The organism is Nocardia sp. NPDC004168 (assembly GCF_040610355.1).
In the GTDB taxonomy this organism is placed as follows: domain Bacteria; phylum Actinomycetota; class Actinomycetes; order Mycobacteriales; family Mycobacteriaceae; genus Nocardia; species Nocardia sichangensis.
This window is the reverse complement of sequence record NZ_JBEXME010000002.1, coordinates 114,527-169,712: the sequence shown is the minus strand read 5'-3', so window position 1 is coordinate 169,712 and position 55,186 is coordinate 114,527. Positions and strand designations below refer to the sequence as shown.

Annotated in this window: 58 protein-coding genes and 1 pseudogene (2 of these 59 cut by a window edge); 23 read left to right on the top strand and 36 right to left on the bottom strand. The window is 67.7% G+C overall.

What is annotated here, in order from left to right; translation table 11 throughout:
* Positions 1-980, top strand: partial view of an alkene reductase gene (locus tag ABZW96_RS04550; RefSeq protein WP_355071324.1) — the 3' portion only. Its footprint begins 133 nt before the window's first position; the window shows 980 of its 1,113 coding nt (coding positions 134-1,113); the start codon falls outside the window, past its left edge; its stop codon occupies positions 978-980.
* A gap of 8 nt (positions 981-988) precedes the next feature.
* Here the strand turns inward: ABZW96_RS04550 and ABZW96_RS04545 are convergent, their stop codons facing one another.
* From ABZW96_RS04545 to ABZW96_RS04530, 4 genes are all read right to left on the bottom strand, one after another.
* On the bottom strand, positions 989-1,624 hold the full coding sequence (locus ABZW96_RS04545; protein WP_355072087.1) for a DUF1707 domain-containing protein: 636 nt from the start codon (positions 1,622-1,624) through the stop codon (positions 989-991).
* A gap of 119 nt (positions 1,625-1,743) precedes the next feature.
* The gene (locus ABZW96_RS04540) at positions 1,744-2,409 is read right to left on the bottom strand and encodes a response regulator transcription factor (protein ID WP_355071323.1); all 666 of its coding nucleotides are present in this window, start codon (positions 2,407-2,409) and stop codon (positions 1,744-1,746) included.
* A gap of 45 nt (positions 2,410-2,454) precedes the next feature.
* Entirely contained in the window at positions 2,455-3,648 is a 1,194-nt protein-coding gene (locus ABZW96_RS04535) for a DUF5931 domain-containing protein (protein ID WP_355071321.1), read from the bottom strand.
* Positions 3,608-4,834 (bottom strand): AI-2E family transporter, encoded by a 1,227-nt coding sequence (locus ABZW96_RS04530; protein WP_355072085.1) that lies wholly within the window; start codon positions 4,832-4,834, stop codon positions 3,608-3,610. Before ABZW96_RS04530 ends, ABZW96_RS04535 begins: the two co-directional genes overlap by 41 nt.
* A gap of 398 nt (positions 4,835-5,232) precedes the next feature.
* On the opposite strand from ABZW96_RS04530, the gene ABZW96_RS04525 reads away from it, so the two are divergent.
* The 3 genes from ABZW96_RS04525 to ABZW96_RS04515 are packed head-to-tail and all read left to right on the top strand — an operon-like array spanning position 5,233 to position 8,252.
* A complete protein-coding gene (locus tag ABZW96_RS04525) occupies positions 5,233-6,753 on the top strand; it encodes an adenylate/guanylate cyclase domain-containing protein (protein WP_355072083.1) in 1,521 nt (506 codons plus the stop codon).
* A gap of 4 nt (positions 6,754-6,757) precedes the next feature.
* Entirely contained in the window at positions 6,758-7,846 is a 1,089-nt protein-coding gene (locus ABZW96_RS04520; RefSeq protein ID WP_355071319.1) for a YbhN family protein, read from the top strand.
* 37 nt (positions 7,847-7,883) lie between these two features.
* Positions 7,884-8,252 carry a DUF3054 domain-containing protein gene (locus ABZW96_RS04515; protein WP_355071317.1) on the top strand — a complete coding sequence of 123 codons (369 nt, stop codon included), beginning with the start codon at positions 7,884-7,886 and terminating at the stop codon, positions 8,250-8,252.
* Here the strand turns inward: ABZW96_RS04515 and ABZW96_RS04510 are convergent, their stop codons facing one another.
* Positions 8,253-9,932: an NTF2-like N-terminal transpeptidase domain-containing protein gene (locus ABZW96_RS04510; RefSeq protein ID WP_355071315.1), complete on the bottom strand. Its 1,680-nt coding sequence runs from the start codon at positions 9,930-9,932 to the stop codon at positions 8,253-8,255.
* Between the two features lie 376 nt (positions 9,933-10,308).
* On the opposite strand from ABZW96_RS04510, the gene ABZW96_RS04505 reads away from it, so the two are divergent.
* Positions 10,309-10,908: a hypothetical protein gene (locus tag ABZW96_RS04505; protein WP_355071314.1), complete on the top strand. Its 600-nt coding sequence runs from the start codon at positions 10,309-10,311 to the stop codon at positions 10,906-10,908.
* Between the two features lie 50 nt (positions 10,909-10,958).
* Positions 10,959-11,414: a type II 3-dehydroquinate dehydratase gene (gene aroQ / locus ABZW96_RS04500; RefSeq protein WP_355071312.1), complete on the top strand. Its 456-nt coding sequence runs from the start codon at positions 10,959-10,961 to the stop codon at positions 11,412-11,414.
* 2 nt (positions 11,415-11,416) lie between these two features.
* Here the strand turns inward: aroQ and ABZW96_RS04495 are convergent, their stop codons facing one another.
* From ABZW96_RS04495 to ABZW96_RS04485, 3 genes are all read right to left on the bottom strand, one after another.
* Positions 11,417-11,863, bottom strand: a complete 447-nt coding sequence (locus tag ABZW96_RS04495; protein ID WP_355071310.1) for a nitroreductase family deazaflavin-dependent oxidoreductase — start codon at positions 11,861-11,863, stop codon at positions 11,417-11,419.
* Between the two features lie 99 nt (positions 11,864-11,962).
* Positions 11,963-12,751, bottom strand: a complete 789-nt coding sequence (locus ABZW96_RS04490) for a metalloregulator ArsR/SmtB family transcription factor (protein ID WP_355072081.1) — start codon at positions 12,749-12,751, stop codon at positions 11,963-11,965.
* Between the two features lie 142 nt (positions 12,752-12,893).
* The gene (locus ABZW96_RS04485; protein ID WP_355071308.1) at positions 12,894-13,772 is read right to left on the bottom strand and encodes an NAD(P)-binding domain-containing protein; all 879 of its coding nucleotides are present in this window, start codon (positions 13,770-13,772) and stop codon (positions 12,894-12,896) included.
* Positions 13,773-13,910: 138 nt separating this feature from the next.
* Here ABZW96_RS04485 and ABZW96_RS04480 point away from each other — a divergent pair, with 138 nt between their 5' ends.
* Positions 13,911-14,267: a helix-turn-helix domain-containing protein gene (locus tag ABZW96_RS04480; protein WP_355071306.1), complete on the top strand. Its 357-nt coding sequence runs from the start codon at positions 13,911-13,913 to the stop codon at positions 14,265-14,267.
* Here the strand turns inward: ABZW96_RS04480 and ABZW96_RS04475 are convergent.
* Entirely contained in the window at positions 14,264-15,382 is a 1,119-nt protein-coding gene (locus tag ABZW96_RS04475; protein WP_355071304.1) for a glycerate kinase, read from the bottom strand. The two genes, ABZW96_RS04480 and ABZW96_RS04475, sit on opposite strands and share 4 nt — an antisense overlap.
* A gap of 358 nt (positions 15,383-15,740) precedes the next feature.
* Positions 15,741-17,330 carry an alpha/beta hydrolase gene (locus ABZW96_RS04470; RefSeq protein WP_355071302.1) on the bottom strand — a complete coding sequence of 530 codons (1,590 nt, stop codon included), beginning with the start codon at positions 17,328-17,330 and terminating at the stop codon, positions 15,741-15,743.
* Between the two features lie 159 nt (positions 17,331-17,489).
* Here ABZW96_RS04470 and ABZW96_RS04465 point away from each other — a divergent pair, with 159 nt between their 5' ends.
* Positions 17,490-17,801 carry a GNAT family N-acetyltransferase gene (locus ABZW96_RS04465; protein ID WP_355071301.1) on the top strand — a complete coding sequence of 104 codons (312 nt, stop codon included), beginning with the start codon at positions 17,490-17,492 and terminating at the stop codon, positions 17,799-17,801.
* Here ABZW96_RS04465 and ABZW96_RS04460 read toward each other — a convergent pair.
* The gene (locus tag ABZW96_RS04460; protein WP_355071299.1) at positions 17,795-18,556 is read right to left on the bottom strand and encodes a 1-acyl-sn-glycerol-3-phosphate acyltransferase; all 762 of its coding nucleotides are present in this window, start codon (positions 18,554-18,556) and stop codon (positions 17,795-17,797) included. The genes ABZW96_RS04465 and ABZW96_RS04460 overlap by 7 nt on opposite strands.
* A gap of 137 nt (positions 18,557-18,693) precedes the next feature.
* Between ABZW96_RS04460 and ABZW96_RS04455 the strand changes: the two genes are divergently transcribed.
* The 3 genes from ABZW96_RS04455 (at position 18,694) to ABZW96_RS04445 (ending at position 20,738) form a co-directional block, all read left to right on the top strand.
* Positions 18,694-19,338, top strand: coding sequence for a YqgE/AlgH family protein (locus tag ABZW96_RS04455; RefSeq protein ID WP_039803016.1), 645 nt, complete (start codon positions 18,694-18,696; stop codon positions 19,336-19,338).
* Positions 19,339-19,470: 132 nt separating this feature from the next.
* On the top strand, positions 19,471-20,007 hold the full coding sequence (locus ABZW96_RS04450; RefSeq protein ID WP_355071297.1) for a sigma-70 family RNA polymerase sigma factor: 537 nt from the start codon (positions 19,471-19,473) through the stop codon (positions 20,005-20,007).
* A complete protein-coding gene (locus tag ABZW96_RS04445; protein ID WP_355071295.1) occupies positions 20,004-20,738 on the top strand; it encodes a zf-HC2 domain-containing protein in 735 nt (244 codons plus the stop codon). The genes ABZW96_RS04450 and ABZW96_RS04445 overlap by 4 nt, the downstream gene beginning before the upstream one ends.
* A gap of 59 nt (positions 20,739-20,797) precedes the next feature.
* Here the strand turns inward: ABZW96_RS04445 and ABZW96_RS04440 are convergent, their stop codons facing one another.
* The 3 genes from ABZW96_RS04440 to ABZW96_RS04430 all read right to left on the bottom strand — a co-directional run bounded on the left by ABZW96_RS04440 (position 20,798) and on the right by ABZW96_RS04430 (position 23,167).
* The gene (locus ABZW96_RS04440) at positions 20,798-21,565 is read right to left on the bottom strand and encodes an ABC transporter permease (RefSeq protein WP_355071293.1); all 768 of its coding nucleotides are present in this window, start codon (positions 21,563-21,565) and stop codon (positions 20,798-20,800) included.
* Positions 21,562-22,533, bottom strand: a complete 972-nt coding sequence (locus tag ABZW96_RS04435) for an ATP-binding cassette domain-containing protein (protein WP_355071291.1) — start codon at positions 22,531-22,533, stop codon at positions 21,562-21,564. Before ABZW96_RS04435 ends, ABZW96_RS04440 begins: the two co-directional genes overlap by 4 nt.
* Positions 22,534-22,636: 103 nt before the next feature.
* A complete protein-coding gene (locus tag ABZW96_RS04430) occupies positions 22,637-23,167 on the bottom strand; it encodes an EXLDI protein (protein WP_355071290.1) in 531 nt (176 codons plus the stop codon).
* A 137-nt stretch (positions 23,168-23,304) separates the two neighbouring features.
* On the opposite strand from ABZW96_RS04430, the gene ABZW96_RS04425 reads away from it, so the two are divergent.
* The 5 genes from ABZW96_RS04425 to ABZW96_RS04405 all read left to right on the top strand — a co-directional run bounded on the left by ABZW96_RS04425 (position 23,305) and on the right by ABZW96_RS04405 (position 28,331).
* Positions 23,305-24,993 carry a thiamine pyrophosphate-binding protein gene (locus ABZW96_RS04425; protein ID WP_355071288.1) on the top strand — a complete coding sequence of 563 codons (1,689 nt, stop codon included), beginning with the start codon at positions 23,305-23,307 and terminating at the stop codon, positions 24,991-24,993.
* Positions 24,994-25,040: 47 nt separating this feature from the next.
* Complete coding sequence (locus tag ABZW96_RS04420) at positions 25,041-25,700, top strand: SRPBCC family protein (RefSeq protein ID WP_355071286.1); 660 nt, start codon at positions 25,041-25,043, stop codon at positions 25,698-25,700.
* Positions 25,701-25,707: 7 nt separating this feature from the next.
* Positions 25,708-26,742 (top strand): 3-oxoacyl-[acyl-carrier-protein] synthase III C-terminal domain-containing protein, encoded by a 1,035-nt coding sequence (locus tag ABZW96_RS04415; protein ID WP_355071284.1) that lies wholly within the window; start codon positions 25,708-25,710, stop codon positions 26,740-26,742.
* Positions 26,739-27,788, top strand: a complete 1,050-nt coding sequence (locus tag ABZW96_RS04410; RefSeq protein ID WP_355071282.1) for an aminotransferase class I/II-fold pyridoxal phosphate-dependent enzyme — start codon at positions 26,739-26,741, stop codon at positions 27,786-27,788. The genes ABZW96_RS04415 and ABZW96_RS04410 overlap by 4 nt, the downstream gene beginning before the upstream one ends.
* Positions 27,789-27,950: 162 nt before the next feature.
* The gene (locus ABZW96_RS04405) at positions 27,951-28,331 is read left to right on the top strand and encodes a hypothetical protein (protein ID WP_355071280.1); all 381 of its coding nucleotides are present in this window, start codon (positions 27,951-27,953) and stop codon (positions 28,329-28,331) included.
* 6 nt (positions 28,332-28,337) lie between these two features.
* Here ABZW96_RS04405 and ABZW96_RS04400 read toward each other — a convergent pair whose 3' ends face one another.
* A complete protein-coding gene (locus ABZW96_RS04400) occupies positions 28,338-28,745 on the bottom strand; it encodes an SdpI family protein (RefSeq protein WP_355071278.1) in 408 nt (135 codons plus the stop codon).
* A 164-nt stretch (positions 28,746-28,909) separates the two neighbouring features.
* On the opposite strand from ABZW96_RS04400, the gene leuS reads away from it, so the two are divergent.
* Entirely contained in the window at positions 28,910-31,756 is a 2,847-nt protein-coding gene (gene leuS / locus ABZW96_RS04395; protein WP_355071276.1) for a leucine--tRNA ligase, read from the top strand.
* A gap of 7 nt (positions 31,757-31,763) precedes the next feature.
* Here the strand turns inward: leuS and ABZW96_RS04390 are convergent, their stop codons facing one another.
* Entirely contained in the window at positions 31,764-32,537 is a 774-nt protein-coding gene (locus tag ABZW96_RS04390) for a polysaccharide deacetylase family protein (RefSeq protein WP_355072079.1), read from the bottom strand.
* Between the two features lie 394 nt (positions 32,538-32,931).
* Positions 32,932-33,621, bottom strand: a complete 690-nt coding sequence (locus ABZW96_RS04385) for an SDR family oxidoreductase (RefSeq protein ID WP_355071275.1) — start codon at positions 33,619-33,621, stop codon at positions 32,932-32,934.
* Positions 33,622-33,849: 228 nt separating this feature from the next.
* Here ABZW96_RS04385 and ABZW96_RS04380 point away from each other — a divergent pair, with 228 nt between their 5' ends.
* Positions 33,850-35,187 (top strand): glycogen debranching protein, encoded by a 1,338-nt coding sequence (locus tag ABZW96_RS04380; RefSeq protein ID WP_355071273.1) that lies wholly within the window; start codon positions 33,850-33,852, stop codon positions 35,185-35,187.
* Positions 35,188-35,260: 73 nt separating this feature from the next.
* A complete protein-coding gene (locus ABZW96_RS04375) occupies positions 35,261-35,998 on the top strand; it encodes a glycoside hydrolase family 25 protein (protein WP_355071271.1) in 738 nt (245 codons plus the stop codon).
* Positions 35,999-36,036: 38 nt separating this feature from the next.
* Here ABZW96_RS04375 and ABZW96_RS04370 read toward each other — a convergent pair whose 3' ends face one another.
* The gene (locus ABZW96_RS04370) at positions 36,037-36,630 is read right to left on the bottom strand and encodes a TetR/AcrR family transcriptional regulator (RefSeq protein ID WP_355071269.1); all 594 of its coding nucleotides are present in this window, start codon (positions 36,628-36,630) and stop codon (positions 36,037-36,039) included.
* Between the two features lie 83 nt (positions 36,631-36,713).
* Between ABZW96_RS04370 and ABZW96_RS04365 the strand changes: the two genes are divergently transcribed.
* Positions 36,714-37,301 carry an alpha/beta fold hydrolase gene (locus ABZW96_RS04365; RefSeq protein ID WP_355071267.1) on the top strand — a complete coding sequence of 196 codons (588 nt, stop codon included), beginning with the start codon at positions 36,714-36,716 and terminating at the stop codon, positions 37,299-37,301.
* Positions 37,298-37,525, top strand: coding sequence for a hypothetical protein (locus ABZW96_RS04360; RefSeq protein WP_051021448.1), 228 nt, complete (start codon positions 37,298-37,300; stop codon positions 37,523-37,525). The genes ABZW96_RS04365 and ABZW96_RS04360 overlap by 4 nt, the downstream gene beginning before the upstream one ends.
* A gap of 132 nt (positions 37,526-37,657) precedes the next feature.
* Here ABZW96_RS04360 and ABZW96_RS04355 read toward each other — a convergent pair whose 3' ends face one another.
* The 3 genes from ABZW96_RS04355 to ABZW96_RS04345 all read right to left on the bottom strand — a co-directional run bounded on the left by ABZW96_RS04355 (position 37,658) and on the right by ABZW96_RS04345 (position 41,346).
* Positions 37,658-39,724, bottom strand: coding sequence for a PhoX family phosphatase (locus ABZW96_RS04355; RefSeq protein ID WP_355071265.1), 2,067 nt, complete (start codon positions 39,722-39,724; stop codon positions 37,658-37,660).
* Positions 39,725-39,927: 203 nt separating this feature from the next.
* The gene (locus tag ABZW96_RS04350) at positions 39,928-40,728 is read right to left on the bottom strand and encodes a hypothetical protein (RefSeq protein ID WP_355071263.1); all 801 of its coding nucleotides are present in this window, start codon (positions 40,726-40,728) and stop codon (positions 39,928-39,930) included.
* Between the two features lie 93 nt (positions 40,729-40,821).
* Entirely contained in the window at positions 40,822-41,346 is a 525-nt protein-coding gene (locus tag ABZW96_RS04345) for a lipoprotein LpqH (protein WP_355071261.1), read from the bottom strand.
* A 332-nt stretch (positions 41,347-41,678) separates the two neighbouring features.
* Between ABZW96_RS04345 and ABZW96_RS04340 the strand changes: the two genes are divergently transcribed.
* A complete protein-coding gene (locus ABZW96_RS04340; protein ID WP_355071259.1) occupies positions 41,679-42,728 on the top strand; it encodes a fused (3R)-hydroxyacyl-ACP dehydratase subunits HadA/HadB in 1,050 nt (349 codons plus the stop codon).
* A gap of 174 nt (positions 42,729-42,902) precedes the next feature.
* On the opposite strand, the gene ABZW96_RS04335 is transcribed toward ABZW96_RS04340, so the two are convergent.
* From ABZW96_RS04335 to ABZW96_RS04325, 3 genes are read right to left on the bottom strand one after another with little or no spacing between them, the layout of a single operon-like run.
* The gene (locus ABZW96_RS04335) at positions 42,903-43,109 is read right to left on the bottom strand and encodes a DUF397 domain-containing protein (RefSeq protein ID WP_355071257.1); all 207 of its coding nucleotides are present in this window, start codon (positions 43,107-43,109) and stop codon (positions 42,903-42,905) included.
* On the bottom strand, positions 43,109-43,291 hold the full coding sequence (locus tag ABZW96_RS04330; protein WP_355071255.1) for a Scr1 family TA system antitoxin-like transcriptional regulator: 183 nt from the start codon (positions 43,289-43,291) through the stop codon (positions 43,109-43,111). Before ABZW96_RS04330 ends, ABZW96_RS04335 begins: the two co-directional genes overlap by 1 nt.
* Entirely contained in the window at positions 43,224-44,171 is a 948-nt protein-coding gene (locus ABZW96_RS04325) for a helix-turn-helix transcriptional regulator (protein ID WP_355071253.1), read from the bottom strand. Before ABZW96_RS04325 ends, ABZW96_RS04330 begins: the two co-directional genes overlap by 68 nt.
* A gap of 398 nt (positions 44,172-44,569) precedes the next feature.
* Between ABZW96_RS04325 and ABZW96_RS04320 the strand changes: the two genes are divergently transcribed.
* Positions 44,570-45,229, top strand: coding sequence for a GAP family protein (locus tag ABZW96_RS04320; RefSeq protein ID WP_355071252.1), 660 nt, complete (start codon positions 44,570-44,572; stop codon positions 45,227-45,229).
* A gap of 18 nt (positions 45,230-45,247) precedes the next feature.
* On the opposite strand, the gene ABZW96_RS04315 is transcribed toward ABZW96_RS04320, so the two are convergent.
* From ABZW96_RS04315 to ABZW96_RS04260, 12 genes and pseudogenes are all read right to left on the bottom strand, one after another.
* Positions 45,248-45,490, bottom strand: coding sequence for a hypothetical protein (locus ABZW96_RS04315; protein WP_355071250.1), 243 nt, complete (start codon positions 45,488-45,490; stop codon positions 45,248-45,250).
* Positions 45,491-45,722: 232 nt separating this feature from the next.
* Positions 45,723-46,468: pseudogene (locus tag ABZW96_RS04310) on the bottom strand (transposase).
* 293 nt (positions 46,469-46,761) lie between these two features.
* Entirely contained in the window at positions 46,762-47,433 is a 672-nt protein-coding gene (locus ABZW96_RS04305; protein WP_355071248.1) for a hypothetical protein, read from the bottom strand.
* Between the two features lie 315 nt (positions 47,434-47,748).
* Complete coding sequence (locus ABZW96_RS04300; protein WP_355071246.1) at positions 47,749-48,738, bottom strand: IS110 family transposase; 990 nt, start codon at positions 48,736-48,738, stop codon at positions 47,749-47,751.
* 446 nt (positions 48,739-49,184) lie between these two features.
* Positions 49,185-49,988: a MerR family transcriptional regulator gene (locus ABZW96_RS04295; protein ID WP_355071244.1), complete on the bottom strand. Its 804-nt coding sequence runs from the start codon at positions 49,986-49,988 to the stop codon at positions 49,185-49,187.
* Entirely contained in the window at positions 49,981-50,424 is a 444-nt protein-coding gene (locus ABZW96_RS04290; protein WP_355071242.1) for a VOC family protein, read from the bottom strand. Before ABZW96_RS04290 ends, ABZW96_RS04295 begins: the two co-directional genes overlap by 8 nt.
* 335 nt (positions 50,425-50,759) lie before the next feature.
* Positions 50,760-51,158: a PPOX class F420-dependent oxidoreductase gene (locus ABZW96_RS04285; protein WP_355071240.1), complete on the bottom strand. Its 399-nt coding sequence runs from the start codon at positions 51,156-51,158 to the stop codon at positions 50,760-50,762.
* 105 nt (positions 51,159-51,263) lie between these two features.
* The gene (locus tag ABZW96_RS04280) at positions 51,264-51,740 is read right to left on the bottom strand and encodes a DUF1772 domain-containing protein (RefSeq protein ID WP_355071238.1); all 477 of its coding nucleotides are present in this window, start codon (positions 51,738-51,740) and stop codon (positions 51,264-51,266) included.
* A gap of 655 nt (positions 51,741-52,395) precedes the next feature.
* Positions 52,396-52,968, bottom strand: coding sequence for a TetR/AcrR family transcriptional regulator (locus ABZW96_RS04275; RefSeq protein WP_355071236.1), 573 nt, complete (start codon positions 52,966-52,968; stop codon positions 52,396-52,398).
* Positions 52,969-53,504: 536 nt separating this feature from the next.
* Complete coding sequence (locus ABZW96_RS04270; RefSeq protein ID WP_355071234.1) at positions 53,505-54,086, bottom strand: hypothetical protein; 582 nt, start codon at positions 54,084-54,086, stop codon at positions 53,505-53,507.
* Positions 54,087-54,371: 285 nt separating this feature from the next.
* Positions 54,372-54,977, bottom strand: coding sequence for a hypothetical protein (locus tag ABZW96_RS04265; RefSeq protein ID WP_355071232.1), 606 nt, complete (start codon positions 54,975-54,977; stop codon positions 54,372-54,374).
* 121 nt (positions 54,978-55,098) lie between these two features.
* Positions 55,099-55,186, bottom strand: the 3' portion of a protein-coding gene (locus tag ABZW96_RS04260) for a hypothetical protein (RefSeq protein WP_355071230.1). Its footprint extends 275 nt past the window's final position; 88 of the gene's 363 nt are visible here — the last part of the coding sequence; its start codon lies beyond the right edge, outside the window; it ends in the stop codon at positions 55,099-55,101.

Below are 55,186 nucleotides of genomic sequence, written 5' to 3'. Positions count from 1 at the left end.
CGACCTACTACGCACAGCGCGCGAGCGCCGGCCTGATCATCGCCGAGGCGACCACGCCGAACCGGGTGGGTCAGACCTACGCCGACATTCCCGGCATCTACACCGACGCGCATGTGGCGGGCTGGCGAGCGGTGACCGGCGCCGTCGCGGCGGCGGGCGGGCTAATGTTCCTGCAACTCCAGCACGGCGGCCGGGTCGGCCATCCGGACAACAGCGGGCTGCACCCGGTCGCGCCCTCGCCGGTTCCGTTGCCCGAGCCCATCCACACTCCTAGCGGCGCGCAGGATGCCGTCGTCCCGCTGGAGATGACCACCGCCGATATCGAGGCCACCATCGCCGATTTCGCGTCCGCGGCGGAAAACGCGATCGCGGCGGGATTCGCCGGAGTCGAGGTGCACAGCGCGAACGGCTATCTGCTGCACCAATTCCTGGCGCAGAACACCAACCAGCGCACCGACTCCTACGGCGGGTCGGTGGCCAACCGCATCCGATTCACCGTGGCGGTGGTCGAGGCGGTCGCCGACGCGATCGGCGCCGAGCGCGTCGGCGTGCGGATCTCCCCCGGAGTGTCCGTCAACGGCATCGATGAGGGCGACACCGAGGACATCTACCCCGCACTCGTCTCGGCGCTGGCCGGCAAGGGCCTCGCCTACCTGCACTACGTCTTCGCCGACTCCGAACAGCCCCTGTTCCAACGGGTTCGGGCGCTGTGGCCGGGGGCCCTCATCGCCAACCCGAATCTGGGCTGGGGCGTCCCGCTGCCCGAGGACGGCGGCCGGGAAGCCGCGCAGCGCCTGCTCGCAGGCGGTGCGGACGCCATCTCGCTGGGCCGTTCCTTCCTGGCCAACCCCGATCTGGTCGAGCGGCTGCGCACCGGCGCACCACTCAACCCGGTGCGCGACGCGCATCTGATGTACGTGGGCGGCGCGGAAGGCTACACCGACTACCCGACGCTCGACCTGACTCCCACGGCGGGCTGACCAGCCGCTCAGCGCCCCATCAACCGGCGCCACTGCGCCATGAACGGATGCTTCGCGGTGACCGAGCCGAATCGGATCTTGCCGAGCACCACCAGGTGCAGGGCGCCCAGCGGCGGCCCGGTGCGGACCTTGTTGTTCACGCTGGAACCGATCAGCTCCAGCCCGTTCAGGTCGACGGTGGCCTCCGCGGGCACGATCAGATTGATCGAACCGGCGAAGTCGTCGACCCGCAGCTCGACCACCTGGGTCGACATGATCGCCTCGGTGAAGTCCAAGGTGACCCCGGACAGCCAGTTGTTCAGATACAGGGTGGGCGGCACCTGCCACGGGCCGCGGCGGCTCACCCCGGACAACCGCGAACGGATCACGTTGCTCGCGCCGTTCGAGCCGGACGCCTGCCTGGTGAAGGCGGGCGAGGAGTTCACGAACGTCGACGGCGGCGCGGCTGGCTGCCCCACCAGGCGGACGCCGGGCAGATCGATGAGGACGGCGTTCAATTCGCCGCGGGTCTTGGCGGCCAGCGCGGTGTCCATCCGCTCGGTGAACTCACCGAGCGAGAGCATGCCGAGGCCGACCGCGCGCTGTAGCAGCTGACCGACGTGTTCCCGCTCGGCGTCCGACACGCGCAGTTCCCGGTCGCCCACCGCGCCGCCGGAGCCGACCGCATTCGATACCGATTCGGGCCCACCCATGCGATCGAGGTTACCCAGCGGACGGCCACGACCGCATCAGGGCGATCCCTGATTCGAGAGCACCTTCCGGACTACTCGAGCCCCTGTTCGATGGCGTACCGAGTCAATTCGACCCGGTTCGCCAGCTGGAGTTTACGTAACGTCGCCTGCACATGGTTCTCCACGGTGCGGTGACTCAGTCCCAGCCGCGTCGCGATCTGCTTGGCGGACAGCCCTTTCGCCACCATCCGCAGCACCTCGGTCTCGCGCTCGGTCAGCGCGGGCCGGTGCGGCTCGTCGGGGCGCACGGGCGTGGTCGCCATCCGCCGGTACTCGCCGAGCACGAGTCCGGCCAGCCCCGGTGTGAACACCGCTTGGCCGGCCGCGGTGGCGCGCACCGCGTCGATGAGCTCGGCCGCCGACGCGCTTTTGACCAGGTAACCCGAGGCGCCCGCCTTGATGGCGTCGAGCACGTCGTCACGCTCGGCTGATGCCGAGAGCACCAGCACCCGGCTCTGCGGCGACACCCGCAGCACCTCGGCCGTCGCCTGTGCCCCGTTGCCGTCGGCCAGCTGCATGTCCATCAGCACCACGTCCGGCCGCACCGCCCCGGCGCGCCTGCTGGCCGCGGCGACACCGTCGGCCGTGGCCGTCACCCGGAATCCGGCTTCGGAGAGATCGCGGGAGACACCGTCCCGCCACATCGGGTGGTCGTCCACCACCATCACCGAAATGGAACCGGCCGTCTGGTCCGCCATCAGCGCCTCCGCCTTCGCTCATGCCCGCGCCTCGCCGACGCTCGCTCATCTGGGCACCCGGAATTCCCATTCGGTGCCGAATCCGACCCCGCCATCGATCTCGGTGAGCAGGTCCGCACTGCCGCCGAGTGCCGCGATCCGCCCCACGATGGACCGGGAAACTCCCATGCGCCCTTCGGCTTCCGCCTCGGCCAGCCTTCCTGGCGGGATGCCTACGCCGTCGTCGCGCACGCTGATCACCACTTCGTCGCCGGTGTCCTCCAGCAACACATATGCTCTCGCATCCGGCCCGGCGTGCAGCTCCACATTGGACAACGCCGTGGCCACGGCAGAGGTGATCTCGTTCGCCATCCAGCGGCCGACCCGCACCGGATCGCCGGGCGTGGACACCGACACCGTCGGCGTGGACTGCGCGGTCAGCAGTGGCCGCAGGTCGACCTCGGCTCCGCCCGCGTCCCGGTGATCGGCCTGCTCGGTGATCAGCACGCGCAGCGCCACCTCCTGTTCACCGGCGCGCAGGGCCAATTCCTCCGTGGGTCCGCCGATTTCGCTGCCCCGGCGCTTGATGTAGCTGAGCACCTGCAACACGCCGTCGTGCACCTCGCGCGACAGCCGTTCGCGCTCCTCGGCCGCCGCGGTCAGGCGCACGGCCTGCTCCAGCTGGTCCTGGGCGCGGCGCGCGGTGTTGGCGGCCAAGCCGAGTGCGAGACCCACCGAGACGAGCACCGGCACCGTCGCGTCCGCCCACACGTCCTCACCCCACTGATCGCGCACCGTCAGCGACACCGCGGCGATCAAGGCTCCGGACAGCACGCCCGCGAACGGTCCGCGCAGGATCGCCGCGCCGATCACGGCGTTGGTGGCCCACAGCGTGGTGGGCAGCGTCTGGTGCCCGTGATACCAGTCGTAGTCGGTGACCAGTCGGGTCGCGGCCATCAGCCCGATCACGACCACGTGATCGCCGATCACCACCCAAGTGCGCAGCCGCGCCACCTCGGGGAAATGCCACTGCGACAGCATGATCGCCGAAGCGCCCGACCACACCGCCATCAACGCGATGAGCACCCAGCTCAACCGCTGGTTCGTGTAGTACGGCACCGAAGCGATCTGCTGGCCGACCGCGTACAGCAGCGTGACCAGCCGCAACGCCTGCGCGGCCCGCCACAGCGGTGTGGTCGCCACGTCGGCCGAGCGCAGCTCAGCCCTTCGTCGTGCCGTCGCCGGCTTGCGCGCCGTCATCGGACTCCGCCTTCCGCTGCGCCGACTCCGTGGCCTGCTTCTTGGTCGCCTCGATCAGCGTCGCGGCCACGTCGAACCGGCCGGGCTCGGGCCGATCCGGTTCGGCCGAATACAGCCCGTGATGGTCCTCGCCGGTCTGCAGCTCCCCGTACAGTTCCTCGGGGCCTTCCAGCAACGACCGGATCGCCGTGTTCATCACGGCCACGAACGGCACCGCCAGCAGACCGCCCGCGATCCCGCCGATCACCACGCCCGCCGTGATCGCCAGCACCACGGCCAGCGGGTGGATACTGACCGCCCGCCCCAGCAGCAGCGGTTGCAGCACATGGCCCTCGAGCTGCATCACGGCGATGATGATGCCGAGCACGATCAGGGCGGTGACCAGCCCTTTGGTCACCAGCGCGATGAACACCGCGATGAATCCGGCCAGGAACGCGCCGATGATCGGGATGAACGCGCCGATGAACACCAGCGAGGCCAGCGGCAACGCCAAAGGCACACCGAGAATGGCCAGACCGGCGCCGATGCCGATGGCGTCCACCGCCGCGACCACGACCGTCGCGCGGACGAACCCGACCAGCGTGCCGAACCCGAGCCGCCCGGCGGTGCGGACCCGCTCGCGATGGTCGGTGGGCACGATCCTGGTGACGAACTCCCAGATCTGATCGCCGCCGTAGAGGAAGAAGATCAGGATGAACAGCGTCAGGAAGGTGCCGGTCAGCAATTCGCCGATCACAGTGGCGGTGGTGAGCGCCCCGCTGGTCAGACTGTCCTGATTGGACTGGATCGCCTTGACGATGGCGTCGCCCACGTTGCGGATCTGCTCGTTGCTCAGATGCAGCCTGCCGTTGATCAGCCAGTCCTGGATCTGGTGGATGCTGTCGGTGAACTTGTTCGACAGCTGCGGCACACCGGCGACGAACTGTTCCACGACGAAGGTCATGATGCCCGCGACCACGCCGATCGACCCGACCAGCGCGACGAAGACACCCACCGAGCGCGGCACGCCCAATCGCTGCATCCAGTCCACCAGCGGCGCGAGCAACGCCGCCGCGAGCAGCGCGATGGCCAGCGGGATGACCACGGTCGCCAATTTCTGCACGATCGCCGTGACCGCGAGCCCCAGCGCGAACAGCACCAGCAGCCGCCAGCCCCAATCCGCCGATACCCGGACGATCGGGTGCACCGTCTCCGCCGCGGGCCGCGACAGCGTGATTTTCCGCTCTGGACTTGGCTTCGGGTCGGTCACCTCCGTGAGCCTAACGGGTGCTGTCGGACGTAGTCCGTCTTCCGCTCGCGCATGGCCGGAGCGAAGGCGGAGGTACGCCTAATGGGTGCTGTCGGACGTAGTCCGTCCTTCGCCCGCGCATGGCCGGAGCGAAGGCGGAGGTACGCCTAATCGGTGCTGTCGGACGTAGTCCGTCCTCAGTCCGCGCATGGCCGGAGCGAAGGCGGAGGTACGCCTAATCGGCCCGGCCGTAGCCTGTCGGCCTTCACCGGCGGTCAGCGCCGCGGACAGGCCGACGGGACCGGAACGCTAGATTGGACCCCGTGTCGGCGCCTCTGGAAGCGGTCAAACAGACCATGCGAACGCGCTGGCCGCTGTACCTGACATCGATGCTGCTGGCGAACGCTTTCGGCGCGGTTCTGGTGTGGGCCTTCATCCAGTACGGACTACCCGTCCCCGAGGGCGAGCCAACCGGTGCCAGGAGCACCGGCCTGCTGATTCCGGCCGTCGTCTTCGTGGCGGGTGGCCTGCTCAGCATGGCCGCGTCCGCGCTGATGCTGCGCCCGGTGATGCGCTGGCAGATGCGCGGCGGACCGCCGAGCCGCCAGGAGCAGATGGCCGCGCTGCACGCACCGCTGCGCCAGGCGATCCTGCACCTCGCGCTGTGGCTGATCGGCGGAGCCGTGCTGGCCGCGCTGATCATCAGGGACACTCCCGCGCTGGCGGGCGCGGTTATCGTCACCGAGTGCATGGCCGCGACTATCGTGTTCGGCTTCACCTACATGCTGGGTGAGCGCATCCTGCGCCCGGTGGCGGCCCAAGCTCTGACCGAGGGCACCTTCGACCACACCCTCACCCCCGGCGTCGGCACCAGGATGGGGATGACCTGGGGTATGGGCACCTTCGCCCCCACCATCGCCATCGTGCTGTTGTGCGTGACCCAGATCTCCTCGGACGTGAAGTTCTCCGCCCAGTCGCTGGCCATCTCCATCCTGCTGCTGTGCGGCGTGGTGATCATGCAGGCGCTCGCGCTGTCCATGCTCACCGGTTCGAGCATCTCCGACCCGGTGCGCCAGCTCAGCCAGGCCATCGACCGGGTCCAGGCCGGGGCGCGGGACGTGCAGGTCGAGGTCTTCGACGGCAGTGAGATCGGCCTGTTGCAGGTCGGCTTCAACCGGATGATGGAGGAGGCGGCCAAGCGCCGTCAGCTGCAGGAACTGTTCGGTCAGCACGTCGGCGAAGAGGTGGCGCAGCGGGCGCTGGACTACGGCACCGAACTCGGCGGCGAGACCCGGTTCGTCGCGGTGCTGTTCGTCGACATGGTCGGGTCCACCGCCACCGCGGCCGAGCGGCCGCCCACCGAGGTGGTGAGCCTGCTCAACGAGTTCTTCCGCATCGTGGTCGATGTGATCGACCGCCACCACGGCTTCGTCAACAAATTCGTCGGCGACGCGGCGCTGGCCATCTTCGGCGCGCCGCTGGACCGCCCGGACGCGCCGACCGCCGCGCTCGCCGCCGCGCGCGAATTGCGCGAGACCCTGCGGGAAGTTCCCGGCCTGGACATCGGCATCGGTGTTTCGGCGGGACTGGCCGTCGCGGGGAACATCGGCGCGGCCAACCGCTTCGAGTACACGGTGATCGGGGATCCGGTCAACGAGGCATCCCGGCTCACCGAGCTGGCCAAAGAACGTCCCGGCCGGACGCTGGCCTCGGGCAGCGCGCTGTATTTCGCCGAGGAGAGCGAGCAGGACCAGTGGGAAACCGGCGACGAGGTACAGCTGCGCGGCAGACGCAGGAAAACGCTTTTGGCCTGGCCACGAGAACGGGCCGACGCGCCCGACGATACCGATGTCGAAACGGCGCGTTCGTTAGGCTGACCGCGTGACGGCCGACGGGGAACGAGCAGACGATCCTGCGCCGCCGCCCACGGCGGGTTCCCGCCGTGGCAGATTCCGCTGGTTGAAATGGGTGCTCGGCGCCGCTCTGCTGGCCCTGCTGATCGCCGAGGGCGTGTACCTCTGGCCGCGGCTACACGAGTCCTGGCGCAAGCTCACCGAGATCCACTGGGGTTGGCTGGCGGCCGCTATCTGGCTGCAGGCGCTGTCGATGAGTGGATTCGGCCGGGTGCAGAAGCAGTTGCTCAACGCGGGTGGCGTCGCGGTGAGTCAGCGGAAGTCCGTCGCCGTGGTCTACGGTGCGACGGCGATGTCGGTGACCTTGCCGGCGGGCCAGGTGTTCTCCACCACGTTCACCTACCGGCAGACCAGACGCTGGGGCGCCAGTCCGGTCGTCGCCTCCTGGCAGCTGGTGTTCTCCGGCGTGGTGGCCGCGGTGGGGCTGGCGCTGCTCGGCGTCGGCGGCACGCTGCTGGCGGGCGGGCAGATCGGCCCGCTGAAGCTGATCCTCTCGCTGGCCGCCGTCGTCGCGCTGGTGTGGGCGGGTAATCATGTCTCACGCAATCCCGGTTCGCTCGACGCGTTGCTGCGCAACCTGCTGGCGCTGGTCAACCGGCTGCGCAAACGCCCGCCCGAGCACGGCGCCGCCAAGATCGAGGACATGCTCGGTCAGCTGGAGTCGGTCGAGCTCGGCAAGCGCGACGGCGTCTTGGTCACGCTCTGGGCGCTGGTGCATCGTTTCGCCGACGTGGCCTGCCTTGGCGCGGCCTGTTACGCGGTCGGCGCCGATCCGCGCATCGCCGGTCTGCTGCTCGCGTTCGCCGTGGGCAAGGCTGTCGGGTCCATTCCGTTCGCGCCGGGCGGCATCGTCTACGTCGACGCGACGCTGATCTACGGCCTCACCGCCGCCGCGGGTCTGTCCGCCGCGCAGGCGGTAGCCGCGGCGTTCGTCTATCGGATGGTGAGCTTCATCCTGGTGGCTATCGCAGGGTGGATCGTGTTCCTGTTCCTGTTCCGTAGGCCGCAGGCCGACGACGCGGAGTTCGAGAAGGAGTTCGAGCAGCGGCGGCTGTGACGGAAGCCGCGTCCTGGCTGCCGTTACGCTGGCCCGCGTGAGGAAACTGGTGCCCTTCGTGGTCGATGCGCTGCTCGTCGTCGTCTTCTGCGCGATCGGCAGGCGCAGCCACGACGAAGCGGTGCTCGCCGGGCTGCTGCGCACCGTGTGGCCGTTCGCGACGGGATTGGTCGTCGGCTGGCTGGTCGTGGCGCTCCGGTGGCGCGCCGCCGCGGGCGACGCGCGCTTCGACATCACCCCGCTGTGGCCCGCCGGAGTCGTGATCTGGACGTGCACCTTGGTCGGGGGCATGCTGCTGCGCGTGGTCAGCGGTCAGGGCACAGCGGTCAGCTTCGTGCTGGTCGCCGGTGTGGTGCTCGCGGTGTTCCTGCTCGGCTGGCGCGCGGTGTACAAAGCCGTGCGGTGATCACGGCTCCGGAGTCGCCAGCGCCTGCAACATTCTGGCCGCCATCCGCGCAGTCGCGTCCTTGCTGTCCACGTCGTTGATGTGGATCGCGAAGACCAGATCGCCCATCGACCCGATCAGCCACCCGTCCGGACCCGCGGTCGCGGCGAACGCGGCAACGTCGCGGTAGCGGCGCACGCTCGCCAGTTCCGGGGCGTTCGTGGCGTCGCGCAGCATGCCGCGCAGCCGGTCGGCGGTCTGCGGCGGCAGCGGGTCGAGCCGGGCGTCGGTGGCGCTCGGGCGTCCGGCCTCGATCATCGGCGGCGGCACGGCCCCGCGCGCGATCGCGGCCGCGGCGATGGCCATGCCGTACGGGCTGGCCAGGACGGCGTCCGAACCACCGCCTTGGAGCACCTGCTCGGCGCTGCGCCCCGCGATGGCCAGACGACCGGTCACCTCGTCGAGGCCGGGCACCTTGAAGTCGATGCCGACGCCGAGCGCGGTCGCCGCCTCGGCCGCGTCCTGCACCGAGACATCTTGCGGCGCCTTGTTCTTCGCCGACGCCGCGACGGCGCGGAACAGGTCCATGTTGCCGCCCACCGGATACAGTCCGGTGAACGCCACCGAGCCGTGCTCACTGGCCTGGCTGTTCTGCGCGACCGCCACCACCGCCCCCGTGGACGGCTGGATCGCCACGATCGAGGCCTGCGTGGGCACGCTGACCACCGCGTCCTCGGCGGCACGTTGCAAGCGCTGGTCCATCGTGCCCGCGATGTCCGGTCCCGGCGGACCCTGCTGACCGGCGAGTTGCGTGATGAACCGCCCATCCTGCTCGAACAGCTGCACGCCCCAACCGGAATGCGCTTCCTGACTCTCCTGCTGCACCTTGCGCAGCGCGTCCAGCATCGGCGACCAGACCCGGCGGTCGGCGGAGATCAGCCGTGGCTGCTTCTCCATCACCACGCCGGGTATCGGCGCCATCCGCGGCTCCAGGATCGCGAAGTCCCCCTCGCGCAAGTTCACCGCGATGATCGGCTTGCCCTGCGAGGTGGCCAGCTGCTGCATCAGCGCAGGCCCGGTGATCAGCGGCGCGACCGGCTCGATGGCTTTGGCCAGCGCGTCGGTCGACGCGACCGGGTCGGGCATCTTGGCGGGATCGAGCTTGACGACGTTGATGGTCTGCTCGGTCATCAGCGGTTCACCGGCGATGTCGTTGACCCGCGGCGCCGGCGTCGGATAGGTGCGCACCAGCCGCACCGTCCGGTTGTGCGCCAGCTGCGGCATCACGACCGCGGGCTCCCAGGAGATCCGCCAGCCGATGGCGAGCTTGCGCACGTTGCCTTCGAGACTGTAATTCCAGGTCTTGCGCTCGCCGAAGCTCCACTCGACGTCCATGCTGAAGATCGCCGACTGCGCGTCCAGGCCGATGAACTGGGTCTTGCGGTAGTCGACCTTGGCGCCGTGCAACCCCTCGAACATTTGCTTCAGAGTTGCTGTGGCCGCGATGGGGTACGACGTCAGGTCTGCCGCCTTGGTGTAGTCCTGATCGTCGAGCAGGTCCGTGAAGCGCTCTACGACCGCTTCCGCTTCATTCTGCTTCTCGTGTATCCCGCACGACCCGATCCCGAGCGCGAGCGCCGCCACCCCCATGAGTGCCATTGCGCCGCGAACACGAAAGCGGCGGGATCCCCACACGTCCATGTCGCCCACTCTTCACTCTTGTCACTCCAGTAACAAGACCACCGTACCCGAAAAAGACCAGACCGCGATGCCTCCGTAGCGCGGACGTTACCCATGCTCAGCATCCCAATTCTGCCCCGGGATGACGCATCTCGGGGGGCCTTTCATGATCATCGTCCAGCCGGTTGGCGGCAACCGGCGCCGCTACCGTACCGGCCTTCTCGAAAAGTCGCGCGGTTACTACCCGACTCGACGTTTCGTATCAATAAATACCCCGACGAGTCCGGAGCGAAGCAACCGGACCCTTGTTCGCACTGAGCGCAACTCTCCCGCGTGGTTTGCGACGTAATCTTGTAATCACTGAAAGCAACGCACCACAGTAAGTAGGTGACCCGCCATGAGAAACGCACACCGCGGCCGGGGTTTCGGACGAACGGGCGGTTGGCAGCAAGCCGACCTGCCGGACCCGTCGGACGTACCGGATTGGTTCGCCGGAAGATTGCCAAATGACTGGTTCACCGGTCCGCCGGTGATCGAGATCGACCGGGACGAGATCGTCGTCATCGGTGAGCTGCCGATTCCGCAGCCGGAGAAGAAGCCGGACGCCGACGATTCCGAAGCCTCGACCGAAGACGTTCCCCGCGCGACCAAGGAGGGAGCGGTCGCCCGGTTCCGCGAGTCCACCCGGCCCGCCCGGATGCAGATCGCGAACGAAGCGCAGCACCGCTACCGGCGCAATGTGGCCTGGGGCGTCTCGGTGGACGGGGAACGGATTCTGTTCACCCACCTGGCCGTGCCCGTGATGACCCGGTTGCGTCAGCCGGAACGCAAGGTGCTCGACACCTTGGTCGACGCCGGCGTCGCCCGTTCCCGCGCCGACGCGCTCGCCTGGACGGTGAAACTGGCGGGCAAGCACGCGGAGACGTGGCTAGAGGAATTGCGCGAAGCCATGCGCAAGGTCGACGACCTGCGTTCGGAAGGTCCGCAGGGGCTGTAGCCGGTCGGGCCCGGCCGGGCGGCGCGGTGTGACGCGGTATCTTGCCGTGCATGGCTGTGACCGCGGACGCGACACCGGGCCCGATCCTGGTTCTCAACGGCCCGAACCTCAACATGCTCGGCACCAGGCAGCCGGAGGTGTACGGGTCGGCGACGCTGGAGGACGTCGTGGAGTTGTGCGAACGGACCGCGGCGAAGTTCGACCGGAAGATCGTCGCCTTCCAGTCCAACTCCGAAGGCGCGCTGATCGATCGCATCCACCAGGCGCGCGGCGCCGAGTCGGGCATCGTGATCAACCCCGGCGGCCTCACCCACACCTCGGTGGCGCTCCGCGACGCGCTGGTGATCCCGGAACTCCCGATCGTCGAGGTGCACATCAGCAATGTGCACGCACGCGAGGAGTTCCGGCACCACTCCTACATCTCTCCGATCGCGACCGCTGTGGTCGCGGGAATGGGCATCCAGGGTTACGCCGCCGCCATCGAATTCCTGGCCCGCTCGCGCTGAGCTCACTTCAGCTGGAAGACCGGGAACCCCGGCGCGATGGCGGCGAGTTCCTCATCGGTGGCGTCCTTGGTCACGCCCTCGAAGAACTTGCCGACCTCCCAGCCCCACTTCCGCAGGTAGAGGCGCAGCAGGGGCACCTTGTCGGCATCGGGCACCTCGGTGGCGGTGAACACCTCGACCTTGCGGCCGAGCCGCAACTCGCCCCCGCCCGCCACGCGCAGGTTGCGCACCCACTGCGTGTGCCCGCGCGGCGCGACGAGGAAGCGCTCGCCGTCCTCGCGCACCATCAGGTTCACCATCGTCGTGCGCCATTCCCCGCTCTTGCGCCCGCGCACCGCGAGCAGCCGCGACCCCATCACGCTGATGCCCAGCTTGGGCAGCAGGTTGGCGATCCGGTTGAAGACCGCGTCGAATCCGGCGGGGCCGACGTAGCGGGTGTTGAGGTCCATGACTACTCCCTGTTGTGAGCACTGCTCTCTATAGAGAGAAGTGTTCCACGAAGGGCACGACAAGTCAAGAGCACTGCTCTCTTCGTGCTTCCGAGAGGCCTATGGGGCCGGGAGGGGTTCGCCGGTTTCCAGGAGGGTTTTGAGGTTGGAGAGGATGCTGGGCCAGCCGGTGGTGATTCCTTCGAGGACTCGGCTGTTCGGTTCGAAGCCGTCGTGGATGACGGTCAGCTTGACGGTCTCGCCCCGAGGCTCTAGTTCGAACGTCACTTTCGAGCGGGGCTCACGGGACCAGGCAGCGACGTCGTCGGGGTTCATGTCGAACGTCTCGGCGAAGGCCGGGTCGAAGGTGTGCCAGGTGTAGGACAAGCGGCGGTACGGTTCGGCCTCCAGCACCACTTGTTCGGGATCCTTGCTGCTCCAGTTCTGTTGGTGCCAAGTCATTTCCGATCCGGGACGCCAGTCCGTGTCGAAGCTCGCGCCCCAGTAGCGGTTGGTGAACGCAGGATCGGTCAGCGCTTGCCAGAGCTTTTCGGCGGTGGTCTTGATGTAGGTCGTGTAGACGAATGCGTTGTCGCCCATGGGTTGTTCCTCCAGTGCTCTCTTCAGGTCGGCGAGCGCGTTCACGCGCTCGCGGTCGTACCGGTCGATCCAGCGTTCGGCGATGGCGTTGATGGGCTCAGCATTGAGGTAGTGCAGTTTTTCCCGGCCACTGCGCCGGGTCGTGATGAGGTTGGCCGCCTCCAGCACCGCGAGATGCTTGCTCACCGACTGGCGGGCCATCGCCAGCCCCGCGCACAACTCCCGCAGCGTCTGACCGTTGCGGGCATTCAGGCTGTCCAGCAGCCGCCGCCTGCTCGGGTCGGCCAGCGCCCGAAACACCTCGTCCATCGCCCACCTTTCCAACATGCAGCCTTGCGGCTGCCTATTTACACCATAGGCAACCACAAGGCTGCATATCAACCCCTGGGAAGCAGAAGACCCCGTCGGGTCCTCGCGTCGACAGTGCGAGGACCCGGCCGACTCCGCGACGTCAGGCGGGGTCGCGCAGCAGGGCGTAGGTGGAAATGGGGGTTCCGGCCCGCTCGCTCGCGGCGATGGCCTTGCGCCACAGCCCCTGGGCGGTGTGCGAGAGGACGGCGTCGACGCCGATTTCCTCGCTCGCGTCGATAACGTGCTGCGCGCCCGCGTCCATCATCTTCAGACTGGCCAATGACGCCCAGCCGCCGTTCTTGTTGGCGACCGAGTGCTCCTCCATGAAGTAGGGGAAGGCGGCGGCCGAGCGGATCGCGAACGGGACGAACGCGGCGACATCGTGACCGGACCGATCGATCATCGCCGTGGCCTGGTCGAAGGCGAGCAACCAGGGATGGAAGATGGTCAGCAGCCCCTGGTAGAAGATCTGGGCCAGGCCGTCGTCCGCGCCGAGGTACTCCTGCGGGCTCAAGGGGCGCAGCAGCTCGGCGTGGGCGTCGAATACCGCACGCGGGCCGCTGTAGAAGATGTAGGACGCCGGATGCGTGATGTTGTCCCCCGCCGACATGACGCCGCCGGAGAGGAACTGCGCGCCGTGCGAGCGGACCCACGCCGCACCCTTTCGCGCCTGCTCCGGCGAGTCGGAGGACAGGTTCGCGATCACCTTGCCGTCGAGGTGGCCGGTCGCCGGACCGAGCACGTCGTACATCGCCGCGTAGTGGGTCAGGCTGAGCACGGTGACCTCGTTGGCATCGAGGGCGGCGGCGACGGTCGCGGCGCGCTTCGCGCCGATTTCGACCATGGCGTCGACTTTCTCGGGGCTGCGGTTCCACACCGTCACCTCGACGCCCGCGGCCAGGAAGGCCCGGACCATCGCCTGCCCCATCGGCCCGAGGCCGACGACGGAGACAGCGCGGGCGGTGGTCTGTTCGGACATGATGTGTCCCTTCGGTTCTCGTCGGTTACTTGCGTCGGCGCCGGAATTCATCGTCGTTCCCGCAGGTAGAGTCGGGAAGACCGAACGTGGAGGTGCGGTTGCTTACCTCGAGGTTCGAAACGAGGTCAGAGGAGCGCGGTGGGCATGAGCAGTGACGCGGATCACGAAGTGTGCGGCATGACGGTCGCGATCGATGTCGTGGGGGGCAAGTGGAAGATGCACCTGATGTGGGTCCTCGGCATCGGCCCCCAGCGCTTCGGCCAGATCCGCAAACTGCTCGACGGAGTCAGTGAGAAGGTGCTCGCCGAGAACCTGCGTCAGCTCGAGGCCAGCGGTGTGGTGCACCGCGAGGTCTATCCCGAGGTCCCGCCCCGGGTGGAGTACTCGCTCACGCCGCTCGGCGAGGAGTTGGCCGCGGCACTGCGCCCGCTCGAGGAATGGGGCGAACGGCACAAGCACCAACTGGCCGCGAGCACGCTGGCGTCGGCGAGCTAATCCAGCCGGTCGGCGGCGATCCGCGCGCCGACGCGTCGGAGCAGCGACGCCGCCTCGGCCATCGACCGTTCCGGGTCGGGCTCCAGAGCGGCGAGCGCGTAGCAGTCCGCGAAGCCCGCGGCCCGGATCTCGTCGGGCGTGAGCAGCGTGCGGCCCGCCACGGCTATCACCGGGACGTCGGCCTTACGCGCGGCCGCGCACACGCCGACCGGCGCTTTGCCGTGCAAGCTCTGCCGATCGAGCGATCCCTCACCGGTGACCACGAGGGTGGCGGTAGCGAGCAGGGCGGGGAAATCGAGCAGTTCGAGCACGACCTCGATGCCGCTGCGGACCCGCGCGCCCAGCACGGCGAGCGCGCCGAAACCGGTACCGCCCGCCGCGCCCGCGCCGGGCAGCCGCGCGAACTTCGGGCCGACGAGTTGCGCCCAAGTGCCGAGAGCGGATTCGAGGACATCGACCTCGGCGGGCCCTGCGCCCTTCTGCGGCCCGTACACCGCCGCCGCGCCGGTGGGCCCGAGGAGCGGATTGTCGACGTCGCAAGCCAGCGTGAACGTCGTTTCCGCGACGCCGGGATGCAAGCCGGAACGGTCGAGACGCGCGGCACGGGTGAGGACCGCTCCGCCGCGCGGCAATTCCCGTGCGTCGGCATCGAGCACGCGGACGCCGAGCGCCTGCACCATGCCCGCGCCGCCGTCGGTGGAGGCGCTGCCACCGAGACCGAGCACGATATCGGTCGCGCCGTGCTCCATGGCATGCGCCAGCACGACGCCGAGCCCGTATGTGCTCGCGCCCAACGGGTCCAGTCGACGCTCGGGCAAAATCGACAGTCCGACCACGGATGCCAGTTCGACGACCGCGGTCGCACCGTGCCGGGCATAGGATGTGCGACGCGGAACCCCCGTCGGCCCCGGAGCGGTCACCTCCACCCGCGCCCAACCAGCCGCGACGAACGCCTCGACCGTGCCGTCACCGCCGTCTGCGACCGGCAGCTGCCGGATCTCGGTCTCCGGCGCGCTCCGCCGCAAACCGTCAGCTAGCGCCGCCGCCACCTCGGGCGCGGCGAGCGACCCTTTGAACTTGTCCGGAGCGAGGATGACTCGCGCAGCGGGTGTCATCCCCACATTCTCGGACGCGACCGGGCCGGTCGCACCACGACACATCCGCCACAGCCGTCGTCGTTGGCCTTCGCCGACCTCGGACAAGCGTGGACTCCGCACACGAAAGCGGTGAACAGTGTCCTGACCGGCGGATATCGCTGAACTGCGCGACGTGAAATCGCACCGGCGTCGACGGGCAAGGAACATCCGGACCTGCACGCCGGTCGCCGCACTCCGACCGACCCCGCGGGCCGGATCGACAGCGGACGAGGACAACGTCGGCCCGATCGAGATGACGAGTTGCTTTTGCGCCGCCATGAGTCCCAGCTCGCGATGTCGGACAGCGGTCACGAACCACTTTCGTGGGGTCGGACTTTCAGCGTGTGGGCAGCGGAGCCTCGTCGGCCCGTGTGATGCCGACCTTTCCGGTGCGCAAGTAGGTGAGCACGGCCTCGTCCACCGCCGGATTGCCGCGACCGAACGTGCCGTGGTCGCCGCCGTCCACGACGACCAGCGCGCCGCCCAGCGCCGTGGCCATGGCGGGGCCGCCTTCGTACTTGGTCAGCGCGTCGTTGCGGCTCTGCAGTACCAGGGGCGGGGTGCGCAGCCCGGCGCCCGTGATCGGCACCGGTTTCGTCACGGGTTTCCAGGAACCACAGGCCATCCCCGAGCGCACCAGGTCGGCGCGCGCGTCCATGGCGTTGCCGCCGGAGGCGATGGTGCCTGCCGCCGCGCCGAGCAGTTCCGGCCTGCCTGCCACGGCGTTCTCGTTGCAGGTGATCGCACTGAACACGAACCGCCCGGTGGGGTCGGTCGAAGTCGCGCCCTCGATGGCCCGCAACCGCTGCACGTTCGCCGGGTCGGCAGCGGCGTCGGCCATCGCGCGGGCGAAGGTGGGCCAGAAGGTGCGGGTATAGGTGGCCACGGTGGTGGCGCCGAGCAACGGCACCTGCGCGGAAATGCCGCCGCTCACCAAGGTGCGCAACAGATTCTGTAGTTTGCCGAGTTGCTCTACGCCGCCGGTGTAGCCGTCCCGGGCGATCTCCGCCAACGGCTCCGGCAGCACGCCGGGCAGGTCGGCGATGCTCGCGGGCGGCGGGGTCAGGTTGGCGTACCAACCGCCGCCCTGGCCTGCCGCCAACCGGACCCAGGTGCGGTAGACCTGCAACGCCGTGTCGCCGAGGTGGTATTCGCCGTCGTGGTCGGCGATCCAGGCGAACAGATCGTCCAGGCGCTGTTTGCCCGCGACCTGCTGCTGGGCGAACTCCTCGGTCCACACCCAGTCCGGATTGACGTTGGAGTCCAGGATCATCCGGTCCACGTGGTCGCCGAACAGTGCCGCGTACACCGCGCCGAGGTAGGTGCCGTAGGACGTGCCGAGGTAGTCGATCCGTTCGAAGCCGAGCGCGGAACGCACGGCGTCGAGGTCGCGCGCGGTGCTCTCGGTGGTAATGGTGTCCAGGTAGCCGGGCTGCGCCGCGTCACAGGCTTTCTTGATCTCGTCGCGGTTGCCGCCGCCGAGCGAGACCTGCTGCCCCTCCCCGTTCTTCGCGCTCGTGCCGCATTGCAGCGGTGTCGCCCAACGCAGTCCGCGCGGCTGGACGGCGATCCGGTCGTAATGCTCGGCCAGCGCGGCGGGGAACACGTCCAACCGGCGCGCCCAATAGTCCAGCGCATCCGCGCCCGGCCCACCGGGATTGGCGAACAGCACACCTTCCCGCTCGCCGGTCGCCGCGATGCGGCTGACCGTCAGCTCGATCTTCGCGCCATCCGGGTCGGCGTAGTTCATCGGCACGCTCACGACGGCGCACTGCACGCCCCGATCGGCGGGCACGGAACCCTCGGGGCACTTGCCGAACGCGACACCCGGCGCGGCGTCCGCCACGCCCGCGACGATCGATCCACCGAGCAGGCCCACGGCGACGACGGCGGCCGCGACCCGCGAAACGCGCGGTGTCCTCAACATATTCCGGTACCTCCCCGAGCCTGCCCGCTCGCGCGCGACGACGGACCCGACCAAGAGCATTCTGCGCAGGCCCGCCCGGACAGACAAGTCGGTGGCGGGATTCCGCCCCGCCGCGTGCGTGATTTACCGGGACACCGGCGCACAGAGTAGCGTCGAGCCATGTCGACCGAGGTCAGCAACAACACCGCACTGGAACGTTTCGAGATCTACGTCGACGGTGCGATCGCCGGCTACGCCGAATACCAGGACACGGCCTCCGAGCGCGCGTTCGTGCACACCGAGATCTATCCGCGCTACGAGGGGCAGGGCTATGCGCGGCTGTTGATCGAGACCGCGCTCGACAGTACCCGCGACGACAAGCTCGGCGCGCTGCCCATGTGCCGGGCGGTCCACCATTTCATCGAGACCCGCCCCGAATACCTGGTGATGGTGCCGCACTGGGCGCGCGACCGGCTGAACCTGCCTCAGTAGGCCGCGACAGCGCCGTCGAGCGCCTGTTGCAGATCGGTGCGCACCAGCCGGGCGATGTCGCCGGGCCGGGGCGGCAAATCGAGCACCGGGACATTGAAGTAGAAGCTGGCTCCCTTGGCCTCCTCTTTCGTCGGCTGCACCGCCGGGTCCGTGCGCGGACCGTAGCTCAGCGCCATGGACACCAGCACGGGCTCGGCGCCGAGTTTCATCGCCCGGAAGGCGATGTGCCCGATGCCGCTGCCCACCGCCTGCACGCGGGAGGGGTCCACGTCGTTGCAGGTGCCCTCGGGGAACACCGCGATGCCGTCGCCACGGGCCATCCGCTCCGCGCAGACGTCCATCATGAGTTGTCCAGCGGCGTTCACCGCGCGAATGCCGTGGTCCTTGCCACGGAACACCGGGATGCCGCCCATCATGTCGATCTTGCGCCGCTGATCGGGGTCGGCGAACAGTTCGTCCTTGGCCAGTACGCGCACCCGGCCGATCACCCGGCGTAGTCCGCTGCGCCACGCGGCCGCCGCCACGGTGTACGGATCGCTCTCGGAAAGATGGTTGATCGCGATCAGCAGCGGCCTGTTCTGCCTGATCACCGTGCGGAGCGCTTCGCGCGCGCCCTCGGCGTAGGTGACGCGCGGATGGTAGCGGCGGCCGAGAATGGCGTACGCACCCCATGCCTTCAGACGGTTCTGACGGTGCTCGCGATAGAAGTCGTACACGGCGTCGTTGTTCTCGAGGCGCACCTCGGGCAGTTCCATGACGTGGACTCTACGATGTGGCGGCGGTGGCGCAACGTGACGTCCGACGCCCGGTCCGCGACCCGTTCGGCAAATCCGGAACACACAAGTGGGCCGCAGAAGGCGCATTGTGGGCGAACAGCTGCGATGATGTCGGAGTGGCACGCGCAGAAGACCCGGACGATCGGAAGACTCGCGGCGGGCACGGCGACCGCAGGCGACGCGATTTCCGGCACGGTGAGCAGGTGGTTCGTGCCGGGACGCTGCTGGTGTCGGCCACCGAACTGGTCGAGCCGACCTTCCGGCGCACCGTCGTCTACATCATCGAGCACAACGAGGCGGGCAGTCTCGGCGTCGTGCTGAACCGCCCGAGCGACACGGCCGTGCACGAGGTGCTGCCGCGCTGGACCGACGCGGTCGCGGCCCCACGCACGCTGTTCATCGGCGGCCCGGTGAAACGGGACGCCGCGCTGTGCCTGGGCACGGTCCGGGTGGGCGCCCGGATCGATGGTGTCCCCGGGCTGCGCCGCATCGACGGACGCGTCGTGCTGGTCGACCTGGACGCCGACCCCGAGCGGGTCGGCCCACTGGTCGAGGGCATCCGGATCTTCGCGGGTTACGCCGGCTGGACCTTCGGGCAGCTGGAGGGCGAGTTGGAGAACGACGACTGGATCGTGGTATCGGCCCTGCCGTCCGATCCGATCAGCACCGGCCGCCCCGACCTGTGGGCGCACGTGCTGCGCCGCCAGCCGCTCCCGCTGTCCCTGCTCGCGACACACCCGATTGAACTCGAACGCAACTGAGCACGTGTACTCCTCGAAAGGATCGAAGGAGACACGGCATGAGACACGACAACTGAACCGGCGAAAGCATGGGTGACGCATCGGGTGCGCCCACCGACCGGCCCCGCAACTCGAGCGGAGAGGTATCCAGTTGTGCGCAAGAAACGTGGCGAGACGGGACAGCCCGACGATCAATCCGAATTGATGCGGGCTCTCTATCGCGAACACGCCACCCCGTTGTGGCGGTACACGCTCGGCCTGGTTCGGGACCCGGGACGGGCAGAGGACATCGTGCAGGAAACGTTGCTGCGAGCATGGCAACGCCCGAACGTCTTGGATCAGTCCACCACGTCGGCGCGGGCGTGGTTGTTCACCGTGGCGCGCAATCTCGCCGTGGATGAGCACCGCAGCGCCCGCAGCAGGCGCGAGTTCCGCACCGACAACCCGCCCGAGCGGGCGACCCCGGACCAGTCCGACCGCGCGCTGGACGGCTGGCTGGTCGCCGACGCGCTCGGCAGGCTCAGCGCCGATCATCGCGAGGTGATCGTGCGGGCCTACTACCGGGGACTGTCGACCCACCAGATCGCCGAGGAACTCGACGTACCCGCGGGCACGGTGAAGTCCCGGATGCATTACGGCATGCGCGCATTGCGCCTGGCATTACAGGAGATGGGGGTGACAAACCAGTGACAGATATCACCGACGATTTCAGCACGTGGGACGCCCCGTACGTGCTCGGGTCCCTGACCCGCCACGAGCGTTTGCAGTACGAGAGCCACCTCTCGAGCTGCCCCGACTGTCGGGCGTCCGTGGCCGAGCTGGCGGGCTTGCCCGGCATGCTCGCCCTCGTGGATGCCGACATCGCGACGACGATGATCGAGCCGCCCGCGCACGCCGCGCCGGAACCACCGCCGCCGCCGATGCCCGAGTTCCCGCCGCCATCGCGGTTGGCCGACGCGGCCGAGCGGCGGCGCCGCCGCAGCGGGTGGGCGTCGGTCGGCATCGCGCTGGCCTCGGCCGCGGCCGCGGTGGCGATCGCGGTTCCGATCGCGGTCACGGTGTCCGGAACGCACAACGCGCCGGGGCCGGGCACCAGCGAGCAGGCGTTCGCCGAACGTCAGATGACGCCGGTCGAGCCGACTCCGGTCTCGGCGAGCTTCAAGCTCATCCCGGCGGGTGACCAGACACGACTCGTGATGACCTGCAGCTATCCCCCCGGCGAGCCATTGCCCTACAACCCGAATCTCGTGCTGTACGCCACCCGGATCAACGGACTGCAGCAGCAGCTCGGCCAGTGGCCCGCGAGCCCCGGCACCGAGCTGACCATCGATCAGACCATCGAGGGCCCGCCCGACCAGGTCCGCTCGGTCGAGATCCGCGCGGCGAATACCGGGAAGGTTCTGCTCACCGGCACGGTCTGAGCGACGAGCGATCCCCCGCCAGGCGCTGCCCGCGGGGGATCTCTGCGTCGGCGACCGGTTCAGCGCGTCTGCCGCCGGAAGATCGAGGACGACCACAGGTACCCGACCGCCGCGAGCCCGACGCACCAGGCGAGCGAGATGATCCCGTTGGCGCCGATCTCGGTGCCCATCAGCAGGCCGCGGATGGTCTCGGTGAACGGCGTGAAGGGCTGGTATTCGGCGAACTGACGCAACCCGGCGGGCATGGTGTCGGTGGCGACCAGGCCGCTGCCGAGGAACGGCAGCATCACCAGCGGAAAGGGCGAGTTGCTTGCGCTCTCAGGGGTCGGCGCGAGCAGGCCGAGCGCCACCGACAGCCAGGTGAGCGCGAACATCACCGACGCGAGCAGCGCGAACACGGCGAGCCACTCGACCGGGTTCGCGTTCGGGCGGAAGCCGATGAGCAGTGCGACGCCCGCCATCGCGGCGATGCCGATCAACGCCTGGATCAGCGCGCCGACCACGTGACCGGTCAGCATGGCCGACTGCGCGATGTCCATGGTGCGGAACCGGTTCACGATGCCCTTGGTCGTGTCGGTGGCGACCGCCACCGCGACCGAGACCGTCATGTACGCCGGAATCATCAGCAGCATGCCCGGCGCGAGATAGTCGATGTAGTTTCCGCCGGACGACTTCTCCAGCGCGCCACCGAAGACGAAGTTGAACACCAGCAACAGCACCGTCGGCATCACGATGACGCCGAAGGTCATGCTCGGATAGCGCTTGGCACGCACGAGATTGCGCCGCAGCATGGTCGCCGAGTCGGCGAGGGCGTAGGACATGCTCATCGCACGGGTTCCTTTTCGGTAGTGGGGTGGCCGGTGAGGGTGAGGAAGACGTCGTCGAGGTTGGGGGTGTGCACGGCGAGGCCCTCGACCTCGATTCGCTCGTCGTCGAGCCGGTCCAGCACGGCGCGCAGGGATTTCACGCCGCCGTCGCTGGGCACCGCGAGGGTGAGGTCCTCGTCGTCGTCCGGCGGCGGGGCCACGGCGCCGAGCGCGTCGGCCGCCGCGGTCAAGGCGGCTCGATCGGCGAATTCCAGACGGATGTGGCCGCCCGGCACCAGCCGCTTCAACTCCGCCGCGGTGCCTTCGGCGACGAGCTTGCCCCGGTCGAGCACCGCGATGCGATCGGCGAGCTGGTCGGCCTCCTCCAGATACTGGGTGGTGAGGAAGACCGTGACGCGGTAATCGTCGACCAGCCCGCGGATGATGTCCCAGATCGCGCGCCTGCTGCGTGGATCGAGCCCGGTGGTCGGCTCGTCGAGGAAGATGATGCGCGGATCGCCGACCAGCGTCATGGCCAGATCGAGGCGCCTGGTCATGCCGCCGGAATAGGTGGACGCCGTCTTGTCCGCCGCGTCGACCAAGTCGAAGCGCTCCAGCAGATCCGCCGCCAGCCCGCGGTTGTCCCGCCGGGACAGATGATGCAGATCGCCCATCAGCAGCAGGTTCTCCCGGCCGGTGAGCAGTTCATCGACCGCCGAGAACTGCCCGGTCACGCCGATCTGCGCGCGCACCTGCTTGCGCTCGGCGGTGAGATCATGGCCGCCCACCCGGATTTCGCCCGCGTCGGGAGGGATCAGTGTGGTCAGGATCTGCACGGTGGTGGTCTTGCCCGCGCCGTTCGGCCCGAGCAGCGAGAAGACCGTTCCCTCCGGGACGGTGAGGTCTATCCCGTCGAGCACGACTTGCTCGCCGAACGATTTCCGCAGGCCGCGCACCGAGACGGCGGGCACGCGATGGCCGTTCACCATGGTCTTTCCTTTCTGACATACATTTCACTATGCGCATATGAGCATGTGTTATCCACGCCGCTCCCCTTTTGGGGCGCGGCGTCAGTCGATTCGGTTGCGGCGGTTAGATATCCAGGTCCTCGATCTTCGGCCCTTCGGCCACGTCGACCACCCGCCGGTAGAGCTTGTCGGGCAGTCGGTCCTTCAACTCGTCGAGGGAATCCACCACGACGAAGATGAAGTCACCCCAGTCCTGCTGCCCGACGCCGAGCAAACGCCGCCAGCTTTTCGGGTCTCGCCAGTCCTTGAGCCAATTCGTGCCCGCCTCGGCGGGATACTCGTCCCAGTTCGAATACTGGGCGTGCATCACGAATTTGCCCTTGCGGCTGCGATACACCTGGACGTGCTCGATGCGCGTATCGTTCACCTCGTGCCACTCCCCTAGCAGGGTCCCGGAGAAGCGGACCTGTCGCACACCATCGCGACCGACCTTGAGCACGATCTCGTCATAGCCCTCCAGCCGCCCCTCCTCGAGTTCGATGAACCGGCGCAGCGCCGTGACCACCGCCCCCGAGAGGTTGCCGCCGACCAACTCCTGCGCGCGCTGGAAGAGCGGGAGGTCGTCATCGGCCACGTAGATCGTCTTGTTGGGCATGTCCCAACTATACGTAGATGTATACGTACACGCAAGGTTGGTCGGCACATCTTCTGCTCCGCCGTTGAACCGTTCGGCGACCAGGTCCGTATCACTCGTGTACGCAGTCGAAATTTCGTCAGCGGAAGGGAGTGCGGATGCGGACTCGAGTCGTGGACCATCTGGTGCAAGCGGTTTCGGCGTTGGGCGTGCGACACATCTTCGGAGTGGACGGCGCCAATATCGAGGACCTGTACGACGCGATCTTCGATGCGCCGGACCACGTCACCGGCGTGGTCGCGAAACACGAGTTCTCCGCGGCGACCATGGCCGACGGATATGCCCGTGGCACAGGCGGATTGGGCGTGGTCGCGGCGACCTCCGGCGGCGGCGCGATGAATCTCGTCGCCGGGCTCGCCGAATCGTTCGCGTCGCGGGTACCGGTACTCGCCCTGGTCGGGCAGCCCCCGACCGCGCTGGAGGGCAACGGCGCCTTCCAGGACACCAGCGGACGCGCGGGCGCCATCGATGCGGTCCGTCTGTTCGGCGCGGTCAGCACCTATTGCGCACGGGTGGAAACCGCTGCCGACCTGGCGGATCGGCTGGATAGAGCGGTGCAGGCCGCCCGCCGGGGCGGCCCGGCGGTGCTGCTGCTGCCCAAAGACGTGCAGCAGGCCGACGCGGGCCCTATCGCGCCGCTCTGTCCCGCCGCCAGGACACATCGGTCCGACCGGGCCGGACTCGCTCGTGTTCGCGCCGCGCTCGCCACGGCCCGGCACACCGGGAAGATCGTGATCATCGCGGGCGATCAGGTCGCGCGCGACGACGCGCGCGACGAGCTTGCCCGCCTCGCCACCGCCTTGGATGCCGCGGTGGGCGTCGCGCCGGACGCGAAGGACGTCTACGACAACGCCGATCCCGCCTTCTGCGGCGTCGCGGGCACCATGGGGCACCCGGAACTGGCGGCGGCCATCCGGTCCTCGGCCCTGTGCTTGCTGGTCGGCACCCGATTGCCGGTCACCACCCGCGCCGGCTCGGAGGCCGCGCTCGCCGAGCGAACCGTCGCGAGCATCGGCGTGGCGCCACCGTATCTGCCCGCCATCCATGCGACCAGTACCGACCTGTCGCGAACACTCGCCGAGCTCGCCGACGAATTGGACGACGGCAGTACCGGATCCGAACGCGTGCACGCGACGCAACCGCTGACTTCGCTGCGGGTGCCCGACTCCTCGGGCCCCGGTCTGCGGTACCGGGATGTGGTCGAGACGATCGATGCCGCATTGCCGGAGGGCACCGACGTGTTCGCCGACGCGGGCAACACCGGCGCGTCGGTCGTGCACCACCTCAGGGTGCCGCGGGACGGGCGGTTCGTGGTCGCCCTCGGGATGGGCGGAATGGGTTACGCCTTCGGCGCGGGCATCGGGTCCGCGTTCGCGCGGCATGCGCGGACCGACGGTGTCCGGCGGACGGTGGTCATCGCGGGTGACGGCTCGTTCTACATGCACGGCATGGAGTTGCACACCGCGATCGAGCACGCCCTTCCGGTCACCTTCGTCGTGTTGAACAACAACGCGCACGCCATGTGCGTGACCAGGGAGCAGCTGTATTACCAGGACCGCTACAGCTTCAACCGATTCCGCCCGGCCGACCTCGGCGCGGGCATCGCCGCGATGTTCCCCGGTCTGCCCGCGTTCTCGGTGCGCACCGTCGGCGAGCTCGCCGCCACACTGCGTCGCTGCCTGGAAACCGAAGGACCGTCGTTCCTTTCGATCGAATGCGATCCCGACGAGATTCCTCCGTTCCTGCCCTTCATTAACGCCGTGGAGCAATCCCGCGATCTTCGATGAACCCCACGCGGCGGCGCCCGCCGACGCCTACCCGAAGGAGTATCACCGTGACCACCAGTTCCCTCCCCGCCCTCAGCGATATTCCGGAACAGGCCGTGCCCGGCGTGCTCCGCATCGAGAACTCCGACAAAGACGCGACCACGCCGATCATCATGGACATGCTGCGGTCGGTGTATCCGCACGAGCAGATCTTCGGCGAATACTGTCCGGTGCAGGCGTACATCGACGCGCCGCCGCGCGAGGTCTACGAATACCTCGCCGACACCAGGTCGCTGGAGGAGTGGACCTACAGCCTGCGCGGGTTCGTGGAGACCGACGAACCCGGACTCTGGCTGGCCTATGACCGGCTGGGCTCGGAGACCGAGATCTTCACCCGCACCGTCGCCAACCCCGACGCCATGACCGTCGACTACCACTGTGCCTGGGACCAGGGACAACACCTGTGGATGATCTACCTGCTGCGCGTGGTCGACGCGCAATTGGTGTTCCACAAGCCGGGTTCGGTGGTGTTGTGGGTCAACTGCAAGCACCCCTTCTACGACGACAACCCGTATCCGGAGTCCGCTCCCCCGAACCGGCCGGTGTGGGTCGGCGACTTCTGGGAGATGTTCTCGGCGGGGCATCAGCTGGAGATGGACAACCTCAAAGCCATCTGCGAGTACCGGGCCGCGCACGGCCTGCCGATCAAGCCCGACTGGATGAAGTGAGGCTCGAGTGACCACCACGCAACAACATCTCCCTGAGGTCAGTCTCGTCGACGTGGCCTCGTACCTACCGGGCGAGCCGGTCGGCACCGAGTACTTCACCCAGTTCTCGCGCTCGGACCGGATGGCGAAGAACGTCATGTTCCGCTCGCCCAAGGGCCGCCACCACGTCGCGCGCGACGAGACCGCGGTCGACATGGTCGAGCGCGCCGTCGCACCGCTGATCGAACGCAACGGCGCCGACGCGATCGCCGAGGTCGACGTCTTGATCACGCACACCCAACTGCCGGACAATCCGGTGCTCGGCTGCGGGCCCGAGGTGGCGCGACGGCTCGGCATCCGTCCCTCGTACGTCTACGACGTGCACAACGGCGGGTGTGCGGCGTTCGTGCACATGATGGCGATGGCCCGGATGATCCTGCAGACCACGCCCGCCCGCACCGCGCTGATCGCGGCGACCCAGAACTGCGCGGGACCGGTGTTCACCCAGACCGATATCCGCAAGCTGGCGCAGGCTCCGGTGCCCGGTGACGGCTGCGGTGTCGGACTGCTCCGCAAGGACGACAGCGCGCCGATTCTCGACATCGAATGCCGGACCTATCCCGAATTCGCCGGCGACATGGACTTCTCCACCAACGGCGAGCGCAAGTACTGGGAGCCGGGCGAGGGCCAGGGCTGCGTCAGCTTCACCGAGTCCAAGATCACCAAGGTGTTCGCCAGGGGCAATCGGCTCGTTCCGGAAGTCGCCCTGGCGGTATGCGATCGGATCGGCGTGCGGGGACGCGACGTCGACACGTTCGTCACCAACCAGCCGAACCGGCTGTTCCTGCGCAACTGGCACGACGCGCTGGAGCTCCCGCCGCACCGTCACCCCGACACCTTCGATTCCTGCGGAAACCTGTTCGCCGCAGGCATTCCGGTGACCCTGGACGTGGAGAACCGGGCGGGACGGCTGCCCAACGGATCGCTGGTCCTGATGTCGGCGTTCGCGCACGCGGGCGACTTCGCGGGCGCGGCCGCCGTCCGCTGGGGAGCCGCGCGATGAGCGTGCGCGTCGTCGACGGCACCCGGCCGTCGCACCGGTATCGGACGCACCGGGTGCCACCCCGCTTCGACCTCGCTCTGAGCGAGAATCCGTTCCCGCCGCTGCCTTCGGTGTTGCGAGCCGTGCACATGACGCTGGCTCAGGCCAATCGATACCCGGAGTTCCTGCCGCGCCGCCTGCCGACGCTGATCGCCCAGCACCTCGGTGTAGGGGCGGACCAAGTGGTGGTCGGGTCGGGGGCGACCGGCGTGGCACTGCAGATCTTGCAGACCCTGACCACGCCGGGAGACGAGATCGTCTACAGCGCACCGACGTTCGACGGGTATCCGATCATGGCCGAGATGGCCGGCGTCACCGCGGTGCCGGTGCCGCTGGATTCGGCGGGGAACCAGGATCTGCGGGCGATGCGGCGGGCCGTCGACCGTCGCACCGCGCTGATCGTGGTGTGCCGTCCGCACAATCCCACCGGAACGGTCATCCCGGCCGACGATCTGAAGGCATTCCTGTCCGACGTTCCCAGCCGGGTCCCGGTCGTTCTGGACGAGGCGTACGTCGAATTCCTCGGCGCCACCGCATACGTCGACCCACGGGCGCTGATCGCGAAGCATCCCAACCTTGTTGTGCTACGTACCTTTTCGAAGGCGTACGGCTTGGCCGGGCTGCGTATCGGCTACGCCTTCGGCCGGACCGAGTTGATCGCGCGAATCGGCACACTGCAATTGCCCTTCGGGATGGGCGCGGCGGCGGTGGCCGCGGTCGCCGCCTCGTACGCCGCCGCACCCGAACTCGCCGCGCGCACCCTGCGCATCGCCGAAAGGCGCGACGCACTCCGCAGCGCACTACTGGCTCATGGATTCGCGATACCGGAAAGCCACGCGAACTTCCTGTACGTACCCGGCCCTGGTGCGAACACGGCGCTGCGGCGCGCGGGCATAGCCGCGAAGTCCTACGCCGACGGCAGCGCACGCATCGCCGTCGGCGACCCGGCGTCCGACGACGCGGTACTCCAGGCCCTCACCGCCGATCCACCGCGCGTGACGACCTGATCGGAGTGGCTCTGGGGAGCGTGTGCGTTCGCGTCCCGCTTGCGGTTCGCAGTCCGGAGACCGGTCGTTGCTGATGTCGCCCCGCATCGGATCGCCGAGCGCGGCGCACGTGTCTCGGCCGGATCGAGTGGACCCCGGCGCGGAGAGTGGTTCGATCGAAGCGTGTGGTCCGATTTCGAGGTGAACGCGGCGCCCGCTCATGGGACGGCCAGTAGGGTCCTGTTCCGGTTCGCTCTGGGACGGTGGGCGGTCGTGCTGCGCCAGACGCTCATCGAGCCGGGTGGCAGCAGCGGGTGGCACTACCACGACGGGACATTGTTCGTGCTGGTCGCGCGGGGGACGCTGGATCATCCCGGTGCGGACTGCGCGCCGGTCACCTACCGGCGCCCGCGGATCTTCCGGGAACCGAGCGGGCCGCGCTACCCGCACGTGGCGCGCAATCTCGGAACGGTGCCGGTATTGCTGTGTGTGCTCTACTTCACGCCGGTCGACAGTCCGTTGTCCCGCAGCGTCCCGCCGCCGGAGTGCGCCGACGCGGGGTGATGGGCCTCAGCTCGCGGGCTGGCAGGCGTCGCGGAGCGAGCAGGCGCCGCAGGAGTTGCCGCAACCACCGGTCTGCGGCGGCGGGGCGATGGCTTCGGCCGCCTGCGCGGCGGCGTTCGCACCGGCGCCGAGGGTGAACAGGGCGACGACGGCGGCGCAGGCCGCGACGGCCAGCGCGACGAAGCCGCCCGCGGCCAGCCCGACGAGACCACCGGCGAACAGCAGCGCCCCGGCCGCGATCGAGGTGGGAGCGGCGACCCGGTTGGCGACGCGGAACGTCTCGTCCGTGGACAGCGCGGCCTCGGTGTGGACACCGAAGAAACGATTCCGGGGCAACCGGCCGGTCAGCCCGAGTGCTCCGGTTGCGACGGCCACGACAGCCAGCACGAACAGGACGAGAGCGACGACGAACACCCATGCAGGCTAGCGCATCGGTGCCCCGCGCCCGCCGACGGGCGCCTCGTCCGGCGAACCCGGCCGCAACCGCAGGCCAGCCCGATTTTCGGTCCTGCCGATGCGACGTTCTACCCTGATAGACGAAGTTTGTCGGGGATCGGCGACCACAAGAAGGCAGGACCGTGCAAGACACACGCGCAACCGAAAGCGATGTACCTGAGCACCGGTACAACGCGGAGCTTGCCGGCCGCATCGAGAGCCGGTGGCAGCGGACGTGGGACGAACGCGGAACCTTCCACGCGCCGAACCCGGTGGGACCGCTGGCCGGTCCGACACCGGCCGACAAGCTGTTCATCCAGGACATGTTCCCGTACCCGTCCGGCGCGGGCCTGCACGTCGGACATCCGCTCGGCTACATCGCCACGGACGTCTTCGCCCGCTACCACCGCATGCACGGGCGCAACGTGCTGCACGCCCTCGGCTACGACGCGTTCGGCCTGCCCGCCGAGCAGTACGCGGTACAGACCGGCGCGCACCCGCGCGACACCACCGAGTCGAACATCGCCACCATGCAGCGTCAGCTGGACCGCCTCGGGCTCGGCCACGACCGGCGTCGCTCGTTCGCGACCACCGATCCGGAGTACTACCGCTGGACACAGTGGATCTTCCTGCGGATCTACAACGCTTGGTACGACACGGAGCTGAACCGGGCCCGCCCGATCGCCGAGCTGGCGGCCGAGTTCGCGTCCGGCGCACGGGCCGTGCCGGAGGGCAAGTCCTGGGACACGATGCCGCCCGCCGAGCGCGGCGCGCTGCTGGACTCGTATCGCCTGGTGTACCAGACCGATTCGATGGTCAACTGGTGCCCTGGCCTGGGTACCGTGCTGGCGAACGAGGAGGTCACCGCCGACGGCCGCAGCGAACGCGGCAACTTCCCGGTGTTCCGTAAGCACTTGCGGCAGTGGATGATGCGCATCACCGCCTATTCCGACCGCCTGGTCGACGACCTGGACCGGCTGGACTGGCCGGAGAACGTCAAGGCCATGCAGCGCAACTGGATCGGACGATCCCGGGGCGCGCAGGTGAAGTTCGACGCCGACGGCGAGCAGATCGAGGTCTTCACCACCCGCCCCGACACCTTGTTCGGCGCCACCTATGTGGTGCTCGCGCCGGAACACGAGCTGGTCGACAAGCTGACCGCCGCCGCGTGGCCTGCGGGCACCGACCCCAGGTGGACCAACGAGGGCGCCGCCACACCGGCCGAAGCCGTGGCGGCCTACCGCAAGTCGATCGCGGCCAAGTCGGATTTGGAGCGTCAGGAGAACAAGGAGAAGACCGGCGTCTTCCTGGGCAATCACGCGATCAACCCGGCCAACGGCGCGGCCGTGCCGATCTTCATCGCCGACTACGTGCTCAGCGGCTACGGCACCGGCGCCATCATGGCCGTTCCCGGGCACGACCACCGCGACTGGGAATTCGCGTCCGTCCTCGGGCTGCCGATCATCGAGGTGATCAGCGGCGGCGACCTGGAGCAGGGCGCGCACGCGGGCGAAGGCGCGCTGGTGAACTCCGATTACCTCGACGGCATGTCCGTCGAGGAGGCCAAAGCGGCGATGATCGCCCGGCTCGAGGCCGACGGACACGGCAAGGACACCATCCAATACAAGCTGCGCGACTGGTTGTTCGCGCGCCAGCGCTATTGGGGCGAGCCGTTCCCGATCGTGTACGACGAGAAGGGCGCACCCCACGCGCTGCCGGAATCCATGCTGCCGGTGGTGCTGCCGGAGCTGGACGATTTCGCCCCGGTGACCTTCGATCCGGACGACGCGAACTCCGAACCCTCCCCTCCGCTGGCCAAGGCCACCGACTGGGTGGAAGTCGAGCTGGATCTCGGCGACGGGCTGAAGCGCTACCGCCGCGACACCAATGTCATGCCGCAGTGGGCGGGCAGTTCCTGGTACGAGATCCGCTACGCCGACCCGACGAACACCGAGACGTTCTGCGCCGAGGAGAACGAGGCGTACTGGCTGGGCCCGCGCGCCGACGTCGGCGGGCCGAACGACCCGGGCGGCGTCGACCTGTACGTCGGCGGCGTCGAGCACGCGGTTCTGCACCTGCTGTACGCCCGCTTCTGGCAGAAGGTGCTGTTCGATCTGGGTGACGTGTCCGCGAGCGAGCCGTACCGGCGGCTGTTCAACCAGGGCTACATCCAGGCGCACGCCTACACCGACGAGCGCGGCGCGTACGTGCCCGCCGCCGAGGTGGTCGAGCGCGACGGCAAGTTCTACTGGACCGACCCCACCGGCGCCGAGGTCGAGGTGCGCCAGGAGTACGGCAAGATCGGCAAGTCACTGAAGAACGCCATCTCCCCGGACGAGATGTGCGATCTGTACGGCGCGGACACCTTCCGCTTCTACGAGATGGCGATGGGTCCGCTGGACACCTCGCGCCCGTGGGCGACCAAGGACGTCGTCGGCGCGCACCGGTTCCTGCAACGCGCCTGGCGTCTGGTGGTGAACGAGGAGACCGGCGCGGTGCGGGTCACCGACGCCGCCGCGAGCGAGGAGACGTTGCGCCTGCTGCACAAGACGATCGCGGGCGTGGACGAGGATTTCGCCGCGCTGCGCGACAACACGGCGGGCGCCAAGCTGATCGAGCTGACCAACCACCTGACCAAGAGCTACCCGGACGGCGCGCCGCGCTCGGTGGTGGAGCCGCTGGTGCTGATGCTGGCGCCGCTGGCCCCGCACATCGCCGAGGAGCTGTGGGACCGGCTGGGTCACACCTCCTCGCTGGCGCACGGCCCGTTCCCGGTCGCCGATCCGGCGCTGCTGGTCGAGGAGTCGGTGGAGTACCCGATCCAGGTGAACGGCAAGGTGCGCAGCCGGATTCAGGTGGCGGCCGACGCGGACAACGCGGCGATCGAGGCGGCGGCGCTGGCCGACGAGAAGATCGACGCGCTGCTCAACGGGAAGGCGCCGCGCAAGCTGATCGTGGTGCCGGGGCGCCTGGTGAACATCGTCGCCTGACGGCGGGTCAGCGCGGTGGGAGCAGCACGTCGTCGAGCGTGACCATGGACAGGTTGCGCTCCTTGATGATGTCGACCAGCTGTCCGTAGCAGTGGGTGACGGCGGGCGCGTTGGCGTGCCCGATGACGATCGTCTGCGGCTGGAAATACCGCCGCGCGCATTCGATCAGATACTCCTCGGTGATCACACCGGAATCGGACAGTGAGCCGTACCACATGGTGGGCACGGTGTAGCCGAGGTCGGCGGCCACCCGGTCGACCGTGGCGTTGTGCCTGCCGAACGGCGGGCGGAAGTACGGGGTGCCGTCCACCCCGAAGTTCTGGCGCAGGTAGGTCTTCGCCCGCTCCAGCTGCCCGGCGACGGCCGACGCGGACAGTTTGGTCAGATCCGGGTGATCCCAGGTGTGGTTGCCGAGCTGGATCTGCCCGGATTCGACCAAGGGCCGCAAGGCGTCCCGGTGGATCGCCCACGAGTCGTAGTAGGCGGTCACGAAGAAGGTGAACCGCGCGCCGGTGTCCTTGGCGAATCGGATGTAGGCGCCGACGACCTCGGGACTGGCTCCGTCGTCCACGGTGAGCGCCATGCTGCTGCCCGGCCCCGGCAGCGCGGTGATCGTGCCTGCCGGGATCGGCGTCTTCGGTCCGCCGGGCGGAGGCGGCAACAACGGCGGTGCGGGTGGCCGGGGCACGCCGCCCGCGGAACCGCTGTCGATCGGGTCGCCCTCGGCCACCGCGCATCCGGTCAGCGCGACCGCCGCGCCCGCTGTCAGCAACGCCAGCATGCGACGTCTGTCCACAACCCGATCCCTCTTGCTCGCTCGAACCTCCCCGCGACGAACCCTCGGGGATGGGGCCGGACGCTAACGAGCGAACGTGACGGGAACCTGAACCCGCGTGGTCCGTTGAGCAAATCACAGGGACGAGAGCACGGCGGTGAGCCACAGCGCGTCATCAGGTCGGTGGCCACCCGTCTCCCCGTCGATCAGCAGGTCGATCGCACGGGCGACAAGCCGATCGGCGACGTGCGTGCGACAGTCGCGAGGGGAACGCGTGGGCCGATACAGCGCCATCGGACCCGTACGGGATCAGTACCGACGGAACACGCCATCGGCGATGTGCGCGCCGACAGCCGAGCGAGCGCTTCGGCCGAAAGAGCGCCGCCGGGTGACTCCGGGATCAGTACGGCCGGAGCACGACCTCGGTGGGGTGCGCGTCGCGCGGGGTGTCGATGGCGGAACGCACCGTGTACGCCACGGTCTCGGGGGCGAGGAAGTCCTCGGCCCGGTACTCGCGCCCCTCGCCCGCGATGATCGCCCGCTGCATATCGGTGTCGATTCGGCCCGGATGGATCGAGGTCACCCGCAGCTCCGGCTCCTCCTGGCGCAGCGCGTCGCCGAAGGCGCGCAGGCCGAACTTGCTCGCCGCGTAGGAGGCCCAGCCCGCATTGGCGCGCAGCCCCGCGCCCGAGTTGATCAGCACCACGTGACCCTGGCCCGCCCGCAGCGCGGGCAGCAGCAGCCGGGTGAGTTCGGCGACCGCGATAACGTTGGCTTCCAACGTGTTTCGCCACTGCTCGACGGTGGATTCCGCGATCGTGCCGAGATCGGCGATGCCCGCGTTGTGCACCAGCACGTTCAGGCTCCGGATCGGCTCCACCGCCGCGGCGACGGCGGCGTAGTCGGTCAACTCGACCGGCCAGCCCCGCGCGTCGGGCAACTCCGTCAGGATGCCGCGCAGCGATTCCGCCGACCGGGCGCCGAGCAGCAGGTCGTGGGTCGGCGCGAGCTCCCTGGCGATCGCGGCGCCGAGGCCGCGACTGGCGCCGGTGATCAACGCGGTCGGTTTCGTGGTCGCGGCGGAAGTCATGGGCCCCACCGTAACCGGCTGGGTGAAGAAGGCGTAAAAACCCGTAGCACTGGACGAACGACTAGCGATGCAGGCTGGTTCGGGGCGAGAATCTCGAGCAGCGAATCACGGACGGGGCATGCGAAAGTGAGAACCGCCGAACACGAAGCGGCCACAGGCCGATCTGATGGAGACGAAACGAACACCGCTGAGCGGGCATATCTGCGGGTGACATCGCAGAATAGGGGGATGGCACATCCGGGCTTCACCCCCACTCAGCTCGCGGCCCGCGCTGCCTACCTGCTGCGCGGCAACGACCTGGGCACGATGACCAGCGCGGCGCCCAGGTTGTACCCGCACATGTGGAGCTGGGACGCGGCGTTCGTCGCGGTCGGGCTCGCGCCGCTGAGCGTGGAGCGGGCCGTGGTCGAGCTGGACACCCTGCTGTCCGCGCAGTGGAAGAACGGCATGATCCCGCACATCGTCTTCGCCAACGGCGTGGACGGTTACTTCCCCGGCCCGGCCCGCTGGGAGTGCCGCAAGCTGGCGGCCAACGCGCCCGACGGCCCGGACACGTCGGGGATCACCCAGCCGCCCGTGCACGCCATCGCGGTGCAGCGGATCCTGGATCATTCCCGCAGGCACGGCCGCAGCACCAGGTCCGTGGCCGAGGAGTTCCTCAACCGGCGCTGGCCGGATCTGGTGCGCTGGCACCGCTGGCTGGCGCATGCCCGCGACCCCAAGGAGACCGGCCGCATCACGCTGTATCACGGCTGGGAGTCCGGGATGGACAACTCGCCGCGCTGGGATCGCGCCTACGAGCACGTGGTTCCCGGCGATCTGCCGCCCTATCGCCGTGAGGACGTGCTGGTGGTCTCCGATCCGACCCAGCGCCCCACCGACCGCGAGTACGACCGCTATCTGTGGCTGGTCGAGCAGATGCGCCGAGCGGGTTATGACGACTATCAGCTCGCCTCGACCATGAGCTTCGCCGTCGAGGACGTGTTCGTCACCGGAATCTTCGCGCTGGCCTGCGAGGTGCTGGCCAATATCGGCGAGGAGTACAAGCAACCCCACGCCGACGTGCGCGATCTCTACGCGTGGGCCGACCGGTTCCGCGCGGGCGTCGTCGCGACGGCCGACGCCCGCACCGGCGCGGCCCGCGATTTCGACGTGCGGTTGCAGCGGTGGATCAACACCGAGACGCTCTCGATGTTCGCGCCGCTGCTGTGCGGCGGCCTCCCCCGCGACACCGAGCGCGCTCTGCTGCGCCTGTTCGAGGGCCCGCGCTTCTGCGGCCATCCGGATCTGCGTTACGCGCTGCCGCCATCGACCTCGCCGGTGTCCAAGGACTTCCGTTCCCGCGAGTATTGGCGCGGGCCGGTGTGGCCGGTGATGAGCTGGCTGTTCTCCTGGGTCTTCGCTCGGCGCGGCTGGGCCGAGCGCTCGTTCATGCTGCGCGCCGAGGGCTTGCGCCAGGCCAGCGACGGCAGCTTCGCCGAGTACTACGAGCCGTTCACCGGCGAACCGCTCGGCAGCATGCAGCAGTCGTGGACGGCGGCGTCGGTGCTGGATTGGATGGGGTGAAAGCTCAGAACAGTTCTGACACCCCAGCCGTCACACTGGTAACGGCCAGAGCGAATGGCTATCGTCCTGCGGCATGGACATCTGGAGGTCGACCACTCGCCGCGGCGCGGCGCTGTCACTGATCACGCTGTCCGGCATCTTCGCCGCCACGCTACCCGCGACCGCCGCGCCGACCGGTCCGGACGTCTCCTCGTGGCAGCACACCGACGCAACCGTGATCGACTGGTTCGCGGTCAAACGCTCCGGCCACGACTTCGCCATGGTCAAGGCCACCGAGGGGCTCAGCTACGTCAACCCGTACTTCGTGCCCGACAGCCTGCTGATGCGCGCGGCCGGAATGGCTCGCGGCACCTACCACTACGCCCGGCCCAACCTGCCCCCCGAACCGCAGGCCGCGCTCTACGCGGCGGTGGCGCTGGGACAGAACGGGCCGCTCGATCTGCCGCCGGTGCTGGATCTGGAGAACACCGGCGGTCTCGGCCCCGCGGCGTTGATCGACTGGACCCGCCGCTATCTGAACACCGTGGAAATGCTCACCGGCCGCGCCCCGATCGTCTACACCTACCCCAACTTCTGGCGTACCGCGATGGCCGACACCGACGAGTTCGCCGAGTACCCGCTGTGGATCGCCGACTACCGGGGCAACCCCCAACCCGAGGTCCCCGGCGGCTGGTCCACCTGGACGTTCTGGCAGACCACCGACAGCGGCACCATTCCGGGCATCGCGGGCCGCGTCGACCTCAACGTCTACAGCGGCGCCCAGGGCAGTTTCGCCGGTTACGCCAACATGAGCGGCACCGGCAGCGGGTAGGCCTTCATCGACCGACCGCCACACCTTCCCTCCGGGTTTCAGCCGACAGAGGGGCGGCGAAGGCCGGCGAGGAGGCGGGTGATGTGCGCGGGGGCGTCGGCGGGGTCGAGCGGGGCATGGGCGACGAGCAGGCGGTACCAGAAGGGGCCGAAGATCAGGTCGGTGGCGTGGTCGAGGTCGAGGTCGGCGGCGAGTTCGCCACGGGCCACGCCGCGAGAGAGGATGTCGGACATCACTTTTCGGCGTGATTGCACCCATTCGCGGAAATGACCGGCGAAATCCGAGTCGAGCTGGGCTTCGGCCATCATGCCGCGCAGCGCCTCGACGCGGAGCGGGAACTCGACGACGCGATACAGTGCGGCGGCGAAGGCGATCAGGTCGGCCTCGACGGATCCGGTATCGGGTTCCGGCATGCGCTGCGCGACCGCCTCGGCCTGGGCCTCCATCACCAGCGCAGGCTTGGATTTCCACCAGCGATAGATCGTGCTCTTGGCCACGCCGGAGCGCGCGGCGACACCTTCGATGGTGATCTTGCCGTAGCCCTGTTCGTCCAGGAGTTCGGCTGTCGCGCACAGGACGGCCTGTCGCGCGGAACTGCTGCGCTGCCGTCCGCCGGTCCGACCGATTGTCATGGCGCCGAGTGTATCGGTCTGCTACCTTTTTATCGAAACGCTACGGAGCGTTTCGATTGAATCGAGTCAGAGGTGACAATCCGATGAGCACGATCATCGTCTCGCACGGCTACAACGCGGCCGGCGACAGCGTGTGGTTCCCCTACTTGTCCGCGGAGCTGACAGCGCTCGGCCACACAGTGGTCGTCCCGAACCTCCCCGACCCCAGCGCACCCCGCCTCGACCCGTGGCGAAAGACTCTGGCGGCGGCAGCTTCCGAGGCCGGCCCAGCCCGCGACACGGTCGTGATCGGCCACAGCATCGGCGGCGTCAACGTACTCCGCATGCTCGAACAGCACGATCCCGACGCACATGGCCGCTTCGCGGGGGCGGTCCTGGTATCCACCGCCGCCCACGAAGTCGGATACGCCGAATTGGCGGAATTCTTCGAGCAACCCTTCGATTGGGAACGAATTCGCAATGCCGCCGGCGAGTTCCGCGTCCTCTCCGCAATCGACGACCCGGTCAATATCCCCGACCCCGTCGAACACGTCGGCCTGCTGGTCCGCAACCTCGGCGCCGCCGCTGTCGTCCTTCCCGGCGGACGGCATCTGGGCGACTACCCCGAGGACCACATCGAACTCCCGGAGGCGGTCCGCCTCGTCACCGACATCCTGGCGGCCGGCTCGTGACCGCCGAAACCGGTACCGGCCCGACCAAATGGAAGATCTGGCTGCTGACCGTCGTCGGCCTGTATCCCCTGCTCGTCCTCCTGGTGACTGCCACCGCCCCGCAGCTCGAGCAGCTGCCGCCCGCGCTCCGGCTGGCCGTCATCGTTCCCATCGCCGTGGCCGCCATGGTCTGGGTTGTGATGCCGTTCCTCACCCGCCGGTTCGCCGGTTGGCTGGGCGGATGAAGCGGCGTCGGGAGGAAACGCCGAGTCAAGAGCGGAGCCGCTACCCGCCCAGTCGAGTAGCGGCTCCACTCGCGGGAAAGCCGCGGAGGGTGGCCGTGGTTGCAGGGGGCCGGGGGTGCCGCGGCTGTGGTATCAGACCCCGATGCGGCCGCCGGCCTTCTTCCAGACCGCCACCACCGAGGGGCGGGGCTGGGCCGTACCACCGTCGGGCCAGTGCGACAACGGGTTCTCCGGAGTGGCGTCGTCGGCCTCGCCGGGATGCTGTACACACACCATGACCCGCGCCTCGCTGACCACCGGACCGCAGGTCTCCGCACCACGCGGCACGGTGAGGAATTGCTTGGTCCGGCCGCGATTCGGACCGTCGAGCACCACGGAGAACAACCCGTCGTTCGACTTCAACGCGTTGCCGTCGGTGGCGATCCACAAGTTGCCGTACGGGTCGAAGGCCAGGTTGTCGGGGCAGGAGATCGGGCTGACCTTGGACTTGTCGTACCCGGCGAAGTAGGTGTCGGCCGCCGCGGGATCGCCGCAGACCAGCAGCAGCGACCAGGTGAACGTCGTGCCGGTGTGGTTGTCGTCGATCTCCAGGATCTGGCCGTTCTTGTTCAGCTTGCGCGGGTTCGCCTCATCCGGACCCTGCTTGCCGTCCGCGCCGCGGTTGTCGTTGTTGGTCAGCGCCACATACACCTTGCCGGTGTAGGGGTTGGCCTCGAAGTCCTCCGGGCGGTCCATCTTGGTCGCGCCCACCTTGTCGGCGGCCAGGCGGGTGAAGACCGCCACCTCTTCCGCGCTCATGCCCTCGACCAGCGACTTGCCCTTGCCGTCCGCGCCGGTCTCCAGCAGCGGGATCCACTGGCCGGTGCCGGTGAAGCCCTTGTCGGACGGCTTGGCGCCGGTGCCGTCGATCTTGTCCGCGTGATCGCCCGCGAGCTTGGCGACATACAGCGTGCCCGCGTCCAGGATGGTCAGATTCTGCCGCATGCTCGCCGCGCCGGTGCCCGGCTGGATCTTGCGCGAGGACACGAACTTGTACATGTAGTCGAACTTCTCGTCGTCACCGGTGTAGGAGACGACGTCGCCGTTCTTGGTGACGTAGATGGTGGCGGCCTCGTGCTTCACCCGGCCCATCGCGGTGTGCTTGATCGGCGTCGAGTTCGGATCCCACGGGTCCACCTCGATGACGTACCCGAATCGGTTGGCCTCGTTGGGTTCCTGCGCCAGATCGAAACGCTTGTCCGCGCGCTCCCACAGGTTGGTGGTCTTGCCCGCGGCGAAACCGTAGCGCTTCAGCCGCGCAGCTGCGGCCGACTCGGTCACCTTGTCCGCGTTGGCGAAGTAGCCGTGGAAGTTCTCCTCGCCGGACAGCACGGTGCCCCACGGCGTCAGGCCGCCCGAACAGTTGGCGAAGGTGCCGAGCACCTTGGTGCCGGTCGGATCGGCCGAAGTCTTCACGAAGTCGCTGCCCGCGGCCGGACCGGTGAGCTTGAACTCGGTGCTCGCGGTGATCCTGCGGTTGTACTTGCCGAAGGCGGGAACGAGCTTGCCGGAACCGGCTTCGCCCTTCACCTCCACCACGGTCAAGCCGTGCGCGGCCATGGTGACCGCGATCTGCTCGTCGGTCGGCGCGTCCTTGTTGTAGCCGCGGAACATGTGCGGGCTGGTGGTGTACTCGTGATTGACCACCAGTAGGTAGCTGTTGGCTTGGCCCTCGATCGGCAGCAGGGCGGCGAAGTCGTTGTTGTAGCCGAACTGCTCGGCCTGCGCGGCGGCGGTCTGCTTGTCGAAGTCGAAGGCGGGCGCGTCCGGGAACAGCGGGTCGCCCCAGCGGATCACGACGGACTGCTCGTAGCCGTCCGGGATCACCACGGCGTCTTCCTTGTTCGGCGCGACGGCGGCGAAGTCGGTGCCGGTTCCGGGCGGGCCCGCGGGCGAGGTGGAGCCCACTGTGGTCGGCTCGCTGTCGTCGCCGCAGGCCGCGAGGACGCTGCCCGCACCCACCGCGAGCACGGCGGCCGCACCGCCCTTGATCAGTCCGCGCCGGTTCATGGAGCTGACGATGTCACCGAAGTAGGCGCCCGAGGAGGTGTTCGGCGCCTCGTGGAAGCACGCGTTCGCGCACTTGTACTCACATGTCACGGCAGCGCGCGACGACTGTCCGTCGTGCTTCACGAAAAGGGCGAGTGGCTGAAGACTCACGGTGACTCCTGGGTTTGGCCGATGGCCGCACGGTAAACCATCCGGACAATCCGGAAGGGACGGCAAAGTGAACAACCGCCCAATTAGGTAACCCTCAAATTGCCGGGCCGCCAGAGCTGGGAACAAACGAGTGCCGCGCCGATTCGATGATCTCGAATCGACGCGGCATCGGTGTCGAAAGGCGGCTTCGCCCGGCTCACCCATCAGGCGTTCACCGGAAGGGCGATGACGACCTCGCTTTCGTTCTCGGGAAGGTAGTGCGCCCGCAGTACCCGGCCCACCTGCACGTGGCCGACGCTGGCCGGTGCGAGGAACTTCGTCACCCGGGTCGCGAAGCTCGAGCCATCGGGCCGGGTGGCGACCAGTCCGAGTTCGACCTCGGAGTGTCCGTCGCGGATATTGCCGGTGACCGACAGCGACTGCACCACCGCCTGGGTGGCGATGCCGCGCTCGGCGATGTCGAGCTTGTGCCGCGTGGTTATGCCCTTGCGGATCAGGGACTCGTTCATCGCGTGCTGCGCGGCGGCCGCGTCGCCGGACAGGTCGACCTCGACCTTGTCGGTCCGGCCGGGCAGGTAACGCACGGGCAGCACCACCCCGGCGCGCAGCAGGGCCAGTTCGGTGAGCGGCACGATCATCTTCGCGGAGGAATGGAAGATCTTGCCGTCCGAGCCTTCCACGCTGAACTCGACGTGGACCTGCGGCTGGTCGTTGACGGTGACGCCGGTCTGCCGCACCGATCGGACGGTGCCGAGGCCGGTGAGCCCGTCGCGGAACTCCGCGCTGTTGCGTCCGGTCAGCGCGCTCAGGATGCCTTCGCCGGTGAACGCGAACACGATGGGGATCAGGGTGAGCGCGATGATCGGCAGCGCCATTTCGACGCCGAGCCAACCCATTCCGGCGGGCTCCCATTCGCTGGTGGGGACGTAGGTGACGGCGTGGTAGACGTAGTAGCCGATCGCGGCGGCGCCGAGGGCGAGGGCGGTCGAACGGATCTTCTTCATGGCACTTCCTTTGTGAGAGTCGAGATTTCACCGCGCCCCGTCATCCCGGTAGGTCGCCAGGATGACGGGGGCGGATCGGAGGGCATGCGGCGATCAGGCGCCGACGATGGACGAGCAGGCGAAGGTGATGTCGAACTTCGACGTCTTCGGCCCGGCCAGTGGGTTGGTCAGGTCGGGGGCGCCCACGCCCTCGCCGGTGACCTTGAAGGTGTTGCCGTCCTTGACGACCTTGGCGGAGCCGCCCGGCATGCCGTTGCCGAAGCCGACCGCGTAGGGCAGGCCGTTGTCGCCGCCCTTGCTGCCCGCGATCGCGACCGCCTGCACGGTGTTCGCGTCGGTGATGGTCGCGCTCACCGAGAGGTTGCCGTAGGCGGAGTTCGCGACGTCGGTCAGCGCGAGCGCCAGGGTGCCGCCCTGCTTGGCGCAGGTGGTGTCGAACTTCGCGTCGAAGGCCTTGCCGTCGACCGAAGCGACCGACTTGCCCGCCGGGGCCGCAGGCTGCGCCGAGGAGGGCGCGGCGGGCGAGCTGCCCTTGCTGTCACCGCATCCGGTGAGCACGCCGACTGCGGCGGCAGCGGCGATGGCGGCGGCGGCGATGCGGAGCGAAGTGGTGTTCATGGTCTGTGTCCTTGTCGTTCGAGGGGCGGCGCCCCTGGTTCGGTTCCTCCGGCCTCCTGTCGGGCCGTTGAGAAAAAGGTAGGAACGATTCGCGCCCTACCGATCCCAGGTTTTCGGCGTTTACGCAGGTAGAGGACGTGCGACTACCCGCTGCCGATCACGAAGCGACGTGGAGTCACGCACGAAACACTTCGGAGTACCGACGGTCGGCATCCTCGACTTGTCCTGTCGGACCTAGCCGTGCGTCGTGAAAGAGTGGTGTCCATTCGATGCAGTCGGGTTCTGCGATTACCCGATTGGGCGGCTGGTAGGAATCTGAAGCGAGGAGCGGCTTGGTGGAAGCGACATTCGATGTGGCCGGGCAGGTGGGGCATCACTATCGCGTCGATGACTATTACGAGGTGGGTCGGGAGAAGATCCGCGAGTACGCGCGAGCCGTGCAGGACTTCCATCCCGCGCACTGGAGCGAGGACGCTGCCGACGAGCTCGGGTACGCGGGCCTGGTCGCGCCGACCACATTCATCTCGATCGCCGCGATGCTCGCCAACCGCAAGCTTTTCGAGAGTGTCATCACCGGCTACGACGTGTTCGTGCAAACCGATCAGGTCTTCGAGATGCACCACCCGGTGGTGGCCGGTGACCGGCTGGCCAGCGATGTCGAGCTCGCTTCGGTTCGCCGCATAGCGGGCAAGGATCTGCTCACCGTCAAGAACACCTTCACCGACCAGACAAGCCGAGTTGTGCAGGTCATGCACACGACCGTCGTCGGCATTACCGGCGAGGACGTCGACGCGGGCATCAGCGGCGCGATCGAGCGCGTGGTCATGCACGGTATCGAGGTGCCCTCGCGAAACGCCACCGCAGGCCAGGCAGCGGCGGCGGACAGGCAGTCGGTGACACATCCGGCTTCGGAGCCCCGCCCACATCAGTCCACGACCGTCCGGACGCGAGTTCCGCGCACCGGCATCCGCTTCGAGGACATCTCGGTCGGTGACGAGCTTCCCGCACGGATCGCGCGGCTGACGCGGGGCGATTTGGTGAACTACGCCGGCGTCGCTGGAGACGCCAACCCGATCCACTGGCACGACGACATCGCGGCGCTCGCGGGCCTTCCGGACGTGATCGCGCACGGCATGCTCACGATGGGTTTGGGAGCAGGCTTCGTCACCGAGTGGCTGGGTGACCCGGGCGCGATGACCAGGTACGCGGTCCGGCTCTCGAACTACACGATCGTGGAAGCCGCCTCCCCCGGAAGTGTCGAGTTCACCGGGCGCGTGAAGTCGGTCGACCCCGACACCAGGACCGCCGTCATCGTCATCGTCGCCAAATCCGCAGGGCGCAAGATCTTCGGCCTCGCCACTGCGGATGTCCGCCTCGCATAGTCGCGCAAGTTTCGACCGCTTGGCCATACACGGCTGAACCGGCCGCATGCCCTTCCAGATTGCCAGCCACCTGATAGCGGGAAACACCGCCACATAGCGCCGTGAATCTCAACGAAAACGGCCCGGTCCCTGTCCGTTCCAGGACAGCGGACCGGGCCGCAGTTGTTGCTACTGCTACGGCCGATCGAACTCGCTGTCGTTCACGCCAGCGGTGAACGCGTCCCACTCGCCCGGTGCGAACACCAGTGCGGGGCCGGTCGGATTCTTCGAGTCGCGGACGCCGACGTGACCACCGTCAAGAAACGCCACCTCGACGCATTCCTTGCCTCCCGAGCTGCGGCTGCTCTTGAACCAACGCGCCCCGGACAAATCAACGGTCACTACGAAAACTCCCTTGCTACCCGCCGGAGCATATCCCGGCTAGTCACGGCGTCCAACGCAGCACGTTGGATCGTTGCAGACGCTTCACGGTAACTGTTCACGTCTTCTTCACGCTCAAGGTACAAGTCTCCAGTGAAGTTCTCGACGTAGATCACGGTCGGTTTCGGTAACGCCCTCCACATCTGGCGCAAAGTCGAGGATCACGAACGGGCCGATAGGTACGCCGATCGGAATGCCAGCGGTGTACGGCAAGATCCGGATGCTCACGTTGGGTCGAGTACTCATGTCCGCCAGGTGACGCAGCAGCGCGGCCATGGTCGCCGGATCGCCAACAATCGTGTGCAGCACCGATTCGTGTAGCACCACGTCGATGCGAGTCGGCTTTGTCTTCCGGGTAAGGATGGACTGCCGCTCCATTCGGAGTCGGATCCGTCGCTCCTGCTCGTCTTCCGAATCATGCGGGAAGTAGATCCGGTCCAGCGCCCGAGCGTAGCCGACCGTCTGTAACAAGCCTGGAACCAGGTCCGGACGGTAGATCGTCATCTCATGGGCAGACGACTCCATGTCGACATACATCACGAAGCCATCGGGGATGAGATCACCAAAAGCGTGCCACCAGTTCTTCACATCCGCTTGCTGCGCGAGTCCGACCATGACGGCGGTTCGGTCTTCGCTGAAGCCCAGAATCTCGCATAGCTGCTGGACATCGGCCTTCCGCAGTTTGCCTTCTTCGCCGCGCTCGATGCGGCCGAGCTTGCTGATGCTCCACTCCATGAGCCCGGCGACATCCGCCAGCTTGAGGCCCTGGCCGTTGCGTTGCTCGCGGAGGTACCGGCCCAATGCCCGACGGGGTAGAGCTTTTCGGGCCGTGCTTCCTACCGTGATGCCGTCGCGGACAGCGTGACGGAGCCTGACGGTTTCGTCATCGAACCGATCACGATCGGCGAACCCCAGTGCGCGCACTGGGATCGGCGCGTTCGTCGAGACTCCCACCCAGCTGGCGAGAGCTCCGTCCACGAAATCGCGTTCCGCGGGGGTCAGCTTCGACATATCGAACTCCAACAGTATCTCCTGCAGTTTTGGTCGCTGCCTACCGGTTGCCGCCAGGTTTTCCGGAAGGAGTCCCTCCGGTGCTGCCGGGGAGCCTGTCAGGAGCCTTACGGACCTGCACCAGCCGATAAGCCCGCTGCGCCCCTTCGATCTCTAGCTTTGCCCATCGTTGACAACTTCTACGTTATTTCCCACTGGGCGGCCCAACCCTGGAACTGCCGGACCGCTGCGTGGTGGGGGCACCGGCACCGAGCTTCTGGCGGTCGAAATAGGCGGGTCATCTGTCCTCCTCCCTCCGGGGTGATATCGCCACGGCGGAGCCTCGCCCAGGGGCACAGGGTGGTTACGAAGGCCGCCGACAAAGGTCCGCATCCCCTGAACGGCGCGGTGACTGCTCTAGGGTTCGGAAGATGGGCGCTGTCCTGGGCGATCTGTTGCCTCTCGCGGTAGGGGTCGCGATCTCACCGATTCCGATCATCGCGGCGATCTTGATGATCCTGTCGGCCCACGCGGGCGGAGCCGGTCGCGGGTTCGCGCTCGGCTGGGTCGTGGGCATCCTCGCGGCGACAACGCTTGTGGCGCTGCTGTCCGGGTCGCTGGGTGGTTCGGCTGATCGGCAACCCTCGACGGCGGGCGCATGGGTAAAGATCGTGCTCGGGATACTGCTCCTCGCGCTGGCCGTGGCACAGTGGCGGTCGCGCACCGATACCGAGGTACCGGGGTGGATGCGCGTGGTCGACCGACTCACCGTCGCCAGGGCCACCGGGCTGGGGATCTTGTTGTCGGCCGTGAACCCGAAGAATCTGCTGCTGTGCCTGTCGGCAGGCGTGATCATCGGCTCCAGCAACACCAGCGTCGGCGGCCAGATCGTCGCCGTCGCCGTCTTCACTCTGCTCGCCGCCTCCAGCGTGCTAGCCGTGATTCTCGGCTACATCCTCGCCGCCGACCGGCTACGCAACCCGCTCGAACGCCTGCGCAATCGGCTCCAGGCCAACAGCCACCTGGTGTTGGCCATCGTGCTGCTCATCATGGGCACCGTCGTCTTCGGCAAAGGTCTGCGCGGCCTCTGACAACCTCGTGTTTCGCGATCAGGTGCCGGTGTTTGCCCAGGTCAGGCGAATGGTGTGAATTTGTTCAGGGGTGGGGTCGCCAGGTAGGTCGGCACAATATTGGGCAGCGATCAGCGTGCGGCGCAGCTTGGCGAGCATGTCGGGATAGCTGGGATGGTGTTTGGTGGTGTACCAGCGCGCCCGGCCGCGGTGCTCGGCGACGACGCCCGGTGAATGCCCGGCGAGGTGATACCAGAGGATCACCAGGGTCTGGGTGAGCATCCCGAAAGGGACGGTGCGCTCCACCGCGAGCCGGGTGCGGTTGCGGGCCTCGTCGGCGCCGGTGACATGCTTCGCGTCGAAGAATGCGACCTCCCACGGACCACCTCATCGAGTACCGCTCGATGAGTTCGGCTGCCGCGGTGGTGGTGTCGGTGGTCAGCAGCGCCAGACCGGATCGGCGAGGTTCGCGCACGACCAGCACCCGCACCGGCTGGGATCGGAACGCGCCGTATCACAGGCAGCGGCGTTCGTGCACGGTCACGGTGGCGGTGCGACCGTAGCGGGTCACCGTGACCTGCTGTCCGGGTGTGGTGGCGGCGAGATCGGCCGGGGTGCCGATACTTTCGCCGCGGGTGCGGGGCCGGCCCCGTCGCCCGCGCATATTCGGCGGGTTGTCCAGGTCGGGATGCACCTCGTAGAGGGCGGCATTGCGGGGCAGCGGCCCGGTCAAGGTCACGTTGACAGGCAGCTGCCGCAGAGTGCTGCACACGTAGGCGCCGTCGGCGACGACGTGGATGCGCCGGTCGGAGCGGGCGGCGGCGACCAGCCGGACCAGGTCGCGGGCGAGGACGGTTTCGTCGGCCCGCCGGGGCGCCACAACCGGAACAGCACCGGCAACGCGATCAGACGCTCCGCGAACGGCAGCGCCACCACCACAGCCGCAACGACGAAAGTCGTGCCTTTGGACAGTTTGGCCTGGCCTTTGGCGACCTGGCGGGAGCCGTCGTAGGCCCACACCGCACCGTGCACCTTCTTGCCGCTGCGCCGGAACAGCATGTCATCGACCGCGATCAACAGCGGCGCACCGGCCGGGGTGAGCCAGCCGACCACCAGCCCCAGCATCACCACACCGACCCGGTCCAGGCTCCAGCGGGCAGAAGCGAAGAACCGATGCGCGCGACTGTGATGCCACGTCCCGCCGAGCCGGGCGGCGGTGAGCATGCCGCACACCGTCCGCCGCGTGGGCGCGGCGATCACCCCGACCGTCAGGGCGACGAACGTGGTGAAGGTGGGGGTGGTGAAACACGGCCGGAACGCATCCAGCAAGGGCCGCAACGACTTCGGTACCGCAGGAATCGACACAAACCGCCGATCAACACCCCACACACCCGCCGCCGATTCCCCGACACGCCGACAAGGTCACCGGCTGTCACACGTCAGCTGCCATTCCGGTCGCTCAGACCTACCTGACTATCCTGAACCATAGTGCTCGGTAATGCCGAGCACGGTTACACCGCAGCCGTGGAAGTGAACGTTCAGCGTGTAATTGGTTATTGCATCATCTGGATGTGTGGGTGCTCATGTGACACCGGGCAGATTCGGATGATCTGGTCGTTGACGTCGGAGACGCAGATCTGGGTCGGCGTGTTCGGCCCGCCTTGGTAAGCGCCCCATGAGATGTTGGCGGCTTGGTCCTCATACGGAATCCAGTGGTGGATGTCGGATCGCCACTCGCGGCTGGCGATCGTCAGTAGCGGCTCGGTCGGGGTGCCGCAGGTGGGGCAAGGATTCGGATAGGGATCTTGCATGCCCCATCTGATAAAGCCGCCGATCTTCCATCCGGGTGCGATACACAAGAAGTTGTAAGGGTGATCGTCGTCTTCGAGACCGCCGAACTCGACTCCGGGAATCTGGGCCATGGTCCACTGGTCCACTCGTTGCCGAAGCTCCCCCTCGAGCTCCCCTGAGTGCGGGTATTCGATCACTTGTTCCGGATCGATCATGCACGAATCGGGCACCAGGTCTTCCTCGTACTCCGCGGCTTCCGGAGGATCCATCAGAACGTCGGTGATCGCCGCTGCCAACCGCCAGAACAGTGCGGTCTTGGGCATACCATCGTCGTCGTGCTCGAAGGGGCACCACAACACTTGCAGCAGGTCCGTCCCCTCGGGCGGAGACAAACCGGGCACGTCACGGACATACAACTGCGCGACCGGCACCATCGCAATCGAACCGTCGGAATCCGGTTCCAAATCGTGGTCCTCAGCGTGGCAGTACGGCCATGGCTCGCTCGCCGGCCACAACAGTGGCCCCCCGATCGAACTGTCGTGCGCCGATGGTGTTCCCGGACGGGGGTGCAACCGAGTCGCGGTGCGGGCCAGTGGCGCCAGCTCAGGAAAGACGGCCACGAGATCGACCGGACGTGGCGGCGTAGTGCGAGTCATACAACAACCTCTGGAGGAACGCGGAAACGTTCGATTTCGATGATGGATGGGACCGGCGCGGTCTCGTCCCGAGGCTAGGGGTCCGGGCCTCGATCAACTTCCCATCATTGGGTATCCGCCAGTGCATGGCCTCGGGGGCATGACATCTCGACATGAACTGACATTGCTGTCGTAATAGCCCCTGCCTGCCGTCGGGTGACGCAGTTGGACCACGGCCATGGTGTGCAGGACGTGGTTGATCTTGCGGTTGCCGGCTCGGGAGAGCCGGTGTCGCTGCTGCTGGCCGGAGGAGGCATCCAAGGGTGCGGTGCCGTTCCAGGAAGCGAACCGGTCCCGGGACACGAAACGGTGGACGTTGTCGGTGTCGGCGAGAAGCCGTGCCGCACCGCAGGGTCCGATGCCGTTCAGATCCATCAGAGTCGACCCGCGGGCGAGAACCAGTTGCTTGAGTTCTTTGTCCGCAGCTTTTGCTTTCCGGTCGACGACCTCGAGATCGTCGATCAGCTCGTTCACCAGCCGTAAACGAACCCGGGCCGCGGCATCGCCGGGTTCAACGGTCTCGTCCAGGGCGCGGGCCTGCATGGCCGACAGAAACCTCTTGGCACCTCCGGGCACCAGTTCCAGCAGCAGCCGGTGAATACGGTTCAACAGTTCGGTGCGGGCACGGCCGAGCTCGTCACGACGATCGACCAGCAGACCCAACGCGACCAGCTCCGGATCCGCCTCTACCCGGCGCAGATTCGGCGACCGCAACGCCGCCAACGCGACCGAATGCGCGTCGACCGGGTCGGTTTTACGGCCGTTGCCGGTGGCGAACACCCGCACCTGCGCCGACAGTTTCGCGGGCACGTCGATGACGGTTTCCCCGTCGGCCACGAGCCGGTGCGCCACATGCCGTCCGACACCGTTGCAACCCTCGATCGCCCATACCCGTTGCGGGAATCGTTGTGCGGCGACGAGCATTTCACTGTATCCGGCGGTGTCGGTGCCGTAACGCCCGGTCGCGAGGATCTTCGCGTCGGAGTCGATGATTTCGATGGTGGCCGAGCGTTTGTGCGGGTCAATGCCGATGATGACCGACATCGGTATCCTTCCAGATCGACGGATCGGTATCCGTGCAGGAAGGCACCGCTACTTCGTGCCAGGGCAGACCCCTTTCCAGCCACGCCCGCACGGTAACCCGATGGGACGCAAGCCATTAGCGAGCCACACCGACGACGCTGGTGGGCAGCCGCTTAGAGAGCCTCCCACCGGGTACCTGGGACTGATCCTGGCCGGGATCGAGCCCTACCACCAGTCTTGAGTAGCCGCTTACAGATCGGGTTCTCCTGGTCGTGGCGGGGTGGTCAGCGCTGGAGTGCGGGACTGTAAAGACTCTTTACACGCTGTCCGGCGGGGTTGGCCGCGCGCCCGTAGTTGGTAGCCGAGAACATCGCCGTACGCGTCGAACACCCGTTCGCCCAAAACTGCGAAAGTGAAGTGACAACCCGTGCGATCGTTCATCCGTTTCAGATGACTCCGCCCCCGCTCTACTCCCAGTTCGCGGTGTCCGGGTCGATGTCGTGGGCGCGCGCGCTAGCGTCGATGATTCGACGGAACCACGTGGCAAGGCCTGCGCGGATGCCGTCGTAGTGGGCGGCGAATCCCGGGTCAGCCTCGTACCTGCGGCCGAGACAGACCTGCATCTGCCTGGTGAGGGGAAAGTACGAAGCGAACACTTCGCGGTGCCGCTCGACGAGTTGATTCGCTTCCGGACTCCCAGGCGTGACACCGGCGTCCATCGCATCCCCGAGGGCGCGCTCGATATCGGCCATGGCGTCGGCGATGGCCTGCCATTCTTCCGGACCGCGAGAGGCTGAGCGTTCGGCGTACTGCTGCCATTGCGTCGTGTCTCCGTAGCGCTGACGGGCTTGGGCGGGCCAGTCCGGCTGCCACTGGGGGCCGAAGATCGCGGCCTGCTGCTCCACGGTCAGCAGCAGGCCGCGCTCGTGGGCGTCGATCATCCGATCCAGTCCGGCGCCGAGTTGCTGGAGCCGGTCGATCCGTTCGGCGATCTGGGTGCGCTGCGCGCGCAATGCGCCGGGCACGTCTGCGGCCGAATCGTCCAAGATGGCCCGGATCCTGTCCAGGCCGAGACCGAGCTCACGGTAGACGACGATTCGGTGCAGGCGTTCCAGATCACCTGCGGTGTAGAGCCGATATCCGGCAACCGTCCGCAGCGACGGGCGCGCCAGACCGATCTCATCCCAGTGGTGTAGCGCGCGGACCGTCACGCCCAGACGCGTCGAGACCTGACCGACAGTCAGGCCATCGGCGTCAGTGGCATCAGGCATGCTCAACATTGTCGCCGCGACCGACACCCGGTGGGGTGATCCCGACGGCCTCGAGATTCCGCGCCTCCTGACTGGCCGGATCGAAGGGCTTCGCCGCAGTGAAAACGATCCGCGCGTTCTCGGGGGTGATCACCTCCACGTCACGGGTGTTCCACGGGGTATCCCGTGGACCGTCGACCGAGTTCGGGCGCAACGCACGACAGTTCTCAACAAGGGAATCGACCTGGCTGAGCACGCACGCGAAACTGAAGCTCACCGCCGGCGCCTGCTCCGGAACGCTCCCCGCCGGGACGAGGAGGACGTCCTGAAAGGCCCACCGGCGCAGATGCACAACTCTGCCGGGAATGCTGAACAGCTCGAAGAACCCGAGCCCACGAATCCAGAAATCCACCGACGCCGCCAAATCGCTCGTGGGGATAGTCACGAACGCGGGCATTCCATAAATGCCACGAAACGGCTCCGGCGGGACCGCGTCCGGGCCGGGAGCGGGCACGGGACTGATCTCGAACGCGTTGTAGTAATCACTCATGCACCCCACCCTCCATCCTCCCGCTGCGTGAGGGTCAAGCCGTCAGGCGGCGCCGCCACCGCGATTGCCTCGGACACACTCGGTTGGTGCGCCGCCGACGGCAAGGGCGCGCCCGACCAGTGGGGAACGAGGCTCTACGGCCCGGATATGGCGTGTTCACGCGATCGTCGCAACACTCCCGATTCGGGAGGTTGCGACGATCGCCCCACTCGCACACCCGCTATGCCGATCGGCACTCCTGACTACTCGGCGCGGCGACTGGTGAAGTCGAAGGGTCCGCCGTCGATGCCCCAGGAGATGACCTGTTCGGGGTGAATTCGGATGATCGCGCGTTCCTGGGGGTGGAACGGTGGCTCCTCGTCATCGAGCGCCTCGGCGGTGCCGCGTACCTCGATGCCGCGAATCACGTATGGCTCCAATGAAACCTGTTGGTCGATGACGAACGAGACCCGGCTGCCTGCCTCGACATTGCGGTACTTTCGACTGGCGCGCATCCGCATGCCCCCGATGTCGATCGTGCCGTCGGCGTTCACCCGATAGCTGGTCGGGTTGTTCTGCACGACGCCGTCGGGCGACACCGTGGCCAGCCGGCCGATCCCGGCCTCGGCGAGGAATTGCTGTTCGTTGATGGTGAAGGTCATGTCGGTTACTCCTTGGTGGATTCGATATCAGATGTGCGCCCGGCGATCAGCTGTGAGTTGTCGGGCGCGGGAAGCGCAAGCTGTTGCCTGCCGCGTGCTCTGAGGTCAGAACAGGATCAGCGCGGCGCACAGTCCGGCAATGGCGACGAACTGCAGGGTGACCCGGTATTTCAGAATGCTGTCCCACTTGTCCTGCAGGGCACGGGCATTGGCCGGGATGATGCCGCTTCGCGCGGCGGCGGTCTGCTGGGAATTGATCGGCTTGGCGATGCGGACGTAGAAGGCCAGCCAGGTGAGCAGTGCCGCCACCGTGATCCCCGCCGCGACAGCGGCGCCGATCTGCCCGGCCCACAACGCGATCAGCAGCGTGAGTACCGCGCTGACCACACCGACCACGCCGACGACCGGCATGCGCCTGTCGCCGTAGTAGTGACCCCAGCCCGCACTCATGGTCACGGTCGCGTCGTCGAGCTTGCGGTAGACCGATCGGGTGATCATGGCCACGGAGACATCGGTGCCATAGACGATGGCATTCGAGACAACGGCGGCGGCGGCGATGATCTGGCCGGTGACGATGAGCATTCTCGGCTCCCTTTCCAAATTCTAGCGTCGTTAGGAACTGGAGCAACGGTAACATTTGCTCGCTATCTTGTCTAGCTTTGCTAGATTTTCGATCGCTACCGCAGGGTCCCGCTCGGATCAGCAAGCCGCACATGCGTGTTCCGACCGAGCGGACACCGTCGCCCAGCAAGCCGGTCACCTGACGCTGACAGGTCTTCGGTCCGCCGGATCCGCCGGTAGGACTGGGGCTCATTACCGTCCCGGCCCTCGTCGACCGAGTCGCGGGCAGCCCGACCGCTTCGGGTTCGGCGATCGACGGCACCCGACATCCCCCACCTCGACGCGGACGAGCCGACCTGCTGCCCGGTGACGCCGCCGCAGCTCGAGCGGCGGCATCACGGCCGCACACCGAGGCCACCCGTACAGACGCACCCCTCTGCCGCGTACCGCGCGATTCGATGGGGCGAAAAATGGCCGTTTCCGGCCTGACCTGGATTCGGCGCACCGGAAACAGGAAACCGCGGCTCGCCGAAACCGCGAATCGGTCACAAACCGCGTACGGAACTACGCGACGAAATCAGGGATGTAAGAGTCTCTGGGAGACAAGAGTTCTGGGAACGCCCGAGCCAGGGCAGAAATGACGACCCCAGATCGGTGCGCTCACCACGGCAGAGGTCTACCGGGTCCACTGGTCGATCAACACCGCCACACGGGCGTCCCGCTGAGCCGGTCGCAGACGTCCGCCGCGGTCCAGGGTCGCCAGGCCGTGCAGGGCGCTCCAACCGACCTCGGTGAAAGTCTCCGGATCGTGCTCGCCCGCGAACGGTGAGAAAGCGGCGAACATGACGGCGAACGCGTCCCGCAGCGGCTGCGAGGCATTCTCGCCGAACGCGAGGTTCACCTTCATCAGGAACATCGCGTCGTAGAGCGCGGGCCGCGCGGTCGCGAACTCGAGGTAGGACCGCGCCACCGCCGCCAACGCCGCGCGCGGCTCACCGCCCGCGGACTCCAACGCCGCGCGGCTCCACGCGGCCATCTCCGCGATACCCTCCTCGGCGACCGCCGTGACGATCTCATCCTTGCCCGCGAAATGCGAATACAGCACAGGCTGGCTGTATTCGATCCGTTCCGCCAACCTGCGCACAGTCACCGCGTCCCAGCCCTGCGACTCGGCCAACTCCCGAGCGGTGTCGATGATCAGCCGGTGCCGCTCGGCGCGTTCGCGTTCTCGTCGCGTCTGGATCCCCATAGCCCGACTATAGCATCGCTTGACAATCTAGTGCCACTAGATTTGGTGGCAACGGCACAAGGGCGTCACCTGGATTCTCAATACCTCATGCTGCCACGGCGAGTGTGAGGCGGTGGTTCTCGTGGCTGTCCGCGTTCGTCGAGGTGATTGGCGGATAGCCTGCCCCACGCAGGTTGCTACGAGCCCTTCCGTCGTGCACCGCTGGTTGATCGCCTTCCCGGTTGGCCACCAGCAGCGCCTTGTCAAGTTCCGGACGGAGGCGAGCTTGCCGGAAACCTTGTCGAGGAAGATCTGCTCGCACCCGGCCGCGGTGAGCGCGGCGTGCTGGGCCCCGGATGCTGATCGCGGGTGGATACCCGCCCGTAGCCGATTCTCATGCACGGAATGTATTGGTAACCCCCGACAGGTTGACGTTGCCGCGTACACGGGATACTTTACACATTCAGCATGCGGAAACATGTTGCGGGGCAGCGTGTCTCGTGAACAATCATTCACGAGACACCTCGGCCGCGCGGCTCTCCAAGAAGAAACTACGGCTAAGCTGGCCGGACTTCGCTTGCCTTGCGGTACTTTCCGTGTCCGCCTTCGCCGATGGACCATGTCACCGGCATGCCCGGGGTAATGAGTTGTTCGTCGCCTTTGTACTCCCACAGGCAGAACCACACGTCGCCGGAGTGGCTGGCAATGAGCCCGTCGGAATGGCGGGGCAGCCACCACCGGACCACACCGTCGAGGTCCGGATCGGGATCCTTCGCTGCCTCGACCTGCCCGAACGGTGTCGAGCCGCCCTGTCCGCACCATCCGTCAAGGGTGGGCAGCAACGGCTGGTCCCCACCCGCAGGGTCGGCGGGCCAGATCTTCCCGCTGCGGGACAGGACGTCGTCGTGGATATGCCAGGCGAGCTCGCATGCCACACCGCTGGGCGTGAACTCGCCGGGGCTGGTGCCGACGAAGACGTTCAGTGCCGGGACGCTGAATTCGATCCACCAGGCCGGTGCAAAAGACATCCGGCGCCGATGCTCGGGGATCGTTTCGTCGATGTGTACCTCGAAGCCGAGAGCCGACTCGATGTCGGCCGCCAGCAGGTCGGCGCCGGCTCTCGAAATCTCCTGATCCACGCCCTTATCTTCCCGCATCTCGGGGGCTGTTCGCCGTGTTGGTCATCGCGGCGGCTCTTGTCGGCCCGCCGCAGCGGCCCAACCGGGTACCACGATGCCGAGTTCCCCGACGCCGACGACATCGACTACCTCCGCGGTCCCTACATCGCCGGTGACCGGGCTGAGCCAGCCGGATAGCCTGGCCGCACGCAGGTTGCTATGAGCCCTTCCGTCGTGCACCGCTGGAGGGCTCGTACAGTACGGCCGGGTCCGCGGGCGACCGGCCGTGTCGAGTCGGCCGCTATCTCACCTGCCCTGGTTAGCGACGAACGCCTGTACCGCGTCGAGAAACTCCGGGCCGCCCATGGCGTATCCGCCGATGGTTCCACCGATCAGCGCACCGATGGGGATGCTGACTCCCCAGACCAGGATCACGCACGCCCCGAGGAGACCGCCCACGATGGCACCGGCGACGACGCCGGGCAGGTTCTTGTTGATCTGCTCCTTGAGCCGGTCGTAGGAGCTGATGTCCTTCAGCTGCGCGGTATCTTCTGCGGTCGGTGTCGAGGTCAGGGTGCGGCCGTCCGCGCCGATGTGCTGCGCGATCGCGATCGAATGCCCGTCGACGTCGTACTGTTGCGGCACTTCGGTCACTGCCGCTCCGTCGCCGGACTCGAGCACCACCGCACCGTTCTGTGCGATCTCGAACCTGCCGTTCTCGACGGTAGTGGTAACGACGCCGTCGACTGGCGAAACAGTGATCTCGTAGGGGATTCCGTGATCCACACCGGAAGTCGTGTACCCCGCAGTCGGCTGCTCCGTTATGGCCGGTTCCGCATGGGCGGTCGCCGCGGTGATACCCACGGCCGAGACGGCCAGGAAAACGGCAGCGGTGATCTTCTCGAACTTCATTCTTCGAATCCCTCCACTCAGCTGCCCCCGATGGGCGGACCGAGTCAGACCTTAGGCCCCGGATTCAATGGTGTGTGGTAAGCCACACCCAGTTCGAAGTCACACCACTTCGAGACAGAACCTAACCGCGATAAATCTCGACGTAAGCGTTGGTCGCCACCGCCACCACACCGGGACCCATTCCCGTGCATCCCGTGGTGACGCGCTGG

Excerpts from the sequence above, each read along its gene's own strand:
- ABZW96_RS04525 (WP_355072083.1), top strand. The coding sequence starts at position 5,233 with ATGCGAACGCGCTGGCCGCTGTACCTGACATCGATGCTGCTGGCGAAC.
- ABZW96_RS04370 (WP_355071269.1), bottom strand. The coding sequence starts at position 36,630 with ATGACAATCGGTCGGACCGGCGGACGGCAGCGCAGCAGTTCCGCGCGA.
- ABZW96_RS04410 (WP_355071282.1), top strand. The coding sequence starts at position 26,739 with ATGAGCGTGCGCGTCGTCGACGGCACCCGGCCGTCGCACCGGTATCGG.
- ABZW96_RS04470 (WP_355071302.1), bottom strand. The coding sequence starts at position 17,330 with ATGTTGAGGACACCGCGCGTTTCGCGGGTCGCGGCCGCCGTCGTCGCC.
- ABZW96_RS04375 (WP_355071271.1), top strand. The coding sequence starts at position 35,261 with ATGGACATCTGGAGGTCGACCACTCGCCGCGGCGCGGCGCTGTCACTG.
- ABZW96_RS04385 (WP_355071275.1), bottom strand. The coding sequence starts at position 33,621 with ATGACTTCCGCCGCGACCACGAAACCGACCGCGTTGATCACCGGCGCC.
- ABZW96_RS04495 (WP_355071310.1), bottom strand. The coding sequence starts at position 11,863 with ATGGACCTCAACACCCGCTACGTCGGCCCCGCCGGATTCGACGCGGTC.
- ABZW96_RS04465 (WP_355071301.1), top strand. The coding sequence starts at position 17,490 with ATGTCGACCGAGGTCAGCAACAACACCGCACTGGAACGTTTCGAGATC.
- ABZW96_RS04280 (WP_355071238.1), bottom strand. The coding sequence starts at position 51,740 with ATGCTCATCGTCACCGGCCAGATCATCGCCGCCGCCGCCGTTGTCTCG.
- ABZW96_RS04475 (WP_355071304.1), bottom strand. The coding sequence starts at position 15,382 with ATGACACCCGCTGCGCGAGTCATCCTCGCTCCGGACAAGTTCAAAGGG.
- ABZW96_RS04290 (WP_355071242.1), bottom strand. The coding sequence starts at position 50,424 with ATGCCCGCGTTCGTGACTATCCCCACGAGCGATTTGGCGGCGTCGGTG.
- ABZW96_RS04435 (WP_355071291.1), bottom strand. The coding sequence starts at position 22,533 with ATGGTGAACGGCCATCGCGTGCCCGCCGTCTCGGTGCGCGGCCTGCGG.
- ABZW96_RS04540 (WP_355071323.1), bottom strand. The coding sequence starts at position 2,409 with ATGGCGGACCAGACGGCCGGTTCCATTTCGGTGATGGTGGTGGACGAC.
- ABZW96_RS04425 (WP_355071288.1), top strand. The coding sequence starts at position 23,305 with ATGCGGACTCGAGTCGTGGACCATCTGGTGCAAGCGGTTTCGGCGTTG.
- ABZW96_RS04380 (WP_355071273.1), top strand. The coding sequence starts at position 33,850 with ATGGCACATCCGGGCTTCACCCCCACTCAGCTCGCGGCCCGCGCTGCC.
- ABZW96_RS04510 (WP_355071315.1), bottom strand. The coding sequence starts at position 9,932 with ATGGACGTGTGGGGATCCCGCCGCTTTCGTGTTCGCGGCGCAATGGCA.
- ABZW96_RS04390 (WP_355072079.1), bottom strand. The coding sequence starts at position 32,537 with ATGCTGGCGTTGCTGACAGCGGGCGCGGCGGTCGCGCTGACCGGATGC.
- ABZW96_RS04330 (WP_355071255.1), bottom strand. The coding sequence starts at position 43,291 with ATGTGGAGGGCGTTACCGAAACCGACCGTGATCTACGTCGAGAACTTC.
- ABZW96_RS04505 (WP_355071314.1), top strand. The coding sequence starts at position 10,309 with ATGAGAAACGCACACCGCGGCCGGGGTTTCGGACGAACGGGCGGTTGG.
- ABZW96_RS04440 (WP_355071293.1), bottom strand. The coding sequence starts at position 21,565 with ATGAGCATGTCCTACGCCCTCGCCGACTCGGCGACCATGCTGCGGCGC.
- ABZW96_RS04345 (WP_355071261.1), bottom strand. The coding sequence starts at position 41,346 with ATGAACACCACTTCGCTCCGCATCGCCGCCGCCGCCATCGCCGCTGCC.
- ABZW96_RS04285 (WP_355071240.1), bottom strand. The coding sequence starts at position 51,158 with ATGACCTTCACCATCAACGAACAGCAATTCCTCGCCGAGGCCGGGATC.
- ABZW96_RS04305 (WP_355071248.1), bottom strand. The coding sequence starts at position 47,433 with ATGGTGCCGGTCGCGCAGTTGTATGTCCGTGACGTGCCCGGTTTGTCT.
- ABZW96_RS04535 (WP_355071321.1), bottom strand. The coding sequence starts at position 3,648 with ATGACGGCGCGCAAGCCGGCGACGGCACGACGAAGGGCTGAGCTGCGC.
- ABZW96_RS04350 (WP_355071263.1), bottom strand. The coding sequence starts at position 40,728 with ATGAAGAAGATCCGTTCGACCGCCCTCGCCCTCGGCGCCGCCGCGATC.
- ABZW96_RS04265 (WP_355071232.1), bottom strand. The coding sequence starts at position 54,977 with ATGAAGTTCGAGAAGATCACCGCTGCCGTTTTCCTGGCCGTCTCGGCC.
- ABZW96_RS04490 (WP_355072081.1), bottom strand. The coding sequence starts at position 12,751 with ATGGACGAGGTGTTTCGGGCGCTGGCCGACCCGAGCAGGCGGCGGCTG.
- ABZW96_RS04485 (WP_355071308.1), bottom strand. The coding sequence starts at position 13,772 with ATGTCCGAACAGACCACCGCCCGCGCTGTCTCCGTCGTCGGCCTCGGG.
- ABZW96_RS04275 (WP_355071236.1), bottom strand. The coding sequence starts at position 52,968 with ATGGGGATCCAGACGCGACGAGAACGCGAACGCGCCGAGCGGCACCGG.
- ABZW96_RS04300 (WP_355071246.1), bottom strand. The coding sequence starts at position 48,738 with ATGTCGGTCATCATCGGCATTGACCCGCACAAACGCTCGGCCACCATC.
- ABZW96_RS04460 (WP_355071299.1), bottom strand. The coding sequence starts at position 18,556 with ATGGAACTGCCCGAGGTGCGCCTCGAGAACAACGACGCCGTGTACGAC.
- ABZW96_RS04430 (WP_355071290.1), bottom strand. The coding sequence starts at position 23,167 with ATGCCCAACAAGACGATCTACGTGGCCGATGACGACCTCCCGCTCTTC.
- ABZW96_RS04295 (WP_355071244.1), bottom strand. The coding sequence starts at position 49,988 with ATGCCTGATGCCACTGACGCCGATGGCCTGACTGTCGGTCAGGTCTCG.
- aroQ (WP_355071312.1), top strand. The coding sequence starts at position 10,959 with ATGGCTGTGACCGCGGACGCGACACCGGGCCCGATCCTGGTTCTCAAC.
- ABZW96_RS04365 (WP_355071267.1), top strand. The coding sequence starts at position 36,714 with ATGAGCACGATCATCGTCTCGCACGGCTACAACGCGGCCGGCGACAGC.
- ABZW96_RS04320 (WP_355071252.1), top strand. The coding sequence starts at position 44,570 with ATGGGCGCTGTCCTGGGCGATCTGTTGCCTCTCGCGGTAGGGGTCGCG.
- ABZW96_RS04315 (WP_355071250.1), bottom strand. The coding sequence starts at position 45,490 with ATGCTCACCCAGACCCTGGTGATCCTCTGGTATCACCTCGCCGGGCAT.